General features: G+C 71.8%; 57 protein-coding genes (2 of these 57 running past the window's edge). 22 read left to right on the forward strand and 35 right to left on the reverse strand.

Going from position 1 to position 56,441, the window contains the following annotated elements:
• Positions 1-341, reverse strand: the 5' end (the start) of a protein-coding gene (locus I601_RS16685) for a PP2C family protein-serine/threonine phosphatase (protein ID WP_068112196.1). The gene continues 727 nt to the left of window position 1, outside the view; the window shows 341 of its 1,068 coding nt (coding positions 1-341); the start codon lies at positions 339-341; its stop codon lies beyond the left edge, outside the window.
• 127 nt (positions 342-468) lie between these two features.
• Here I601_RS16685 and I601_RS16690 point away from each other — a divergent pair, with 127 nt between their 5' ends.
• The 3 genes from I601_RS16690 (at position 469) to I601_RS16700 (ending at position 3,870) form a co-directional block, all read left to right on the forward strand.
• Positions 469-1,968 carry a catalase gene (locus I601_RS16690; RefSeq protein ID WP_068112199.1) on the forward strand — a complete coding sequence of 500 codons (1,500 nt, stop codon included), beginning with the start codon at positions 469-471 and terminating at the stop codon, positions 1,966-1,968.
• Between the two features lie 73 nt (positions 1,969-2,041).
• Positions 2,042-2,896 carry a glycerophosphodiester phosphodiesterase gene (locus I601_RS16695; RefSeq protein ID WP_068112201.1) on the forward strand — a complete coding sequence of 285 codons (855 nt, stop codon included), beginning with the start codon at positions 2,042-2,044 and terminating at the stop codon, positions 2,894-2,896.
• Positions 2,893-3,870: an alpha/beta hydrolase gene (locus I601_RS16700; RefSeq protein WP_068112204.1), complete on the forward strand. Its 978-nt coding sequence runs from the start codon at positions 2,893-2,895 to the stop codon at positions 3,868-3,870. The genes I601_RS16695 and I601_RS16700 overlap by 4 nt, the downstream gene beginning before the upstream one ends.
• Positions 3,871-3,879: 9 nt before the next feature.
• Here I601_RS16700 and I601_RS16705 read toward each other — a convergent pair whose 3' ends face one another.
• From I601_RS16705 to I601_RS16720, 4 genes are read right to left on the reverse strand one after another with little or no spacing between them, the layout of a single operon-like run.
• Positions 3,880-4,653: a sulfite exporter TauE/SafE family protein gene (locus I601_RS16705; protein ID WP_068112207.1), complete on the reverse strand. Its 774-nt coding sequence runs from the start codon at positions 4,651-4,653 to the stop codon at positions 3,880-3,882.
• A gap of 10 nt (positions 4,654-4,663) precedes the next feature.
• A complete protein-coding gene (locus I601_RS16710; protein WP_068112209.1) occupies positions 4,664-5,797 on the reverse strand; it encodes an SPFH domain-containing protein in 1,134 nt (377 codons plus the stop codon).
• 57 nt (positions 5,798-5,854) lie between these two features.
• Positions 5,855-6,316, reverse strand: coding sequence for an NfeD family protein (locus tag I601_RS16715; RefSeq protein WP_068112212.1), 462 nt, complete (start codon positions 6,314-6,316; stop codon positions 5,855-5,857).
• Between the two features lie 50 nt (positions 6,317-6,366).
• On the reverse strand, positions 6,367-7,161 hold the full coding sequence (locus I601_RS16720; protein WP_068112215.1) for an ABC transporter ATP-binding protein: 795 nt from the start codon (positions 7,159-7,161) through the stop codon (positions 6,367-6,369).
• A 59-nt stretch (positions 7,162-7,220) separates the two neighbouring features.
• Between I601_RS16720 and I601_RS16725 the strand changes: the two genes are divergently transcribed.
• Both I601_RS16725 and secD read left to right on the forward strand, forming a co-directional pair.
• Positions 7,221-7,997 carry a hypothetical protein gene (locus tag I601_RS16725; RefSeq protein ID WP_068112218.1) on the forward strand — a complete coding sequence of 259 codons (777 nt, stop codon included), beginning with the start codon at positions 7,221-7,223 and terminating at the stop codon, positions 7,995-7,997.
• 67 nt (positions 7,998-8,064) lie between these two features.
• On the forward strand, positions 8,065-10,446 hold the full coding sequence (gene secD, locus I601_RS16730; protein WP_068115139.1) for a protein translocase subunit SecD: 2,382 nt from the start codon (positions 8,065-8,067) through the stop codon (positions 10,444-10,446).
• Positions 10,447-10,462: 16 nt separating this feature from the next.
• Here secD and I601_RS16735 read toward each other — a convergent pair whose 3' ends face one another.
• Positions 10,463-12,925 carry a zinc ribbon domain-containing protein gene (locus I601_RS16735; protein ID WP_068112221.1) on the reverse strand — a complete coding sequence of 821 codons (2,463 nt, stop codon included), beginning with the start codon at positions 12,923-12,925 and terminating at the stop codon, positions 10,463-10,465.
• Positions 12,926-13,032: 107 nt separating this feature from the next.
• Here I601_RS16735 and serB point away from each other — a divergent pair, with 107 nt between their 5' ends.
• Entirely contained in the window at positions 13,033-14,268 is a 1,236-nt protein-coding gene (gene serB / locus I601_RS16740) for a phosphoserine phosphatase SerB (RefSeq protein WP_068112224.1), read from the forward strand.
• Positions 14,269-14,286: 18 nt separating this feature from the next.
• On the opposite strand, the gene I601_RS16745 is transcribed toward serB, so the two are convergent.
• The gene (locus tag I601_RS16745) at positions 14,287-14,853 is read right to left on the reverse strand and encodes a SixA phosphatase family protein (RefSeq protein ID WP_237089443.1); all 567 of its coding nucleotides are present in this window, start codon (positions 14,851-14,853) and stop codon (positions 14,287-14,289) included.
• A gap of 95 nt (positions 14,854-14,948) precedes the next feature.
• On the opposite strand from I601_RS16745, the gene I601_RS16750 reads away from it, so the two are divergent.
• Both I601_RS16750 and cphA read left to right on the forward strand, forming a co-directional pair.
• The gene (locus I601_RS16750) at positions 14,949-16,004 is read left to right on the forward strand and encodes a cyanophycinase (protein WP_084527731.1); all 1,056 of its coding nucleotides are present in this window, start codon (positions 14,949-14,951) and stop codon (positions 16,002-16,004) included.
• Positions 16,001-18,772, forward strand: a complete 2,772-nt coding sequence (cphA, locus tag I601_RS16755) for a cyanophycin synthetase (RefSeq protein WP_068112230.1) — start codon at positions 16,001-16,003, stop codon at positions 18,770-18,772. Before I601_RS16750 ends, cphA begins: the two co-directional genes overlap by 4 nt.
• Positions 18,773-18,873: 101 nt before the next feature.
• Here cphA and I601_RS16760 read toward each other — a convergent pair whose 3' ends face one another.
• The 5 genes from I601_RS16760 to I601_RS16780 all read right to left on the reverse strand — a co-directional run bounded on the left by I601_RS16760 (position 18,874) and on the right by I601_RS16780 (position 24,205).
• Positions 18,874-20,526, reverse strand: a complete 1,653-nt coding sequence (locus tag I601_RS16760; RefSeq protein ID WP_068112231.1) for a fatty acid--CoA ligase — start codon at positions 20,524-20,526, stop codon at positions 18,874-18,876.
• Between the two features lie 88 nt (positions 20,527-20,614).
• On the reverse strand, positions 20,615-22,372 hold the full coding sequence (locus I601_RS16765) for a Mur ligase family protein (protein ID WP_237089444.1): 1,758 nt from the start codon (positions 22,370-22,372) through the stop codon (positions 20,615-20,617).
• Positions 22,373-22,398: 26 nt separating this feature from the next.
• On the reverse strand, positions 22,399-23,169 hold the full coding sequence (gene fabI, locus I601_RS16770; protein ID WP_068112236.1) for an enoyl-ACP reductase FabI: 771 nt from the start codon (positions 23,167-23,169) through the stop codon (positions 22,399-22,401).
• A gap of 45 nt (positions 23,170-23,214) precedes the next feature.
• The gene (locus I601_RS16775; RefSeq protein WP_068112239.1) at positions 23,215-23,949 is read right to left on the reverse strand and encodes a beta-ketoacyl-ACP reductase; all 735 of its coding nucleotides are present in this window, start codon (positions 23,947-23,949) and stop codon (positions 23,215-23,217) included.
• 43 nt (positions 23,950-23,992) lie between these two features.
• A complete protein-coding gene (locus I601_RS16780; protein WP_068112242.1) occupies positions 23,993-24,205 on the reverse strand; it encodes a dodecin in 213 nt (70 codons plus the stop codon).
• A 37-nt stretch (positions 24,206-24,242) separates the two neighbouring features.
• Here I601_RS16780 and I601_RS16785 point away from each other — a divergent pair, with 37 nt between their 5' ends.
• Positions 24,243-24,551 (forward strand): DUF3099 domain-containing protein, encoded by a 309-nt coding sequence (locus tag I601_RS16785; RefSeq protein ID WP_068112246.1) that lies wholly within the window; start codon positions 24,243-24,245, stop codon positions 24,549-24,551.
• Positions 24,548-24,760: an acetone carboxylase gene (locus tag I601_RS16790; RefSeq protein WP_068112247.1), complete on the forward strand. Its 213-nt coding sequence runs from the start codon at positions 24,548-24,550 to the stop codon at positions 24,758-24,760. Before I601_RS16785 ends, I601_RS16790 begins: the two co-directional genes overlap by 4 nt.
• Before the next feature lie 9 nt (positions 24,761-24,769).
• On the opposite strand, the gene moaA is transcribed toward I601_RS16790, so the two are convergent.
• Positions 24,770-25,768 (reverse strand): GTP 3',8-cyclase MoaA, encoded by a 999-nt coding sequence (gene moaA / locus I601_RS16795; RefSeq protein ID WP_068112250.1) that lies wholly within the window; start codon positions 25,766-25,768, stop codon positions 24,770-24,772.
• Between the two features lie 70 nt (positions 25,769-25,838).
• Here moaA and I601_RS16800 point away from each other — a divergent pair, with 70 nt between their 5' ends.
• Positions 25,839-26,600, forward strand: a complete 762-nt coding sequence (locus I601_RS16800; RefSeq protein WP_084527733.1) for an SURF1 family cytochrome oxidase biogenesis protein — start codon at positions 25,839-25,841, stop codon at positions 26,598-26,600.
• Here the strand turns inward: I601_RS16800 and I601_RS16805 are convergent.
• Genes I601_RS16805 through I601_RS16815 form a run of 3 tightly spaced genes read right to left on the reverse strand, consistent with a single transcriptional unit; the run spans position 26,585 to position 30,930 of the window.
• Positions 26,585-28,471 (reverse strand): ABC transporter ATP-binding protein, encoded by a 1,887-nt coding sequence (locus tag I601_RS16805; RefSeq protein WP_068112253.1) that lies wholly within the window; start codon positions 28,469-28,471, stop codon positions 26,585-26,587. The two genes, I601_RS16800 and I601_RS16805, sit on opposite strands and share 16 nt — an antisense overlap.
• Before the next feature lie 19 nt (positions 28,472-28,490).
• The gene (locus I601_RS16810; RefSeq protein WP_068112257.1) at positions 28,491-29,288 is read right to left on the reverse strand and encodes an enoyl-CoA hydratase/isomerase family protein; all 798 of its coding nucleotides are present in this window, start codon (positions 29,286-29,288) and stop codon (positions 28,491-28,493) included.
• Between the two features lie 43 nt (positions 29,289-29,331).
• Positions 29,332-30,930 carry an ABC-F family ATP-binding cassette domain-containing protein gene (locus I601_RS16815; protein WP_068112260.1) on the reverse strand — a complete coding sequence of 533 codons (1,599 nt, stop codon included), beginning with the start codon at positions 30,928-30,930 and terminating at the stop codon, positions 29,332-29,334.
• Between the two features lie 79 nt (positions 30,931-31,009).
• On the opposite strand from I601_RS16815, the gene ypfJ reads away from it, so the two are divergent.
• A complete protein-coding gene (gene ypfJ, locus I601_RS16820; protein ID WP_068112262.1) occupies positions 31,010-31,963 on the forward strand; it encodes a KPN_02809 family neutral zinc metallopeptidase in 954 nt (317 codons plus the stop codon).
• A 3-nt stretch (positions 31,964-31,966) separates the two neighbouring features.
• Here the strand turns inward: ypfJ and I601_RS16825 are convergent, their stop codons facing one another.
• The 4 genes from I601_RS16825 to I601_RS16840 form a co-directional block, all read right to left on the reverse strand.
• Positions 31,967-32,674 (reverse strand): phosphotransferase, encoded by a 708-nt coding sequence (locus tag I601_RS16825; protein WP_237089445.1) that lies wholly within the window; start codon positions 32,672-32,674, stop codon positions 31,967-31,969.
• 219 nt (positions 32,675-32,893) lie between these two features.
• The gene (locus tag I601_RS16830; RefSeq protein ID WP_084527735.1) at positions 32,894-34,483 is read right to left on the reverse strand and encodes an ABC transporter permease; all 1,590 of its coding nucleotides are present in this window, start codon (positions 34,481-34,483) and stop codon (positions 32,894-32,896) included.
• A complete protein-coding gene (locus I601_RS16835) occupies positions 34,480-35,370 on the reverse strand; it encodes an ABC transporter ATP-binding protein (RefSeq protein ID WP_068112265.1) in 891 nt (296 codons plus the stop codon). The genes I601_RS16830 and I601_RS16835 overlap by 4 nt, the downstream gene beginning before the upstream one ends.
• 65 nt (positions 35,371-35,435) lie before the next feature.
• Positions 35,436-36,050 carry an acVLRF1 family peptidyl-tRNA hydrolase gene (locus I601_RS16840; RefSeq protein WP_068115146.1) on the reverse strand — a complete coding sequence of 205 codons (615 nt, stop codon included), beginning with the start codon at positions 36,048-36,050 and terminating at the stop codon, positions 35,436-35,438.
• 104 nt (positions 36,051-36,154) lie between these two features.
• Between I601_RS16840 and I601_RS16845 the strand changes: the two genes are divergently transcribed.
• Positions 36,155-36,853 (forward strand): class I SAM-dependent methyltransferase, encoded by a 699-nt coding sequence (locus I601_RS16845; RefSeq protein ID WP_068112268.1) that lies wholly within the window; start codon positions 36,155-36,157, stop codon positions 36,851-36,853.
• Positions 36,854-37,015: 162 nt separating this feature from the next.
• The gene (locus tag I601_RS16850) at positions 37,016-37,552 is read left to right on the forward strand and encodes a GNAT family N-acetyltransferase (protein WP_068112271.1); all 537 of its coding nucleotides are present in this window, start codon (positions 37,016-37,018) and stop codon (positions 37,550-37,552) included.
• A 196-nt stretch (positions 37,553-37,748) separates the two neighbouring features.
• Here the strand turns inward: I601_RS16850 and I601_RS16855 are convergent, their stop codons facing one another.
• A complete protein-coding gene (locus I601_RS16855; protein WP_237089446.1) occupies positions 37,749-38,183 on the reverse strand; it encodes a nuclear transport factor 2 family protein in 435 nt (144 codons plus the stop codon).
• Positions 38,184-38,246: 63 nt separating this feature from the next.
• The gene (locus tag I601_RS16860) at positions 38,247-38,681 is read right to left on the reverse strand and encodes an SRPBCC family protein (protein WP_068112274.1); all 435 of its coding nucleotides are present in this window, start codon (positions 38,679-38,681) and stop codon (positions 38,247-38,249) included.
• A 235-nt stretch (positions 38,682-38,916) separates the two neighbouring features.
• On the opposite strand from I601_RS16860, the gene I601_RS16865 reads away from it, so the two are divergent.
• Complete coding sequence (locus tag I601_RS16865; protein ID WP_068112277.1) at positions 38,917-39,477, forward strand: hypothetical protein; 561 nt, start codon at positions 38,917-38,919, stop codon at positions 39,475-39,477.
• Here I601_RS16865 and I601_RS16870 read toward each other — a convergent pair.
• The gene (locus I601_RS16870) at positions 39,468-39,785 is read right to left on the reverse strand and encodes a putative quinol monooxygenase (RefSeq protein WP_068112279.1); all 318 of its coding nucleotides are present in this window, start codon (positions 39,783-39,785) and stop codon (positions 39,468-39,470) included. The genes I601_RS16865 and I601_RS16870 overlap by 10 nt on opposite strands.
• A gap of 111 nt (positions 39,786-39,896) precedes the next feature.
• Here I601_RS16870 and I601_RS16875 point away from each other — a divergent pair, with 111 nt between their 5' ends.
• A complete protein-coding gene (locus I601_RS16875; protein ID WP_218917687.1) occupies positions 39,897-40,775 on the forward strand; it encodes an alpha/beta fold hydrolase in 879 nt (292 codons plus the stop codon).
• Between the two features lie 53 nt (positions 40,776-40,828).
• On the opposite strand, the gene I601_RS16880 is transcribed toward I601_RS16875, so the two are convergent.
• From I601_RS16880 to I601_RS16930, 11 genes are all read right to left on the reverse strand, one after another.
• A complete protein-coding gene (locus tag I601_RS16880) occupies positions 40,829-41,374 on the reverse strand; it encodes an ASCH domain-containing protein (RefSeq protein ID WP_084527739.1) in 546 nt (181 codons plus the stop codon).
• 137 nt (positions 41,375-41,511) lie between these two features.
• On the reverse strand, positions 41,512-41,877 hold the full coding sequence (locus I601_RS16885; protein WP_418303098.1) for a metal-sulfur cluster assembly factor: 366 nt from the start codon (positions 41,875-41,877) through the stop codon (positions 41,512-41,514).
• Between the two features lie 40 nt (positions 41,878-41,917).
• A complete protein-coding gene (sufU, locus tag I601_RS16890; protein WP_068112286.1) occupies positions 41,918-42,370 on the reverse strand; it encodes a Fe-S cluster assembly sulfur transfer protein SufU in 453 nt (150 codons plus the stop codon).
• A 23-nt stretch (positions 42,371-42,393) separates the two neighbouring features.
• The gene (locus I601_RS16895) at positions 42,394-43,659 is read right to left on the reverse strand and encodes a cysteine desulfurase (protein ID WP_068112289.1); all 1,266 of its coding nucleotides are present in this window, start codon (positions 43,657-43,659) and stop codon (positions 42,394-42,396) included.
• A gap of 41 nt (positions 43,660-43,700) precedes the next feature.
• Entirely contained in the window at positions 43,701-44,459 is a 759-nt protein-coding gene (gene sufC, locus I601_RS16900; RefSeq protein ID WP_068112292.1) for a Fe-S cluster assembly ATPase SufC, read from the reverse strand.
• Between the two features lie 29 nt (positions 44,460-44,488).
• A complete protein-coding gene (locus tag I601_RS16905) occupies positions 44,489-44,824 on the reverse strand; it encodes a non-heme iron oxygenase ferredoxin subunit (protein ID WP_068112295.1) in 336 nt (111 codons plus the stop codon).
• Positions 44,821-46,008: a Fe-S cluster assembly protein SufD gene (gene sufD / locus I601_RS16910; RefSeq protein WP_335582169.1), complete on the reverse strand. Its 1,188-nt coding sequence runs from the start codon at positions 46,006-46,008 to the stop codon at positions 44,821-44,823. Before sufD ends, I601_RS16905 begins: the two co-directional genes overlap by 4 nt.
• Positions 46,009-46,065: 57 nt before the next feature.
• Entirely contained in the window at positions 46,066-47,484 is a 1,419-nt protein-coding gene (gene sufB, locus I601_RS16915; protein WP_068112300.1) for a Fe-S cluster assembly protein SufB, read from the reverse strand.
• A complete protein-coding gene (locus tag I601_RS16920) occupies positions 47,481-48,194 on the reverse strand; it encodes a helix-turn-helix transcriptional regulator (RefSeq protein WP_068112303.1) in 714 nt (237 codons plus the stop codon). The genes sufB and I601_RS16920 overlap by 4 nt, the downstream gene beginning before the upstream one ends.
• Before the next feature lie 48 nt (positions 48,195-48,242).
• Complete coding sequence (locus I601_RS16925; protein WP_179948544.1) at positions 48,243-48,650, reverse strand: hypothetical protein; 408 nt, start codon at positions 48,648-48,650, stop codon at positions 48,243-48,245.
• The gene (locus tag I601_RS16930) at positions 48,643-49,011 is read right to left on the reverse strand and encodes a hypothetical protein (RefSeq protein ID WP_084527741.1); all 369 of its coding nucleotides are present in this window, start codon (positions 49,009-49,011) and stop codon (positions 48,643-48,645) included. The genes I601_RS16925 and I601_RS16930 overlap by 8 nt, the downstream gene beginning before the upstream one ends.
• A 56-nt stretch (positions 49,012-49,067) precedes the next feature.
• Between I601_RS16930 and I601_RS16935 the strand changes: the two genes are divergently transcribed.
• The 3 genes from I601_RS16935 to I601_RS16945 are packed head-to-tail and all read left to right on the forward strand — an operon-like array spanning position 49,068 to position 51,663.
• Entirely contained in the window at positions 49,068-50,033 is a 966-nt protein-coding gene (locus I601_RS16935; protein ID WP_237089447.1) for an ABC transporter ATP-binding protein, read from the forward strand.
• Entirely contained in the window at positions 50,030-50,803 is a 774-nt protein-coding gene (locus tag I601_RS16940; RefSeq protein WP_068112309.1) for an ABC transporter permease, read from the forward strand. The genes I601_RS16935 and I601_RS16940 overlap by 4 nt, the downstream gene beginning before the upstream one ends.
• Positions 50,800-51,663, forward strand: coding sequence for a COX15/CtaA family protein (locus I601_RS16945; RefSeq protein ID WP_237089448.1), 864 nt, complete (start codon positions 50,800-50,802; stop codon positions 51,661-51,663). Before I601_RS16940 ends, I601_RS16945 begins: the two co-directional genes overlap by 4 nt.
• Before the next feature lie 132 nt (positions 51,664-51,795).
• Here the strand turns inward: I601_RS16945 and I601_RS16950 are convergent, their stop codons facing one another.
• Positions 51,796-52,755 (reverse strand): heme o synthase, encoded by a 960-nt coding sequence (locus tag I601_RS16950; RefSeq protein WP_068112314.1) that lies wholly within the window; start codon positions 52,753-52,755, stop codon positions 51,796-51,798.
• A gap of 246 nt (positions 52,756-53,001) precedes the next feature.
• On the opposite strand from I601_RS16950, the gene tkt reads away from it, so the two are divergent.
• The 3 genes in view from tkt to pgi are tightly spaced (at most 54 nt apart) and all read left to right on the forward strand, a layout consistent with a single transcriptional unit that may run on beyond the window.
• Complete coding sequence (gene tkt / locus I601_RS16955) at positions 53,002-55,029, forward strand: transketolase (protein ID WP_218917850.1); 2,028 nt, start codon at positions 53,002-53,004, stop codon at positions 55,027-55,029.
• Between the two features lie 54 nt (positions 55,030-55,083).
• Positions 55,084-56,190: a transaldolase gene (gene tal / locus I601_RS16960; protein WP_068112320.1), complete on the forward strand. Its 1,107-nt coding sequence runs from the start codon at positions 55,084-55,086 to the stop codon at positions 56,188-56,190.
• Positions 56,187-56,441 carry the beginning of a glucose-6-phosphate isomerase gene (pgi, locus tag I601_RS16965; protein ID WP_068112323.1) on the forward strand. Its footprint extends 1,419 nt past the window's final position, so 255 of the gene's 1,674 nt are visible here — the first part of the coding sequence; its start codon is at positions 56,187-56,189; the stop codon falls past the right edge of the window. The genes tal and pgi overlap by 4 nt, the downstream gene beginning before the upstream one ends.

The raw sequence follows: 56,441 nt of genomic DNA on the forward strand, positions 1-56,441 counted from the left end.
AGGGTCGGCAGGCCGCTGCGCTGCCGACTGGACTGCAGCAGGACCAGGAGTGCGGCCACCACGAGCGCCACCATGCTGGAGATCCGGGCGCTGATCAGGCCGCCGTCGCCGACCCCGTCGAGGATCGCGAGGGCCAGGGCGCCGGTGACGGTCCAGGCGGTCAGCACCAGCAGGGGCACGAACCGCAGCAGCAGCATCCCGACCAGCAGCCACACGAAGTAGGCGCTGACGGGCACCACGTCGTAGGACCAGGCCGTGAGCACGAAGCAGCCGCTCACCAGCACGAGCAGCACCAGCAGTGTCCGGCGCTGGCTCCTGGGGCTGCCCGAACGCCATGTCACGGCCCGAACCCTAGGGGCAGGTGGGCGGCTGGCAGCCAGACACACCGAGCCACCGAGTTTCTTGACTCGTTCCAGAAAAGGCGAGAAGGTCGACAGGTATCCCCCTCGACCACCCAGGAGATGAAGCATGACCCAGACCCAGGGCTCCACGTCCGGCAACGGCGCACCCGCCGCCAGTGACCGCAACAGCCTCACCGTCGGCCCCGACGGGCCGATCCTGCTCCACGACCACCACTTCGTCGAGCAGATGGCCCACTTCAACCGCGAGCGGGTCCCCGAGCGCAACGTGCACGCCAAGGGCGGTGGCGCCTTCGGCACGCTCGAGATCACCGGCGACGTCTCGAGGTACACCAAGGCCGCGGTCTTCCAGCCCGGCACCACGACCGACATGCTGGCCCGGTTCTCCACCGTCGCCGGCGAGCAGGGCTCGCCCGACACCTGGCGCGACCCGCGTGGGTTCTCGCTGAAGTTCTACACCTCCGAGGGCAACTGGGACCTCGTCGGGAACAACACCCCGGTCTTCTTCATCCGCGACACCATGAAGTTCCCGCACTTCATCCGCAGCCAGAAGCGCCTGGGTGGCAGCGGGCTGCGCGACAACGACATGCAGTGGGACTTCTGGACCCACAACCCCGAGTCGGCGCACCAGGTCACCTGGCTAATGGGCGACCGCGGCATCCCGAAGACCTGGCGGAACATGCAGGGCTACGGCAGCCACACCTACCTCTGGTACAACGAGGCCGGCGAGAAGTTCTGGGTCAAGTTCCACTTCCACAGCAACCAGGGCGTGGAGTGCCTGACCCAGGAGGAGGCCAACCGGATCGCCGGTGAGGACTCCGACTTCCACCGTCGCGACCTGCACGACGCCATCGACCGCGGGGACCACCCCAGCTGGGACCTCAAGGTGCAGGTCATGCCCTACGAGGAGGCGAAGACCTACCGGTTCAACCCCTTCGACCTGACGAAGGTGTGGCCCAAGGGCGACTACCCGCTCATCGACGTCGGCACGATGACGTTGAACAAGAACCCGGACAACTTCTTCGCCCAGATCGAGCAGGCGGCCTTCGCCCCGAGCAACGTCGTGCCGGGCATCGGGTTCTCCCCCGACAAGATGCTGCTCGGCCGGGTCTTCGCCTACGCCGACACCCAGCGCTACCGCATCGGCCCGAACCACCAGCAGCTGCCGGTGAACAAGCACCGGGTCGAGGGTGCCTACACCTACCAGTTCGACGGCCCGATGGCCTACGAGCACACCGGGGACCGGCCGAAGTACGCGCCCAACTCCTACGGTGCCCCGTACTCCGACCTCCTCGGCCCGGTCGAGGACGGCTGGGAGACCGATGGCGAGATGGTGCGCCAGGCCTACACGCTGCGCGCTGAGGACGACGACTTCGGCCAGGCGAACACCCTGGTCAACGAGGTCTGGAACGACGAGGAGCGGGCCCGCTTCGTCGGCAACGTCGCCGGGCACATCCTCGGCGGCGTCAGCGACGAGATCCTGCCGCGCGTGTTCGAGTACTGGAAGAACGTCGATGCCGAGCTCGGCAAGCGCATCGAGGAGAAGGTCCACGAGGGCCGGGGCAAGGACGTCGCCCCGCACGAGACCGAGGCGACCGAGACCGCCTGACCCCCGCCCCACGCGCGACGACCCGCCCGGCCTGCCGGGCGGGTCGTCGTCGTCGTTCGTAGGATGTTGGCTCGTGCGACCCAAGGAACCCGTGCTGGTCAGTGCCCATCGCTGCGGAGCAGGTGGGGACCGTGCGCTGGAGAACACCCGCGTCGCACTCGAGGACGCCCTCGACCTCGCCGTGGACTTCGTGGAGTTCGACGTGCAGCGCTGCTCCGACGGCACCCTCGTGCTCTTCCACGACGACTGGCTCTGGGTGGATGGCCGCCGCCGGTGGCTCGGCGACCTGACGTTCGAGGAGTTCTCGGCGCGGGCCCCGCACTTCCTGCGCTACGAGGAGGTGCTGGCAGCGCTGGCCGGGGTCACCCGGGCCCACATCGACCTCAAGTTCACCTCCCCGGACGGTGCGTACGCCGACCCGGCCGCCACCTGGGAGGTAGCGGCCGCCCGCCGCGCCGTCGAGGTGCTGGGCGCCGACCAGCTCATCGTCACCACCCTGGAGGACAAGGCGGTCCGCGCGGTGCGCGACTGGTCCGACCAGGAGGGCCACGACCTGCTGGTGGGGCTGTCCCTGGGGCGCAGCGTGCGGGGGCTGCCGCTGCACCGGCAGCTGCGGATCCGGGTCTCCGAGCTGCTCCCCCGGCTGCGCTACACCGAGTCGCGCGCCAACCTCGTGGTCGCCAAGCACACGCTGGCCCGGCTCGGGGTGGCCGCCTTCGCCAGGCGCCGCGGGCTGCCCCTGCTGGTGTGGACAGTCGACACCGAGGACTCGCTGCGCTACTGGATGAAACCGGGCCGGGCCTGGCTGGTCACCAGCAACGACCCGGCCCTGGCGCTGACCGCCCGCGACGGCTATCCGCGGCACCGCAGCGGCCGCCCTCCCCGGCGGGACCGCCGCGCGCGCCGCCCTGCCAGACTGGAGCCATGACGATGGAGCCGGTCCACACCGAGACCGACGTGCTCGGCGACCCCTGGGTGGCCGAGACCCTCGACCTCGGGACGGACGACGAGGGCCCGGTCGTCGCGACCCTGGTGAGCCGGCGCGCGGCCGAGCCGACCGGGCGTGCGGTCCTCTACGTGCACGGCTTCGCCGACTACTTCTTCCAGGTCGAGTTCGCCGAGTGGTGGCTCGAGCGCGGCTACGACTTCTACGCGCTCGACCTTCGCAAGTATGGCCGCTCGCTGCGCGAGCACCAGACGCCCACCTACGTCACGGACCTGCACGAGTACGACGCCGACCTCCGCGCCGCCTGGGACCGGGTGACCGGGCGCGACGGTCACGACCACGTCGTGGTCGCCGCGCACTCCACGGGCGGTCTGGTCACGTCACTGTGGCTCGACGAGCAGCGACCCCCTCAGCTCGCAGGACTGGTGCTGAACAGCCCGTGGCTCGACATGCAGGGGAGCCTGCTGCTGCGCACGGTCGGCACGGCCGTCATCAACCAGCTCGGCGCACGGCAGCCGATGCGGGAGATCCGCCGCGACGTGTCCGGGTTCTACGGGCGCAGCCTGCACCGCGACCACGACGGCGACTGGGACTTCGACCTCGCCTGGAAGCCCGTCGAGTCCTTCGCCGTGTACGTCGGCTGGCTGCGCGCCGTCCGCGCCGGCCACGCCCGGCTCCAGCGCGGGCTGGACGTGCCCGCGCCCGTGCTGGTGCTGTCCTCGGACCGCTCGGCGGCGCCCACGGAGATGGGCGAGGACGTGCACAGCACCGACATCGTGCTGGAGGTGCCCAGGATCCGGCGATGGGCGACCGCGGTGGGTTCGCTCGTCACCTACGTCGCCGTGCCCGGCGCCCGGCACGACGTGGTGCTCTCCCGCCCCGCCGCACGCGAGCGGGCGTACGCCGAGATCGACCGCTGGCACCGCGCCTACGTCGACACCCCGGGTCCTGCCTGACGCGCTCGCTCAGCGCACCACGAGGACCACGAACGCCGTGGTGCCGACGAGCACGATGACGGCGCGCAGCGCGACGGGCGGCAGCCGCCGGCCGACGTGGGCGCCGACCTGGCCCCCGATGACCGCGCCCACCGCGATGGTCGCGGCGATGGACCAGTCGACGTGGGCCACGACCACGAACACCGCGGCGGCGACGAAGTTCACCCCGCCGGCCAGGACGTTCTTGACGGCGTTGAGCCGCTGGAGGTCCTCCTCCACGCCGATGCCGAGGACCGCCATCAGCAGCACGCCCTGCGCCGCGCCGAAGTAGCCGCCGTAGACGCCGGTGCCGAGGACCGCCGGCCACACCCACCAGGCGCCGTCAGGGCGAGGGTCCACCGGTCGCTGCAGAGCCGCCCGCCGGGCCGCGACCCGCCGCGAGATGGTCGGTTGGGCGATCACGAGGACGACCCCGAGCGCCACCAGGGCCGGCACGATGGTCGCGAACGCCGCCTCGGGCAGCACCAGGAGCAGCAGCGCGCCCCCGGTGCCGCCGAGCACGCTGGCGACGCTGAGCCGCAGCACCCGACGCCGCTGGCCGCGCAGCTCGCGGCGATAGCCCCAGGCAGCGGAGAAGGAGCCGGGGAACAGACCCACGGTGTTGGACACGTTCGCGGTGACCGGCGGGACCCCGAAGGCCAGCAGCGTCGGGAAGGTGACCAGGGTCCCCGACCCGACGACCGCGTTGATGGAGCCGGCCGCGATCCCGGCGAGCAGGATCGCGGCCGTCTCGAGCAGACCCACGTCTAGAGCGTCATCCGGTGGTGCCCGGGGTGCCCGGGTCGGCCCCGGGGTCGGTCTCGGTCTCGGGGTCGCCGACGACCTGAGCCCGGGACTTGCCCGGGTTCGCGGCCAGCGCGGCCTCCTCGATCGCGGCCTGGACCACGGCGCTGCTCGAGCCGCCGCCGGAGGGCTCGGGGATCGTCGGCTCCGTCGGGCCCATGTCGACCCGGGTGCGCGGACCGTCGACCTCCTGCGGGATGCCCTTGAGGTCGTTCATCGTCGAGCCGAGCCCCTCGAGCGCCTTGCCGATCTCGCTGGGGACGATCCAGACCTTGTTGGCGTCGCCCTCCGCGATCTTCGGCATCATCTGCAGGTACTGGTAGGCCAGCAGCGACTGGTCGGGGCGTCCGTCGTGGATGGCCTGGAAGACCGTCTGGATGGCCTGTCCCTCACCCTGGGCCCGCAGGATCTGCGACTCCCGGTCGGCCTGGGCGCGCAGGATCGCGGACTCCCGGTCCCCCTCGGCGGTGAGGATCGCGGACTGCTTGCGCCCCTCCGCGGTCAGGATGGCCGACTGCCGCTCGCCCTCGGCGGTGAGGATGGTGGCCCGCTTGTCACGGTCCGCGCGCATCTGCTTCTCCATCGTGTCCTTGATGGACGGCGGCGGGTCGATGCTCTTGATCTCGACCCGACCGACGCGGATCCCCCACTTGCCGGTGGCCTCGTCGAGCACGCCGCGCAGCCCGGAGTTGATGGTCTCGCGGCTGGTCAGCGTCTGCTCGAGGTCCATGCCGCCCACGATGTTGCGCAGCGTGGTCATGGTGATCTGCTCGACGGCCTGGATGTAGTTGGCGATCTCGTAGGTGGCTGCGACCGGGTCGATGACCTGGAAGTAGATGACCGTGTCGATCTCGACGGTCAGGTTGTCCTCGGTGATCACCGAGGACGGCGGGAAGCTCACCACCTGTTCGCGCATGTCGATCATGTAGCGCACCTTGTCGATGAAGGGCACGACGATGTTCAGGCCGGGCGCGAGGGTGTCCTTGTACTTGCCGAAGCGCTCGACGACACCGGCGCGCGCCTGGGGCACGATCCGGATCGTCTTGCCGAGCACGACGATGACGAACAGGAACAACACCGCCAGCAATATCGAGATGGCCAGCATGGGCAGGTCTCCTTGAGGGGGTCTCGGTGGTCGGGCTGGGGTGGGAGCCGGGGCGGGTCAGGCCTCGAGGCGCGGCACGGGGTGCACGTAGGCGGTGGCGCCCCGGATCTCGAGCACCTCGATGTTCTCGCCCGGGGTGATGGTGGTCATCGTGTCGTACGGCGAGGCCGACCACTCCTCGCCGCCCACCCGGATCCTGCCGACCTCGGTGGCGCTGATCTGCTGGGTGACCACACCTTGGGTGCCGATCAGCCGTCCGTGGGACATCCGCAGGTCGGGGCCGCTGTGGAGCTTGGCGATCAGACGCGGCCGGAGCAGCAGGAGGGTGGCCAGCGACGCGGCGGCAGCGGTCAGCACCTGGAGCACCAGGGGCAGGTCGAAGGCGCCGGTGACGGCACCGGCCAGGGCCCCGGCGGCGAGCGCCATGAAGATCAGGTCGAGGCTGAACATCTCCGCGACGCTCAGCGCGGCCGCGGCAGCGAGCCACGCGGCCCAGCTGTTCTCGGTCCACCACTCCATGACTTCACCCTACCCAGGTGGGCGCACCGCACACGGCCGGACGCACGCGGCTACCGGGAGCGGTTGCGACGCCGCGCGGTCCAGCGCTCGTCCTCGTGCCCGACGCTGAGCGGCATCCCGAACGTCGCCGACAGCGCGGACTCGGTGATCACCTGGTCCAGCAGCCCCGCCTCGACGACCCGGCCCTCACGCAGCAGCAGGGCGTGGGTGAAGCCGGGCGGGATCTCCTCGACGTGGTGCGAGACCAGCACGGTCGCCGGCGAGTCGGGGTCGTAGGCCAGCATCGAGAGCGTCGCCACGAGGTCCTCGCGCCCGCCGAGGTCGAGGCCGGCGGCCGGCTCGTCGAGCAGCAGCAGCTCGGGGTCTGCCATCAGCGCCCGGCAGATCTGGACCCGCTTGCGCTCCCCCTCCGACAGGGTGCCGAAGGTGCGGTCGGCCAGCTGGAGGGCGCCGAGCTCACGCAGCAGCGACTCGGCGCGGTCGTGGTCGAGCTCGTCGTAGGCCTCGCGCCAGCGTCCGACGACGCCGTACGACGCCGAGACCACCACGTCGCGAACCTTCTCGTGGCGGGGGATCCGTTCGGCCAGCGCCGCGCTCGTCAGCCCGATGCGCGGGCGCAGCTCGAAGACGTCGACGGTGCCGAGGACCTCCTCGAGGACCGCGGCCACACCGTCGGAGGGGTGCATCTGGGCGGCGGCGAGCTGCAGCAGCGTCGTCTTGCCCGCGCCGTTGGGCCCGAGGACCACCCAGCGCTCGTCCTCCTCGACCGTCCAGCTGACCTGGTCGAGCAGGGTCGCCTGTCCTCGACGGACGGTGACGTCGGCGAACTCGAGGACTGCAGCCATGGCGTCACCCTAACCACCGTCGCCGACGCCCTCACGAGCGCGGCGTAACCTCGGGGTCCGTGAGCTCCCCGCTGCCCGCCGCTGCCCGTCTGGCCTGGTGGGGCACCGCCTGGCTGCGGGGCCACGTGGTGGCCGACCTGGTCGTGGACGCCGTCGTGGACGACCAGGCGACCCACGCGATCGCCGGACTCGCCACGCTCGGCCTGGGTGGCGACCCCACCGAGACCCTCCTCGGCGGTCTGGCCCGGCTGCGGGTCGAGGGCGCCGACACGATCGGCGCGGCGTTCGGGGTGGAGGGCGACCCTGTCGGCCTCGGCGGGCCTCCCGCGTTCAACGCCGCGGCGCTCGAGGCCGGCGAGGCCGTGGTGGTCTCCGGGCCCCGGATGACGCCCCTGCCGGGCGGATCCCACGTGCTCGGCCTGGTGCCGGTGGTGGTCGGCGCGGCCACGACCTGGGTGGCGTCCCCGGCGGCCCGGCGCCAGCTGCCCGACGTGGGCGAGGCGGACCGCGCGCTGCGCGCGGCACTCCCGGTCACGGCCGAGGTGCTGGCCCGCCTCGAGGTGGCCCGGTGGCGTCCCGAGGTCGCCGACCGGCTGATGAACCTGCGCCACCGCGACCCGGTGACCGCCCCACCGGGGGTGCCCGCGCGCTGCGTGGAGCTGGCGGCCCGCGGTCTGCAGGCCCTGGAGATCGTCGAGCTCGCGCTCGAGGACGACGGGGGTGCGATCAGCGCCCAGGAGGCCTCCGCCCGGGCCGAGGCGCTGCGCCCGCTGGCCAGGGCTGCGCGACACGCGCTCGTGGCGTCCTGTTCCCCGGAGGTCTGGCCGCCCTGGTGAGCGGCCCCGGCTCCCCGAGGGCGGGCCGGTGTGTGACGTAGCCGACCGATGACGGACCATGTGCGTCATGCGCAAGAGCTCGTGGTGGCGTTTCATCGTCGCCGTCCTGGTCCTGACCGGTGCCGTCCTGCTCGCCCTGGGCTCGACGCCGAAACTCGGTCTGGACCTCTCCGGAGGCACCCAGATCACCCTGGAGGCCAGCTCCACCGACACTGTCGAGGCGAACGCCGAGAACACCGACCGAGCCGTCGAGGTGCTCCGCGGGCGCGTGGACGCCCTCGGCGTCACCGAGCCGACCCTGGTCCGCTCGGGCGAGAACCGGATCCTCATCGAGCTCCCGGGCCTCGAGGACCCGCGCGAGGCCGCCGAGGTCATCGGACGCACCGCGCGCCTGACCTTCCACCCCGTGCTGGGCGTCGACCCGAGCATCGTCGGCAAGACCGGCGAGAGCAGCGCCAAGGACAAGAAGAAGGACGGGGACACCGAGGACGGCGAGGACCCCGAGGCCCCGACCGGAGGCCAGGAGCCGGAGACCGACGACCAGGGCCGCTTCGTGACGAAGGACGAGGACGGCGGCCCGCTCGTGCTCGGCCCCTCCCAGCTCGAGGGCGACGACGTCGACCAGGCCACGGCCGGCATCCAGGACCAGGGTGTCCAGTGGGTCGTCGACGTGGAGTTCGCCAAGAAGGGCCAGGACGCCTGGGCCTCGCTCACCGGCGACGCCGCGTGCTTCCCCCAGGGCGACCCGCAGCGTCGGATCGCGATCATGCTCGACGGCGAGGTCATCTCGTCCCCGCAGGTCCAGGACTCCAGCTGTGACGTCGGCCAGCTCGGCGGGCGCACCCAGATCAGCGGCAGCTTCACCGAGTCCTCCGCCCAGAACCTCGCCCTGCTCATCGAGGGCGGCGCCCTGCCCCTGCCGGTCGAGATCATCTCCCAGCAGGTCGTCGGCCCCACCCTGGGCGACGAGGCGATCGACGCCTCCGTCAAGGCCGGCCTCCTCGGTCTGCTGCTCACCGGACTGTTCATCACCTTCGCCTACCGGCTCTCCGGCTTCCTGGCCGTGGTGGCGCTGGGCTGCTACGCGCTGATCTCGTACGCCATCCTCGTGCTGCTCGGCGCCACGCTCACCTTGCCGGGCCTCGCGGGCTTCGTGCTGGCCATCGGCATGGCGATCGACGCCAACGTCCTCGTCTTCGAGCGCGCCAAGGAGGAGAGCTCCGAGGCGGGGTCCACCCCTGCGCGCGCCATCTCCACCGGGTTCTCGAAGGCCTGGTCGGCGATCCTCGACTCCAACGTCACCACGCTCCTCGCCGGTGGACTGCTCTTCTTCCTGGCCACCGGCCCGGTCCGCGGATTCGGTGTCACCCTGACCATCGGTGTGATCGCGTCGATGTTCTCCGCCATGGTGATCAGCCGGGTGCTCGTCGAGTTCGCCACGTCGCGCAAGGCGGTGCGCCGCCGTCCGGGCCTGACCGGCTTCGCCAAGACCGGCCGGGTCCACGACGTGCTGCTGCGCCGCAACCCCGACGTCATGGGTCGCTCGCGCATCTGGCTGGCCCTGTCGTCGCTCGTCGTGGTCGCCGCCCTGCTCGGGATCGTGCTCAACGGGCTCAACCTCGGGGTCGAGTTCACCGGTGGTCGCGTCCTGGACTTCACCACCACGACCTCCGCCACCAAGAGCGACGTCGAGACCGTGCGCTCGGACCTCGGCGACGCCGGCTTCGACGACGCGGTCGTGCAGACCTCCGGCGACGGCGACCTGGTCATCAAGGTCGGCGACGTCGACAACGACGAGGCCCAGGTGATCCGCGACCTGGTCGCCGAGGCCGTGCCCGGCTCCGACCTGGAGTCCGACTCCCTGATCGGGCCGTCCCTCGGCGACGAGCTGCGCACCAAGGCGCTCATCGCCCTCGGCATCGCCCTCGCCGCCCAGATGCTCTACCTGGCGCTGCGGTTCCGCTGGGTCTTCGGCGCCTCCGCCGCGATCGCGATGCTGCACGACGTCTCGATCGTCATCGGCGTGTTCGCGTGGCTGGGCCGTCCCGTCGACGGGGTCTTCCTCGCCGCGATCCTCACCGTCATCGGTCTCAGCGTCAACGACACCGTCGTCGTCTTCGACCGGGTCCGCGAGAAGTGGCGCGGCACCTCGGCGAACGAGACCTTCGCCGCCTCCTGCAACGAGGCGGTGCTGGCGACGGTGCCCCGCACGGTGAACACCGGCCTCGGCACGATGTTCATCCTGGCGGCGCTGTACTTCCTGGGCGGCGACTCCCTCACCGACTTCGCCCTCGCGCTGCTGATCGGACTGGTCGTCGGCACCTACTCGTCGGTCTTCACCGCCACCCCGCTGGCCGTGCTGATGCACCGGGTGTGGCCGGTCGAGCCTCGCACCCCGCGCGAGAAGCGCCCGGAGCGGACGCCCGACGACAGCGGCGCCGTGATCTGACCCGGCACCGGGTCCCTCACCGGAGTCGGGCCAGGTAGCCACCTGCGACGCGCAGGTCGCGCACCCGGCGCTCCCAGCTGATCCCCACCACGGTCAGCAGGAGGCCGGCCACCGCGAGCAGCACCCACTGCGGCGTGGCGGCGGCGTACGGCGCGAGCTCGCGGAGCACGAGCAGCGCCCCGGCCACCGCTCCCACGACGAGCGGCGCCTGCCAGCCCACGCGAGCGCCGCCGAGGACCAGCAGCAGGCAGCCACCCCCGAGCAGGAGTGCCCGCCAGGAGACCGGGTCCCCTGCCAGCACCCAGAGCAGGCTCGGCAGCACGGCGAGGACCAGTCCGGGCAGCAGCGTCGCCTGGCTCGAGGCGGCGGGTGTGGCGCGCAGCACGCGCCACCCGACGACGAGCAGCACCAGGGCCGTGGGGCCGGTGTAGGCCTCGGGTGCCTCGACCCCGAGATCGCCCAGACGCACCCAGGTGGCAGCCGCGAGCAGGAGCCCGCCCGCCCAGGCCGCCGGACGCCGGCGCGGGTCGGTCAGGGCCCGCACCACGACGAGGGCGCCGGCGAGCGTCAGGTGCACCGCGAGGGAGACCGACACGTCGTCCGCCGCCAGCACGCCGACCGCTCCCGCCCAGGGGGCGACCAGCACGACCGACACGTCCACCGCGTCCTGGCGCACCACCACGGCGAGGACACCGAGCAGGATGAGCACCACGCCTCCGCGCACGGACACGTCGAGGCCGACGACCTCCCCCGCGGACCAGAGGGCGGCAGCGAGCGCGGCCGGCAGCGCCAGGGCGGGCACGAGCGGCCACCGCGGGCCCGGTCGCACCGGGCGGCCGACGTCGCGGGCCAGGCGCCACCCCAGGGCCAGGGCGAGGGCCGTCCACGCCGAGGCGGCCAGGACGGCGCTCGGCAGCGCCAGTGCTGCGGCCGCGCCCCCGACGACGACCCCGACGACGACTCCGACGTCGGCCCCGTGGGTCGCGCCGAGCGACGTACGGACCACGACCAGAGCGAGCCCGGCGGCCAGCACCGGCAGCAGCAGGACGCCCAGCGGCGCCCCCTCGAGGGCACCCGCCCCCAGCACCGCGAGCCCGAGCAGGCCGAGCCCGGCAAGCGCGACCCGACGCCGCCAGGCGGACCTCACCAGGCCGAGCACGAGCAGGACGAGCGCCAGCACGGCCACGACGAGGAGGCGGGCGTCCCAGATCGGGGCGCTGCCGTCGACCCGCACCGCTCCGGAGACGCTGTAGGGCTCACCGACCCGGAGCAGCGCCTCGGCGGCTGCCCCGCTCAGGACGAGCACGGCGGCCACCGCCGGACCGGCGAACGCGATCCCGGGCCCGGCGGCCACCGGGCGCCAACGCGGTCGCACGAGCGCCACCAGGCTCCACACCGCGACGGTCGAGGCCGTGACGACCAGGACGACGTCGGCCCCCTCGTCGAGCGCGGCGAACACCACGGTGAGGGAGACACCCGCGGCAGCGGCCGCCGCCGGGACAGCGGCCAGCCGATGGGCACGCACGGAGGGCTCGAGCAGGGGCAGCAGCCCCAGGGCCGAGGCCGCCAGCATCCACGCGGCACCTCCGTGCGCCCACCACCGGGCCAGGCTCATGCGGTCACCGTTCTCGGCGACCACGACGACCACCAGCACCAGCCAGGCGACCAGCCCGGCGACGGCGGCCGCGATCCTGAGGACCGACAGCCCCGTCCGGGCGCCGAGCGCGACCAGGCCGGCCGCTGCCAGGACCGCCCCGGCCCAGGCGAGCTCGATCGCGGAGCCGGGGTCGAGCGCACCGACCGCGCCGGCCACGACGAGCAGGGCCGGGCCGGGCACCAGCTGCGGCACCACCGGATCCTGGCCGCCCAGGGTGCGGTGCAGCGCGGAGAGGCCCAGGCCCGCAGCGCCCAGCGCGGCCCCGAGCACGATGCCGAAGCCCGCCGACCCGAGGTCCGGCGCCCAGCCGGCCTGCGCGGCACCCAGCACGTCGAGGACCACCAGGCCCAGCGTCACGGCTCCGAGTGCCTCCGCGGCCGCTCCCAGGCCGCGTCGCCCCAGGGCCACGGAGGCCGCGGCTGCGGACCCGGTGAGCGCCAGCAGCACGGCGGTGCGTCCGGCGACCCCGAGGGAGGACCAGGCCACGGCCAGGAAGACCACGGCAGCGACCAGCAGGCAGGCCGCCCCCAGGGTCAGCAGCAACCGCGGCACGGACGACTGCCCGAGGCCCGCCCCGCGGCGCACCGGCTCTGCGGCCGGGGCCGTCCGCCCCGGATCGAGCACCGGGGCACCGGTGGACGCCGGAACCACCGCGGTGGCCCGGAGCCGGCGCAACAGGTCGTCGGCCCGTCCCAGGGTCGCGAGCAGCTCGACGGCCAACGGGTGCCGCAGCGGCAGCCCGCAGCGGGGGCAGGAGACCGGGTCGGTGGGCAGCACGGCACCGCAGTCGGGGCACAGATCGGGTCGCGCGAAGGTGGCCATGGGCTCAGCAGACCGCAACGCGCAGCCCCGCCACCAGTGCCGGAAGACTCACCCGCCCTGGGCTTGCGTACTCAGGGCCGGACCCTGGCGATAGCCTCGTGCCTGCGATGAACCAGCCCCTCACCCCGCCCTCCGCCGCCCGCCCCGAGACGCTCCTCATCACCCTCACCGGCCGAGACCGGCCCGGCGTGACGTCCGCGGTGTTCGCCACCCTGGCCCGTGCGGGCGTCGAGGTCGTGGACCTGGAGCAGATCCGGCTGCGCCGCCGCCTGATCCTCGGGGTCCTGGTGACCGTCCCCGAGGACGCCGCCGGGCTGCAGCAGGCCGTCGAGGAGACCGCCGCCGAGCTCGACATGAGCGTCGAGGTCGAGGCCGGCACCGGTGACACGCGGCCGCCTGCCGGCACCGGGGCCCACGTCACGGTGCTGGGTACGCCGCTGAGCGCCACGGCGATGGCGGCCGTCGCGGGCCGCATCGCCGAGGCCGGCGCCAACATCGACCGCATCGAGCGGATGGCGCGCTACCCCATCACCGCCCTCGACCTGCACGTGTCGGGCGCCGACCCCGAGCAGCTGCGCGAGCTCCTGTCCCTCGAGGCCGCGACCCAGGGCATCGACGTCGCCGTCCAGCCGGCCAACCTCCTGCGCCGCGGGATGCGGCTGATCGTGATGGACGTCGACTCCACCCTGATCCAGGGCGAGGTCATCGAGATGATCGCGGCGCACGCCGGCTGCGAGGCCGAGGTCGCAGAGGTGACGGAGCGGGCGATGCGGGGCGAGCTGGACTTCGAGGAGTCGCTGCGTTCGCGCGTGGCGCTCCTGGAGGGCGTCCCGGCCGCCGCGCTGCACGAGGTCTACGACTCGATCCAGCTGGCGCCGGGGGCCCGGACGATGGTGCGCACCCTGCGCCGCCTCGGTTACCGGTTCGCCATCGTCTCGGGCGGCTTCACCCAGATCACCGACCGGCTCGCGGTCGACCTGGGCATCCACTTCTCGCGGGCCAACGAGCTCGAGATCCGCGACGGCCGCCTCACCGGGCGCATCGTCGGCGAGGTCGTCGACCGGGCCGGCAAGGCGCGGGCGCTGCGCGAGTTCGCCGCCGAGATCGGCGTCGACGTGGCCTCGACCATCGCCATCGGCGACGGGGCCAACGACCTCGACATGCTCGCGGCGGCGGGTCTGGGGATCGCCTACAACGCGAAGCCGATGGTGCGCGACGCCGCCGACACCGCCGTCAACGTGCCCTACCTCGACGCCATCATCTACCTGCTCGGCATCAGCCGCGACGAGGTGGAGGCCGCCGACCGGGCCGTCGGCATCACCACCCCCGCGCCGCCTGTGTGACCAGTCAGACCCGCCTGATCAGGCGCGCGCGACGTGGTGGGCCCTGAGCGTGGCGGTCTGCTCGCCCAGGTCGGCCCAGGCGGTGGCGACGGCGTACACGGTGATCGCTGCGGTCGGGTATCCCGAGAGCAGCCCCATCGAGGCCTCCTGGTCGCCCTCGCCGTCGTCGAGCAGCTGCGCCAGCGTCCCCACCGTGGGGTTGTGGCCCACGACGACGAGCGTCGACACCTCGCTCCGCACCAGCCGGACCAGGTCGAGCGCAGCCTCGGTGCCGGCCTCGTACATGCCCCGGTCGAGCTGGGGCTCGAGGCTCCAGCCGGCGCCGACGCACACCTGCTCCCACGTCTGGTGGGTCCGCACGGCCGACGACACGAGCGCGTGGTCGGGCCGCAGCCCGCGCGCAGCAAGCCACCGTCCGGCCGCTGCCGCGTCGCGGCGCCCGCTGCTGCTCAGCTGACGCAGCGAGTCGCTGGCCGCGGCGTCCTCGGCGCGGGCGTGGCGCATCAGGACCAACGTGCGAGCGCCCTCCCCGGAGGCGCTGGCGCGGTCGTCGTCGGGCTGGGACAGGGGGTCGCTGCTGGTCACGGGAGCCAGCCTGGCAGCACTCGGCGTCTCGAGCCAGGTCGCCCAGCCTCGCGCGCCCTGCAGGGTGAGGCCGGTCATGCCCTAGCGTGACGCCCATGCCTCGAGGTCCCCTGATGATCATCGGAGGTGCAGAGGACAAGCTGCGCCGCCGCACCGTGCTCCAGGACTTCGTCACCGCCAGCGGTGGCCGGGAGTCCCGCATCGCCGTCATCCCCACCGCCTCCTCCATCGGCGAGGAGATCGTCGCGGTGTACGCCGCACTGTTCGGCAAGCTGGGGGCCGCCCAGGTGGAGGCGGTCGACCCGACCTCCCGGGATGACGCCCACGACGAGGACCTGGTGGCGGCGCTCGACGACGCCACCGGCATCTTCATGACCGGTGGCAACCAGCTCAAGCTGTCGTCGATCATCAACGGCACCCCGGTCGGCCAGGCCATCGTGCGCGCGCACCGCCGGGGCGCGGTGGTCGCGGGCACGTCGGCGGGCGCCAGCATCCAGTCCAGCCACATGGTGGCCTTCGGCTCCGGCGGCGCCACGCCCAAGCAGCGGATGACGCAGGTCGCAGCCGGCCTGGGGCTGCTGACGTCCTCGGTCATCGACCAGCACTTCGAGCAGCGCAACCGCTACGGCCGGCTGCTGATGATCGTGGCGCAGAGCCCGGCACTGCTCGGGCTGGGCGTCGACGAGGACACCGCCGCCACCGTCACCCACGAGATCGACGACACGACCGGCGCGGAGCGCGAGGTCATGCGGGTCACCGGTCGCGGCGCCGTGACCGTCATGGACGGCTCCCGGATGATCACCAACGCCTTCGAGGCGAAGCGCTCGGCCCCGCTGCTGGCCAGCGGCGTGGTGCTGCACGTGCTGCCCGCGGGTGCCGCGTACGACCTGACCAGGCGCGAGCTGCTGCCCGGCGAGACCGTGATCGACCCCGAGGACGCCGCCGAGCTGGAGGCCGTCGGCAAGGACCTGCGCCGGATGGCCCGCGACATCGCGGCCTCGGACGCCTCCCCCACGGTGCTGCGGCGCCGGATGTCGCGGCTGCGCAAGCTGCGCTCCGCCGAGCAGTCACCGTTGGACGACCAGCCCGATCCCCTGCCTGCGGCCCTCCTGGAGCCCGCGCGCACCCCCGAGAACGGAGCGACCCGATGACCGAACGCCCCACGCCCGACCTGAGCATCCTCGAGACCCGGGTCTACCGCGGCGCCAACATCTGGTCCTACGACCGGGCCATCCACCTCGTCGTCGACCTCGGGGTGCTGGAGAAGTTCCCCACCAACACGCTGCCGGGCTTCACCGACCACCTGGTCGCGATGCTGCCGGGGCTGCGCGAGCACTCCTGCTCTCGAGGGCGCCGCGGCGGGTTCGTCGAGCGGCTGCACGAGGGCACCTGGCTGGGCCACGTCGCCGAGCACTGTGCCCTGGCCCTGCAGCAGGTGGTCGGCCACGACGTGCGCCGCGGGAAGACCCGCCAGGTCAAGGGTCGCGACGGGGTCTACAACGTCATCTTCGGGTACGCCGACGAGCAGGTCGGCCTGGCCGCGTCCCGGCTGGCCGTGCGGCTGGTCAACCACCTCGTCGAGGCGGACCCGGCGTTCGACTGGGACGAGGAGCTGGAGCAGTTCATCCGCCGCGCCCAGCGCACCGCCTTCGGCCCCTCCACCCAGGCGATCATCGACGAGGCCGTCTCCCGCGACATCCCGTGGATCCGGCTCAACCAGCACTCGCTGGTCCAGCTCGGCCAGGGCGTCCACGCCCAGCGGATCCGCGCCACCATGACGTCGCAGACCTCCTCCATCGCCGTCGACATCGCCTCCGACAAGGACCTGACCACCTCGCTGCTCTCGGCGGCCGGGCTGCCGGTGCCCAAGCAGGAGTCGGTGCGCACCGTGGAGGCGTGCGTGCGGGCCGCCGGGCGGATCGGCTACCCCGTGGTGGTCAAGCCCCTGGACGGCAACCACGGTCGCGGCGTGTGCCTGAACCTGCAGGACGAGGACCAGGTGGCCGAGGCGTTCGAGATCGCCCGGGAGCAGTCCCGGCGCGGGCACGTCATCGTCGAGTCGCACGTGGTCGGCAAGGACTACCGCTGCCTGATCATCGACGGCAAGGTCGCCGCCATCGCCGAGCGGGTCCCCGCCTCGGTGGTCGGCGACGGCTCCTCGACCGTCGAGCAGCTCGTCGACGACGCGAACGCCGACCCGCGCCGCGGCGTGGGCCACGAGAAGGTGCTGACCCGGATCAAGGTCGACGACGCCGCGATCGAGCGCGTGCGCGACCAGGGGTTCGCGATGAGCGACGTACCGCCCGAGGGGACGACGGTGCGCCTCGCGCTGACCGGCAACATGTCCACCGGCGGCATCTCGATCGACCGCACCTTCGAGGCGCACCCCGAGAACGTCGAGATCGCCGAGGAGGCCGCGCGGATGGTCGGCCTCGACATCGCCGGGATCGACTTCATCTGCCCCGACATCACCGAGCCGGTCCGCGAGACCGGCGGCGCGATCTGCGAGGTCAACGCGGCCCCGGGCTTCCGGATGCACACGCACCCGACCATCGGCGAGCCCCAGTTCATCGCCAAGCCGGTCGTGGACATGCTCTTCCCGCCGGGCGCCACCTCGCGGATCCCGATCATCGCGGTGACCGGCACCAACGGCAAGACCACCACCTCGCGGATGATCAGCCACATCTTCAAGGGCATGGGGCGCAAGGTCGGCATGACCTCCACCGACGGTGTCGTCATCGACGAGCGCCTGGTCATCCGGGCGGACGCCTCGGGTCCCCGCTCGGCGCGGATGGTGCTGCAGAACCCGCGCGTCGACACGGCCGTCTTCGAGGTCGCCCGCGGCGGCATCCTGCGCGAGGGCCTGGGCTACGAGCGCAACGACGTCGCCGTCGTCATCAACGTCGCGCCCGACCACCTCGGGCTGCGCGGGATCGACACCGTCGAGCAGCTCGCCGACGTGAAGGCCGTCCTGGTCGAGGCGGTGCCCCGGGACGGGCACGCCGTCCTCAACGCCGACGACCCGCTGGTGCGCGCGATGCGCCGGCGCTGCTCGGGCCAGGTCGTCTGGTTCTCGATGGAGGAGCCCGGCACCGAGACCCGCGACATGATCGACGCCCACTGCCGCCGAGGCGGCAAGGCGCTCGTGCTGAACCCCTCCGAGCGCGGCGAGATGATCGTGGTCAAGCACGGCCCCCGCGAGATGCAGCTGGCGTGGACCCACCTGCTGCCGTCGACCTTCGGCGGCAAGGCGCGGATGAACGTCCAGAACGCGCTGGCCGCGGCTGCTGCGGCGTTCGCCTCGGGCGCCCCGCTGCACGACATCCGCCAGGGGCTGCGGTCGTTCTCGACCAACTACTACCTCTCCCCCGGCCGCCTCAACGAGATCGAGGTCAACGGCGTCAACGTCATCGTCGACTACTGCCACAACGCCCCGGGCATGCGGATGCTCGGCGACTTCGTGGACCGGGTGGGCGACTCGCTCGAGGGATCGCACGACCTGGCCCGCCCCTCGCGGATCGGCATCATCGCCACCGCGGGCGACCGACGCGACCAGGACATGCGCGAGCTCGGTGACGTGGCCGCCCAGCACTTCGACGTGGTGATCGTCCGTGAGGACGAGGCGCTGCGCAACCGCCCTCGCGGCGAGACCGCCGGGCTGGTCCTGGAGGGCGTGCGCGCCGCCATGGCCGCCGGGGCGCGGTGCAAGCAGGCCGAGGAGGTGCTCGACGAGATCGAGGCGGTGCGCCACGCGATGTCCCGCGCGAACCGCGGCGACCTGGTGATCCTGTGCGTCGACCAGCACGCGGCGGTGATGACCGAGCTGGAGAACTGGTCGCCCCAGGCCCAGGCCGGCGCCGGCTTCTCCGACGACTCCCCCCTCGCCGACCCCGACTACGTCGCCCCCACGGCCGAGTAGTCACTTTTGCACCACCGAGTAGTCAGTTCTGCACCCGGTACGGGTGCAGAACTGACCGGTGGATGGTGCAAAAGTGACCGCTCGTCGGGCGGCGCCGGGGGTTACGGCGCGACGGGGAGGTCGCCGTCGGCGAAGCGGCGGCGGAGCACCTTCTTGTCGAACTTGCCCACCGAGGTGCGGGGCACCTCGTCGATGAAGGCCCAGGTGTCGGGCAGCTGCCACTTGGCGAAGTCGCGGGACAGGAACTCGCGCAGCTCCTCGACGGTGACCGTGGCGCCGTCGCGCACCACCACGCTGGCCAGCGGCCGCTCCTGCCACTTCTCGTCGGGGATGGCGACCACGGCGGCCTCGAGGACCGCCTCGTGCGCCATCAGCGCGTTCTCGAGGTCCACCGAGGAGATCCACTCGCCGCCGGACTTGATGACGTCCTTGGCCCGGTCGGTCAGCGAGATGTAGCCCAGCTCGTCGACGTGGCCGACGTCGCCGGTGCGCAGCCAGCCGTCGTGGAACTTGGCCTCGGCCTCGGCACGCTCGCCCTCCTCCGGGCGGTAGTAGGCAGCGGTGACCCACGGGCCGCGCACCTCGAGCTCGCCGACGCTGCGCCCGTCGTGGGGCAGCACCGTCTGGTCGTCGGCCACGATCCGCGCGGAGACGCCGCACAGCAGCCGGCCCTGGGTGCCGCGGTACTGCCACTGCTCCTCCTCGGAGCACCCGACCGGGGGAAGGCCCGCCGAGGCCACCGGCGACGTCTCGGTCATCCCCCAGGCCTGGCGCACCAGCAGCCCGTGGCGCTCCTGCAGCGCCTGCTGCAGCGACACTGGCACCGCCGAGCCGCCGCACAGCACCAGGCGCAGGGAGTCCAGGGCGACCTCGGGGTGGGCGTCGAGGTGGCTGAGGACGTCGTTCCACACCGTCGGCACCCCACCGGACAGCGTGGGTCGGCTCTCCTGGATGAAGCGGACCAGCGGGTCCGCCTGGAGCCAGCGGTCGGGCAGGCACAGCGACGCGCCGCTCATCATCGCGGAGTACGGCAGCCCCCACGCGTTGGCGTGGAACATCGGCACGATCGGCAGCACCCGGTCCTCGAAGGACAGCGCCGTGGTGTTGCCCCCGCACACCGCGAGCGAGTGCAGGTACGCCGAGCGGTGGCTGTAGACGACGCCCTTGGGGTTGCCGGTGGTGCCGGAGGTGTAGCACATGGCGGCGGCGTCGCGCTCGTCCAGCTCGGGCCAGTCGAAGGTGGTCGGTTGCATGGCCAGGAGGTCCTCGTAGAGGTGCACCTGCTTGCCGGTGGCGCGCAGCGCGTCCAGGTCGGCGTCCGCGGAGTCGGGGCCGGCGACCACGACGTGCTCGACGGTGGTCATCTGGCCCAGGTGCGGCGCCAGCAGGCCCACCAGGGAGTCGTCGACGATGACCACGTGGTCCTGGGCGTGGTTGGCCACGTAGACCAGCTGCTCGGGGAAGAGCCGGATGTTGAGGGTGTGCAGCACCGCACCCATGGACGGCACCGCGAGGTAGGCCTCCAGGTGCTCGACGTTGTTCCACTGGAAGGTCCCGACCCGCTGGTCACCGTCCACACCGAGCCCGCGCAGGGCGTTGGCCAACCGGGCGGTGCGCTCGCCGAGCTCGGAGTAGCTGCGACTGCGGCTGCCCCCCTCGGTGGCGGTGATCGCCACCCCGTCGGGGTGGACCTCCACGACGTGGCGCCGGATGGCGCCGATGGTGAGCTGGTCGTCCTGCATGGTGCTGCGCATGGCGGGTCTCCGAGGCGTCGAGGTGCGGGGCGTGTGACGTCGTGCGTTGTGGTGCCGGTCACGATCCTGCCACCGTCCCGGTCACGGCTCACCCCGCCCGGGCGGCCCGCACCTTCGCGGCGAGCGCCTCGGCGGAGTCGGGCACCCCGCCGGCCGCCTCGATCCACTCGTAGACGCCCTCGCGGTCGGCGTGGCACATCAGCCCCACGACCTCCCCCGGCAGCGCCTGGCCCACCAGCGCCGACAGCACGCCCACCTCGGTGGGGTACGCCGGCACCGCGAGCACCCCGACCCGCTCGGCCCCGGCGCGCATCAGCTGCTCGAGCTCCTCGGGGGTCCGGCCGCGGAAGTACTTCTCCTTGTGCCCGATGGCGACCACGTCGGCGTCGCGTGCGGCGATCTCGCCCAGCTTCTCGATCAGCTCGTCGGAGCGGTCCCCGACGACGCCGAGGCCCAGCAGCAGCCGTGCGTCAGGGGGACGGATGCCCTCCATGATCTCGAACATGGCCTCGAGGCCGGCCTCGTTGTGCGCCAGGTCCATCACGACGGTGACCTCGCCGTCCAGGACCGGCACCGTGAAGCAGTTCATCCGACCCGGGTTGTGCTCGGCGTCGGGCAGGAAGGACCGCAGCCCCTCGATCACGACCTCCCGCGGCACGCCCACGGCCAGCGCGGCGGAGGCGGCCGCCAGGGCGTTCTCGACGTTGTAGCGGCTCAGGCCGCCCAGCGTCATCGGCACGTCGACGAGCTCGACCAGCGGGTCGGGGTCGGCGTCGAGCTCCAGCACGCACAACCAGCCGTCGATGACCGTGGTGGCCCGTCCACCGTCGCCGAGCACGTCGCGCACGGCCGGCGAGTCCGGGTCCCGGGAGAAGAGCCACGTCTGCGACTTCACCACCCAGCGCATCGCCAGCACCCGCGGGTCGTCGGCGTTGAGCACGGCCCAGCCCTCGGGCCGGGTGATGCGCGGGACCACGGCCTTGACCTCGGCGAGCTGGTCCAGGGTGTCGATGCCCTGCAGGCCCAGGTGGTCGGCGGAGACGTTCGTGACCACCGAGACGTCGTTGTGGGTCAGTCCGATGCCCTTGAGCAGGATCCCGCCGCGGGCGGTCTCGGTGACCGCGAGCTCGACCTCCTCGTGGGCCAGCACCCGTCCGGCCCCGCTGGGCCCGGAGTAGTCGCCGGGCTCGACGAGCACGCCGTCGATGTAGACGCCGTCGGTGTTGGACCAGCCCACCACCTTGCCCCAGCCGCGGCCGATGTGGGCGACCATCCGCGAGGTGGTGGTCTTGCCGTTGGTGCCGGTCACCGCGACCACGGGGATCCGCGGCTCGAGCGTGTGGGGAGGCTCCCCCGCCTCGGCCCCCGCGACCGTCTCGGCGGCCGCGGAGACGGCGACGGAGAGCTGGTCGGCGGAGACCTCGGCGGTGGGGATCGCGTCCAGCACCGCACCGACCGCGAGGCCCATGGCCCGGGCCCGCTCGCGGTGCACCCACGGGTAGGCCACGACCACCTGGTGCGGGTCGGACGTCGGGCGCACCCGCACCGCGAGGTTCGACGTACCGGACTCCTGCGCGACGGCGCGCACCAGCCACCCGATCGCGCGCAGCGCGAAGCGTTGCCGGAAGCCCGAGTCGGGCTCGCCCGGTCGCGCGTTCTCCAGGCCGAGCCGCGCAGCGAACCTCAGCGCCAGCGGCACCGACGCGGTGGCCAGCGCACCGATGTCGAGGGTCAGCTTGACCGCGGCGCGCGGGAAGTAGAGGTTCGGCCCCTCCAGCACGCGCAGCTCGACCAGCGCGCTGGTGTGGGTCGTGGGTGCGTCCTGTACTGCTCCTGGTCCCGTCACCACCGGGACGCTACCGGGTGAGCGGCTCAGGCGCCCATCGCGTGGAAGCCACCGTCGACGTGGACGATCTCACCGGTGGTGGCCGGGAAGAAGTCCGAGAGCAGCGCGCACACCGCCTTGGCGGTAGGCGTCTGGTCGGTGTTGTCCCAGCCCAGGGGCGAACGGTCGGCCCACATGGCGTCCAGCTCCTCGAAGCCGGGGATGGCCTTGGCGGCCAGCGTCTTGAGCGGACCCGCGGAGACCAGGTTGACCCGGATGCCCTCGGGGCCCAGGTCGCGGGCCAGGTAGCGCGAGCAGGACTCCAGGGCCGCCTTCGCGACCCCCATCCAGTCGTAGGCCGGCCAGGCGACGGTGGCGTCGAAGGTCAGCCCGACGACCGAGCCGCCCTCGGTCATCAGCGGACGGCAGGCGTTGGTCAGCGACATCAGCGAGTACGCCGACACCTGCACGGCCTGGGACACGTCGGGCCACGGTCCCCCCAGGAACTTGCCGCCCAGCAGCGTCTCGGGGTTGCCGTAGGCGATCGAGTGCACGACGCCGTCGAGGCCGTCGACGTGCTCACCGACGAGCTCGGGCAGCCGGGCGAGGTGCTCCTCGTCGGTGACGTCGAGCTCCAGCACCGGCGGCTCGACCGGCAGCCGCTTGGCGATCCGCCGGGTGATGCCCAACGCCCGTCCGAAGTTGGAGATGAGCACCGTCGCGCCCTGCTCCTGCGCGACCTTGGCGGTGGCGAAGCCGATGGAGGAGTCCATCGTCACCCCGGCCACCAGGATCCGCTTGCCGTCGAGAATGCCCATCGTGTGCTCCTTCTGCGTGCCGCGAGGTCGAGGGTCGGTGGTGTGTCAGTGGCCCATGCCGAGGCCGCCGTCGACCGGGATCACGGCCCCGGTCACGTACGCCGCACCCGGGCCGGCCAGCCAGGTCACGGTGCCCGCGACCTCCTCGGCGGCACCGAGGCGCCCGAGCGGGATCCGTGCGGCGTACTCGGCCTGCTGCTCGGCGGGCAGCGAGGCGGTCATGTCGGTCTCGATGAAACCGGGGGCGACCACGTTGGCGGTGATCGAGCGCGACCCGAGCTCGCGGGAGAGCGAGCGGGCCATGCCCACCAGGCCGGCCTTCGACGCGGCGTAGTTGACCTGCCCCGGGGAGCCCATCAGGCCCACGACCGAGGAGATGAAGATGATCCGGCCGCGGCGCAGGCGCAGCATGCCCTTGGAGGCGCGCTTGGCCAGCCGGAAGGAGCCGGTGAGGTTGGTGTCGATGACCGACGACCACTGCTCGTCCGACATCCGCAGCAACAGGGTGTCGGCGGTGATGCCGGCGTTGGCGACCAGCACCTCGACCGGGCCGTGAGCGGCCTCGACCTCGGCGAACGCGGCGTCCACGGCGCCCTGGTCGGTCACGTCGCAGCGCACGTCGAGAGTGCCCTCGGGAGCCCCGCCGTTGCGCGTGGTGACGGCGACCTTGTCACCCTGGGCGACGAACGCCTCGGCGATGGCGCGACCGATGCCGCGGTTGCCCCCCGTGACCAGCACGGAGCGGGGTTCGGACGGGGTTCCCTGGGTCGTCTGGCTCACGTGGCCCGACGCTAGTGATTACTGGTGCGTACTCCCAACGGGCTCAGTCGTCCTCGAGGCGGAAGCCGACCTTGATCCCCACCTGGAAGTGCTCGACGGCGCCGTCCTTGACCTGCCCCCGGACCTGCGTGACCTCGAACCAGTCGAGGTGGCGCAGGGTGCGCGAGGCGCGCTCGACGCCGTTGCGGATGGCCTCGTCGATGCCCTCGGGAGAGGTGCCGACGATCTCTGAAACGCGATAGGTGCGATTGCTCATAGTGGGAGCCTAGACCTCCCGACGTACAGTCGAGATCATGGCCAAGCAGCGAGCACGCGACGACGAGGCGGTGCGGATCACCACGGCCGCGGTGAGTCCCGACGAGGACCTCCGCAAGCGCCAGAAGCGCTACCTGGTCTCCATGACGATCCGGTCCGCGTGCTTCGTCGGGGCGGGTGTCGCCGGGCTGGCCGGGCTCACGTGGCTGTGGCCCGTCCTCATCGTCGGAGCGCTGGTGCTGCCCTACATCGCAGTCGTGCTCGCCAACGCCCAGGCCACCCGGATCGACGACTTCCAGCTGCGCGACGGCGCGTTCGGCGCCCCCGAGCTGGAGGCCCGCCGGTGAGCGACGTGGACGTCTGCTCGGCCAAGGGCTGCAGCGCGCCCGCGACGCGGGCCCTGCTGTGGAACAACCCGCGCCTGCACACCCCCGAGCGCCGCAAGGCGTGGCTGGCCTGCCCGGACCACCAGGGCTCGCTGGGGTCCTTCCTGGGTTCGCGCGGCTTCCTCAAGGACGACGTCGAGCACGAGTCGGGCGCCGACCACACGGTCTGAGGGCCGGGCTCAGCCGCCGATGGCCGACATCGGCCGGTCGGGCTGCAGGAACGACGGGTCGTCGATGCCGTGCCCGGCCGCCTTGCCGCGCATGGCGACGACCCAGCGCTCCGCCAGCTCCTCGTCGCTGGCCCCGGCGCGCAGGGCGCCGCGCAGGTCGGACTCGGACCGGGCGAACAGGCAGTTGCGGACCTGGCCGTCGGCGGTGAGCCGCACCCGGTCGCAGTCGCCGCAGAAGGGGCGGGTGACCGAGGCGATCACGCCGACCGTGCCGGGCCCGCCGTCGACGGTGAACAGCTCGGCGGGCGCGCTGCCGCGCGGCTCCTCGGCAGGGGTGAGGTCGAACACGGTCGCGAGGCTGGCGAAGATCTCGTCGGCGGTGATCATCCCCTCACGGCTCCAGCCGTGCTGGGCGTCCAGCGGCATCTGCTCGATGAAGCGCAGCTCGTAGCCACGCTCGAGGCACCAGGCCAGCAGCTCCGGGGCCTGGTCGTCGTTCTCGCCGCGCAGCAGCACCGCGTTGACCTTCACCGGGCCCAGGCCAGCGCGCTGCGCCGCCTCCAGGCCCGCGACGACGTCGTGGAACCGGTCGCGGCGGGTGATGCGGTGGAACGTGTCGGCGCGGGCGGTGTCCAGGCTGACGTTGACCCGGTCGAGACCCGCAGCCTTGAGCGCCTCGGCGTTGCGCGACAGGCCCAGGGCGTTGGTCGTGACGGAGATGTCCAGGTCGGGCCCGAGCTCGCGGGTACGCCGCACGATGTCGACCAGGCCTCGGCGCACCAGCGGCTCGCCGCCCGTGAAGCGGACCTCCTGGATGCCGAGGTGCGCAGCGCCGATGCCGATCAGCCGCACCACCTCGTCGTCGGTGAGCACCGAGTCGTCCGGAAGCCAGTCCAGGCCCTCCGGGGGCATGCAGTAGCTGCAGCGCAGGTTGCAGCGGTCCGTCAGCGACACCCGCAGGTCCGTCGCCACCCGGCCGTACCGGTCCTCGAGAAGAAGTGGCGTCATGTGAGGAAGCATACGGGCGGGGCGGGCGCCCGGGCCGGGGCGTCGACCCCGTGCCGGATAACCTCGTCGTGTGCGCTCGTTCCGCTTCCTGGTCTCTCGTCGCTGGCTGCTCTTCGCCCTCGCGGTCGTGGTCCTCGCCACCGGCTCCTGGTGGCTGGGCCAGTGGCAGTTCGACCGGCTCGAGCAGCGCAAGGACGACAACTCCGTGGTGCGGGCCAACGAGCAGCAGGACCCGGTCCCCGTCGAGCAGGTCCTCTCCCCCGGCGGCGAGGTCGACCCTGATGACGAGTGGCGGGTGGTGACGGCCACCGGCACCTACGCCCCGGAGGAGACCGTCATCGTGCGCTACCGCACCCGCGACGGCGCCTCGGGCGTCGACGTGGTGGTGCCGCTGGTGACCGGGTCGGGCACGGCGCTGCTGGTCGACCGCGGCTGGCTCGCGACCCGCGCCGCGGGCACCACCCGCCCCGACGACGTGCCGGCGCCCCCCGCCGGTGAGGTGACGGTGTCCGGCTGGGTGCGCGCCGACGGCACCGGCGACTCCACGGCCGTCAACGACCTCTCCACCCGCTCTATCAGCAGCGCGCGCATCGGTGAGGCGCTCGACCGCGAGGTGTACGGCGGCTCGGTCGAGCTGCGCTCCGAGGACCCGGAGCCCGCCACCGCCCTCGAACCGGTCGAGCTGCCCGAGCTCGACAACGGTCCGCACTTCTTCTACGGCCTGCAGTGGTGGTTCTTCGGCCTGCTGGCCGTCACCGGCTTCCTCTACCTCGCCTGGGACGAGCGTCGCGGCCCGCGGCGCACCCGGAAGGCCCCTCAGTCGGTCAGCTGACCGTGGCGCTCACCGAGGTCGTCGACGAACTGGGTGCGGTAGAGGTCGGCATACAGGCCGCCCTGCGCGAGCAGCTCGCTGTGGGTGCCGGACTGCACGATCCGGCCCTCGTCGAGGACGAGGATCTGGTCGGCGTTGCGCACCGTGCTGAGCCGGTGCGCGATGACCAGCGAGGTCCGGCCCTCGAGCGCTGCGTCCAGGGCGCGCTGGACCGCGGCCTCGGACTCGCTGTCCAGGTGGGCGGTCGCCTCGTCGAGGACCACGATGCCGGGCGACTTGAGCAGCAGCCGGGCGATGGCGAGCCGTTGGCGCTCGCCGCCGGAGAGCCGGTAGCCGCGGTCGCCCACGACCGTGTCGAGCCCGTCGGGCAGCCGGCGCACCGTCTCGGCGATCTGGGCGGCCTCCAGGCTGGACCAGATGTCGTGGTCCGCCGCGTCGGGTCGGGCGTAGACCATGTTGGCGCGGATCGTGTCGTGGAAGAGGTGGGCGTCCTGGGTGACGTAGCCGACCGCGTCCTCGAGGGACTGCAGGCTCACGTCGCGCACGTCGTGCCCGCCGACGCGCACCGTGCCGGACGTGACGTCGTACAGGCGGGCCACCAGGTGGGTCACGGTGGTCTTGCCGGCACCCGAGGGCCCGACGAGGGCGACCATCCGGCCGACGTCGGCGGTGAACGAGACGTCCCGCAGCACGGGGCCACCGGACCGCGACTCCGGTCGGGCCACGCCCTCCAGCGAGGGCAGGGAGACCTCGCCGGCCCCGGGGTAGGTGAACCCGACGTGGTCGAACTCGAGCCGGGCGGCGCTGCGCGGCAGCACCACCGGGTCCGCGGCCTCCTCGATGAGCGACGGCAGGTCGAGCACCTCGAAGACCCGCTCGAAGCTGACCAGCGCCGTCATCACGTCGATGCGCACGTTGGAGAGGCCCTGCAGGGGGCCGAGCAGGCGCAGCAGCAGCGTCGCCAGGGCGATCAGCGTGCCGATGGTCAGCGCGTCGCTGATCACCAGCTGGCCGCCGACGCCGTAGACCAGGGCGGTGGCCAGCGCCGGCACCAGGAACATCGTCGACCCGAAGATGCGGGTGATCAGGCTGATCCGCACGCCCAGGTCGCGGACCAGGGCGGCCTTGGTGGCGAACAGCGCGTCCTCGTCCTCGCGACGCCCGAAGAGCTTGAGCAGCATCGCGCCGCCGACGTTGAAGCGCTCGGTCATGTTGTTGCCGAGGTCGGCGTTGCCGTTCATCTGGTCGCGGGTCAGCCCGGCGAGGCGCTGGCTGACGAAGCGGGAGGCCAGGAAGAGGAGCGGGAACAGCGCCAGGCACATCAGGGTGACCTGCCAGCTCAGCGCCAGCATGGTGATCCCGACGACCACCACCGCGATGGAGTTCGACACGGTGCTCGACAGGGTGCTGGTGAAGGCGCGCTGGGCGCCGACGACGTCGTTGTTGAGCCGGCTGACCAGTGCACCGGTCTGGGTGCGGGTGAAGAACGCCATCGACTGGCGCTGGACGTGGGCGAAGACCTGCGTGCGCAGGTCGTAGATCAGTCCCTCACCGATCCGGGAGGAGAACCAGCCGGCCAGGACGCTGAGCACGGCATTGAAGACGGCGAAGCCGGCCATCACCAGGGCCAGGACCGTGACCAGACCACGGTCCCCGGCGGTGATGCCGTCGTCGACGATGCGCTGGACCAGCAGCGGGGTCACCACGACCAGCGAGGCGTCGATGACGGTGAGGACCAGGAAGAAGGAGATCAGGCCGCGGTGCGGACGGGCGAACCCGACGACCCGGCGCACCGTCTGGCGCGAGAGCCGGTTGTTCACCACGCTTCGGTCGGTCCTGAGGTGTCGCCACGCAGGTCCTGCGCCCATCATCCCTGACACGTCGGTCCTCTCACTGCTGCATCGCGGCCGCGACCTCGCGGAACCGGCGGCCCTGCGCCTCGCGCTCGAGGCGGCACTGCTCGTCCAGCGGGAGCGCTGCCGCCGTCTGCAGCAGCGCCTTGGTCTCACGCACCGCCCCGGGCATCGGGGCGGTGAGGGACTCGACGAGGTGCGTCACGGTGACGGCGAGCTGGTCGGTCGGGACCGCGGTGAGCGCGAGCCCGATGCGCACCGCCTCCTCGGCACCGACCATGCGTGCCGTGGCACAGATCTCCAGTGCCCTCGCGTAGCCAACCGCCTCGACCAGCGGTTTTGTTCCCGTCAGGTCCGGGACCAGCCCCAGGGCCGACTCCTTCATGCACAGCTGGGCGTCGTCGGTGAGCACCCTCAGGTCGCAGGAGAGCGCGAGCTGGAAGCCGGCGCCCACGGCGTAGCCCTGCACGGCGGCGATCGAGACGAACGACGGGTCGCGCAGCCAGGTGAAGCCCCGCTGGTAGTCGTCGATGGTCGAGGAGATCTCCTCGTCGCTCCCCCGCAGGAGGTCGGCGACGGTCTCCACCCCCGCCGCGGACGAGGCCGGGTCGAGCATCGCGCGGTCCAGGCCGGCGGAGAACGTGGTGCCTGCGCCGCGCACGACGACCACGCGCACGGCGTCGTCGGCCACGAGGCCCTCGCCCACGCCCGCCAGGGCCCGCCACATGGCCGGTGTCTGGGCGTTGCGGACCTCGGGACGGTCCAGGGTCACGGTCGCGACGGCGCCCTCGACCCGGACCTGGAGACCGACCTCGGCAAGCTCTTCTGGAGTCATGGTCGGAGTCTAGGAACCCCGACCGACACCCGCTGCGGTGGCCTCAGGCCAGCGACACGAGGTCGGCGTACCCGTCGTTCCAGAGGTCCTCGTCGCCGTCGGGCAGCAGCAGCACCCGGTCGGGCTCGAGGGCCAGGACGGCGCCCTCGTCGTGGGTGACCAGGATGATCGCGCCCTCGTAGGTGCGGATCGCGGCCAGCACCTCCTCGCGGGAGGCGGGGTCCAGGTTGTTGGTGGGCTCGTCGAGCAGCAGCACGTTGGCGCTGGAGACCACCAGCGAGGCGAGCGCCAACCGCGTCTTCTCCCCACCGGAGAGCACCGCGGCGCTCTTGTGCGCGTCGTCGCCGGAGAAGAGGAACGAGCCGAGCACCGAGCGTGCCTCGACGTCGGTGAGCTGCGGCGCGGCCGACTGCATGTTCTCCAGGACCGTGCGCGAGGTGTCGAGCGTCTCGTGCTCCTGGGCGTAGTAGCCGACCTTCAGCCCGTACCCGGGGATCACCTCACCGGTGTCGGGCTGGTCGACGCCGGCCAGGATCCGCAGCATCGTGGTCTTGCCGGCACCGTTGAGCCCCAGGATGACGACCCGCGAGCCCTTGTCGATGGCCAGGTCCACGCCGGTGAACACCTCGAGCGAGCCGTAGGTCTTCGACAGCTCGCGGGCGGTGATCGGGGTCTTGCCGCACGGGGCGGGGGCCGGGAACTTGATCCGAGCGACCTTGTCGGTGGCCCGCTCGCCCTCGAGGCTGGACATCATCTTCTCGGCGCGCTTGAGCATCGACTGCGCCGCCTGTGCCTTCGAGGCCTTGGCGCGCATCTTGTTGGCCTGGTCCGTGAGCGTCTTGGCCTTGTTCTCGGCGTTCATCCGCTCGCGCCGACGACGCACCTCGTCGGTCTCGCGCTGGGTGAGGTAGTTCTTCCAGCTCATGTTGTAGATGTCCATCGCGGTGCGGTTCGCGTCGAGGTGCATCACCTTGTTGACGGTGGCCTCGAGCAGCTCGTTGTCGTGGCTGATCACGATGAACCCGCCCTTGTGGGCCTTGAGGAACTCACGCAGCCACACGATCGAGTCCGCGTCGAGGTGGTTGGTCGGCTCGTCGAGGATCAGGATCTCGGCACCCGAGAACAGGATGCGGGCCAGCTCCACGCGGCGGCGCTGGCCACCGGAGAGCGTCCTGAGCGGCTGACCGAGGATGCGGTCGGCGATGCCGAGGCTGGCGGCGATCGTGGCGGCCTCGGACTCCGCGGCGTACCCGCCGCCGGCGTGCATCTCGTCATCCGCGCGGCTGTAGCGACGCATCGCCTTCTCCGCGACGGCGCTGTCGTCGGAGCCCATCTGCTCCTCGGCCGCACGCAGGCGACGTACGACGTCGTCGAGCCCGCGGGCCGAGAGGATCCGGTCGCGGGCCAGGACCTCGGGGTCACCGGTGCGGGGGTCCTGCGGCAGGTAGCCGATGTCACCGCTGCGGGTCACCGAACCGCCGGCGGGCAGGGCCTCCCCGGACAGGATCTTGGTGAGGGTGGTCTTGCCGGCGCCGTTGCGACCGACCAGGCCGACCTTGTCGCCCGCGGCCACGCGGAAGCTCACGTCCTCCATCAGGAGACGGGCGCCGGCGCGGACTTCGAGCTGATGAGCGGTGATCATAGGTACCTCATCGTAGGAGTCGGTAGCCTCAGCCACCGATTCGCCGACACCCGACGAACGCCGCCCCAGGAGGCCCGACGTGAGGTTCAACCCCAAGGCCCGCCTCGACACCCGGCGCACGCGTGACGTAGGTCGCAGCGGTGGCCGCTCCAGCGGGTCCACCGGCCGGCTCGGCGGCGGTCGCGGCGGCGGCTCCCTGCCCCTTCCCGGCGGGGTCGCCGGGGGCGGTGGCGTGCTCGCGGTCGTCCTCGCGATCGGCTTCTTCGTCGTCACCCAGCTCATGGGCGGCGGCACGGACGGCGGCCCGGGTGGCACCGCGCTCGACACGAGCCGGGTCGAGGGCACCGAACGGTACGCCTCGTGCGAGACCGGCGAGGACGCCAACAGGTCGGCCGACTGCGCCCGGGTCGCGGTGGAGAACTCGCTCTTCGACTTCTGGGGCGACACCCTCGGCGCCGACTTCCGGCCCGAGCAGGCGCTGGTGACCTTCTCCGGCGACGTGCAGACCGGCTGCGGCGGCGCGAGCTCGGCGGTGGGCCCGTTCTACTGCCCCGCCGACGAGACGATCTACCTCGACAGCGGGTTCTTCGACGAGGTCCTGGAGCGCCAGCTCGGCGGTCCGGACGGCGGCTTCGTCGAGGCCTACGTGCTCGCCCACGAGTACGGCCACCACATGCAGAACGTGCTGGGCACGATGGGCCGGGTCCGCACCCAGCAGGGCGCCTCCTCCGACGCGGTGCGCCTGGAGCTGCAGGCGGACTGCTACGCCGGGATGTGGGCGCGCGGCGCCACCGCCACCGAGGACTCCACCGGCACGGCGCTGTTCAGCGAGCTGAGCGACGAGGACGTCCGGCTGGCGCTCGAGGCCGCGGCGAGCGTGGGTGACGACCGGATCCAGGAGAAGACGTCGGGCCAGGTCGACCCCGAGTCGTGGACCCACGGCTCGGCCGAGCAGCGCCAGCGCTGGTTCCGCGTCGGGTTCGACGGCGGCGACCTCACCGACTGCGACACCTTCGCCGCCCGCACCCTGTAGCGCTCAGCCGTCGACCAGCGCCTCGATCAGGGGGAACTGCCGCTGCAGCGCTCGCAGGTGCGGGGCGACGGACGGGTGGCGGAACTTGCCCGCCAGCGCGCCCTCACCTCCGGCGACCCGTGACAGCGCCCACTCCGCGCGGCTCAGCGCGGTGTAGACCGCGGTGACCCGCGCCCCCAGCGCCACCTGGTCCGCGGTGGCGACGCCGTCGGGCAGGCCGAGCAGGTAGGCGTCGAGCAGTGGCTCGAAGTCCTCCCGGGCGGCGAGCAGGTAGTAGCCGAGGTCGGCGCCGACCGCGGCGGTGCCCAGGCACGACCAGTCGAGGGCCACGACGTCGTCGCCCTCGCGACCCGGCAGGTTGCCCGGTGTCGGGTCGCCGTGCTGGAGGACCTGCGGCAGGGCGTCGACCCGTGCCAGGAGGGAGTCGCGGCGCGTCCACAGGTGCTCGGCGACGTCGGCGACCGTCGTGCGGGCCAGGGTCGGCCAGCCGCCCCGGTGCGCCGTACGACGCAGCCGGTCGCGCAGCTGGTCACGAGCCAGCCAGGCGACGTCCGGCACCGGCGTACCGGCGAAGCGGCCCAGGGCGTGGACGGCGAAGAGCCCGTTGACGGCGGCGTCCTCGACCCAGTCCTCGGTCAGCGTGATGCCCTCCACGTCCTCCTCGACGACGGAGCGCACCGGCGGGCGCAGGCCCCGGGTGCGAGCCAGCACCCCGGACGTCACCACGTCGGCGGCGCGGCGCCAGTAGGCGAAGTGACGGGGGTCGCTGAGCTCGGCGGGTCGTGCTCGCCGGGGGCGGACAGGCGCTTCACGGACACCGGCTGCTCACCGAGGCTGGTGCGCCACACCCCGAGCGTGGACATGCCACCCCCTCCGGGGAGGGGATGCCAGCCGGGATCGGGCTGCCACACGGGGGCCACGTTCGTGACGCTAGCCGATGTCGCGGCGCAGGAACGCGAACTGCGCCGACACGCCGACGGCCAGCGCGACCGCCAGGAGCGCCGCCAGGGCGGGCAGCGACGAGTCCTCGGCGGGGACCAGGGGCAGGTGGTCGAAGGGCGAGAGCCACCGGACCCAGCGCGGCAGGTCGAGGAGCTCGCCGAAGAACATCACGACCACCGCGACCCCCAGCGGCACCCAGGCGAGCGCAGCCCGTCGTGGCACGGCTGCATGCACCAGCCGCGCGACCGCGGCCAGCACCAGCACGGAAGGGGCGTACTGCAGCATCGGCAGCACGAAGGCCCCGACCTGGGCGGGGTCGGAGCTGACCAGCGCGAAGCCGGTCCCGATGCCGAGCCCGCTCACCACGAGCAGCAGCGCTGTGCCCAGGAGCGTGACAGCGGTCCAGGCCAGCAGCCAGCGGCCACGCCGCAGCGGCGTCGCGAGCACCAGCTCGGCCAGGCCACTCTCCTCCTCGGCGCGGGGTCGCAGCGTCGAGGCGGTGGCGAACCCCGTCACCAGCAGCGCCAGCATCAGGAGCATCGTGGCGAAGTAGCCGTCGACCAGGTCGGCTGCGCCCTGGGTCATCACGTCGCGGCCGAGGTCGGTGCTGCCCACCAGCTCGTCGACCTCGGTGCCGAGGGCGCCGTACGCGGGAGCGGTCAGCGCGAGTCCCACGCCCCACCCCAGCACTCCCGCGCGCTGCAGACGCCAGGCCAGCCCCACCGGGCCCGCGAGGAGCCGGCCGGCCCGGGGCGGCCCCGGGCGGGCGGCCACGAGCCCCCCTCCGATGTCGCGTCGTACGAGGAGCACGGCGGCCACCGCGAGGTTCACGACCGTGGCGCCGAGAAGCAGCACCGCCGGCCACCAGCGCAGCCCGGAGAAGGGCTGCATCCCCTGGTACCACCCGATCGGGGAGAGCCAGGACAGCGCAGGCACCGACACGTCGCCCACGGCGCGCAGGGCGTAGGCCGCCGCGACGACCGCCCCGGCGATGCCGCGAGCTGCGCGGGTGCTGGCGACCAGCTGGGCGGCGACCAACGTCGTGCCGGTGAAGCACAGCCCGCACAGGGTCAGGCCGACGCCCAGCGCCAGCGAGTCGGCGGTGTCCAGCGGGTAGACGACCAGGGAGAGGGTCACCAGGAGCCCGGAGAGCACCGAGAGGGCCACCGAGGTGAGCACAGCCGCCGCCGGGGGCGCGAAGCGACCGACGGCCCCCGAGCGCACCAGGTCGTCCCGACCCGACTCCTCCTCGGCGCGGGTGTGCCGGGTGACCACGACCATGACGACCAGGCCGAGCAGCACCGCGCCGAACGCGCTGGCCTGCCAGGTCACCTGGCCGCCCACGGTGTCGAGGGCGCGGGCCGGACCCGCGAGCGCGATCATCGCGTCGTTGCGCTCCATCGCAGCGGCCATCCGGGCGAGCTCGCCCTCGCCCGTGTAGAGCCGGTCGATCGACCAGGCCTGGGCCCAGTAGAGGAGCGCCAGCGCCGCCCCCGAGCCCAGCACCAGCCAGCGGTCGCCGCGCATCGCCCTGACCGCCAGGACGAGGGTGCCGGTGAAGGCGCCGTCCGTGGTCACCCCGGGTCCCCGTAGTGGCGCAGGAAGAGCTGCTCGAGCGTCGGCGGCTGCGTCGTCAGGTTGGCGACCCCGGCGTCGAGCAGGAGGCGCAGGGCCGGCTCCACGGCTTCAGGGTCGACCTCGAAGGTGACCCGATCGCTGTCGACGCGCAGGTCGCGCACACCGGCGAGCTCCCGGAGCCCCGGCGCCGGGCCGCGCAGGTGCGCGGAGACGGCGGTGCGACTGAGGTGACGCATCTCGGCGAGGCTGCCGCTCTCGACGAGGCGGCCCTCGTTGATGATGCTGACGCGGTCGCACATCTGCTCCACCTCGCCCAGCACGTGGCTCGACAGCAGCACGCTGCCCCCGGCCTCGCGGAAGGTGGCCACGCAGTCGCGGAACTCGGCCTCCATGAGCGGGTCGAGGCCCGACGTCGGCTCGTCCAGCAGGAGCAGCTCGACATCGGCGGCCAGGGCGGCCACCAGTGCGACCTTCTGCCGGTTGCCCTTGGAGTAGCTCCGGGACTTCTTGGTCGGGTCCAGGTCGAAGCGCTCCACGAGCGCGTCCCGCCGCCCCCGGTCGAGGCCGCCGCGCAGGCGGCCGAGGAGGTCGATGACCTCTCCCCCGGTGAGCGTGGGCCACAGGCTCACGTCGCCCGGCACGTAGGCCAGGCGCCGGTGCAGCGCCGCCGCTTCGTGCCAGGGGTCACCGCCCAGCAGACGCACCCGCCCGGAGTCGGCGCGCAGGAGACCGAGCAGCACCCGGATCGTCGTGGACTTGCCGGACCCGTTGGGGCCCAGGAAGCCGTGCACCTCGCCGGCGCGCACGGTGAGGTCCAGGCCGTCCAGCGCACGCGCGCGCCCGAAGGTCTTGACCAGCTGTTGGACCTCGATCACGTCGGAGGGCACCGTTCGACCATAGCCCCGTGCGCGGCCGCGCCGGGTCGGTGAGCGCGCGGCGTACCCCGGTCGGGTCAGGCGTTGTGGACGTCGACGAGCACCGACAGCGCCTCGGCGACACCCTGCTCGAGCACGTTGCGGCGCGGGTCGGGCAGCGCCAGCCACGGGTCGACGACCGTGAGTCCGGCGAGCCGGCGGTCGGCCAGGACTTCCTCGACCGCCGAGCGGTCGCCACCGACCACGACCGGGCCGCGCAGGTCCTCGAGGATGCGCGCAGCATGGTCGGCCGCGGCCTCGTAGGCCTGCCGGGCCTGGTTGTCACGGCGGCGTGCGAAGCGCTGCTGGCTCTGCCCGCCGGCCTTGGTGCGGCCCTGGACGTGACGCTGCCCGGTCTTGGAGGCCCCCATCTGGGCGCCGTCCAGGCGGGCGACGGCGAAGCCGCCCTTGCGCACCAGGAGCACGCCCCAGTCCGTCGGTGCACACGTGCGGGCCTCGGCCGCGAACGAGACCGCGTCGGGCGACCCGTCGTACGCCGTCGCGAAGGGCAGGCGGGCCGCGAACGTCGATCCGTCGGATGCAGCGCCGCGCAGCACCCCCTCCACGACGGTCAGGACGGTGTCGCCGTGCCGTTCCTGGAAGTTCAGCACCCACCGTTCCACCCGGGCGGCGGGTACGACGACGGCGGGCATGGACCGACCGTAGCGCCCGGTGACGTCCACCGCGTGTCGGACCGCCCAGCCGCCGGTGCGTTGGTAGGAACGAGAGTCCTGCTTCCTGCGAGAACGAGGTCTCGGTGGCCACCAGCGACTACGACAGCTTCGCCAGGGCCTACGCGGCCGCGAACGAGTCCAACCTCTTCAACGCCTACTACGCACGCCCCGAGATGCTCCGTCTCGCGGGTGACGTCGCCGGGCGCCGGATCCTCGATGCCGGGTGCGGCTCCGGGCCGTTGGCGGCTGCGCTGCGTGACCGAGGCGCCGTCGTCACGGCGTTCGACGCGAGTGCCGCCATGGTCGAGCTGGCCCGCGAGAAGCTGGGACCGGATGCCGACCTGTGCGTCGCGGACCTCGGCGCGCCCCTGTCCTTCCCTGACGACGCGTTCGACGACGTGGTGGCCTCCCTCGTCCTGCACTACCTGGAGGACTGGTCCGGCCCGCTGGCCGAGCTGCGGCGCGTGCTGGAACCAGGGGGTCGCCTGATCCTGTCGGTGATCCACCCCGGCATCTACCCGATCGTGTACCCGGAGGCCGACTACTTCGCGCTCACCCGGTACTCCGAGGACTACGACTTCGACGGGCAGAGCGTGGTGCTGACCTACTGGCACCGGCCGTTGCACGCGATCACGGATGCCTTCTCGGCCGCGGGGTTCCGCATCGCCACCATCAGCGAACCGCCCCCGGCGCCGGACACCCCGGCGGAGCTGCTTCCGCCCGGTCTCCCGGAGAGCGGGTCGTTCCTGTGCTTCCTCTTCTTCGTCCTCGAGGCGGCCTGACCGGGTGCGTCCTATTGGCGGCCGCGACGTCGAATCCGCCTCCAAGACGTATCCGGCTCGCGTGGGACGATGCCGCCCATGAGCGAACCAGTCAGCTCCAGCGACAGCGAGGGTCGAGGACCCCTGCCACCCGCGGTGCGCGCCACTCCTTGGCCTGTGCGGATGGGCACCTTGCTGTTCCGAGAGGCCACTGAGGCAGACATCGAGGTGTTGCAGTCCTTCCGCAACGACCCTGACGTCAACCGGTTCATGGTGCGCACCTACGTCGATCCAGACGACCTCCGCCGCGAATGGCTAGCGGTGCCCGACAGCGCAACGGACTATTCCTGTGTCGTGGAGAGAGACGGACAGGTCGTGGCCATGGGGTTCCTCGACATCGTCGATGGCTCCGGGCAGCCGGGCCACCCCACGGGTACCGACGGCGTGATCGGCTACATCGTCCATCCCGAAGCCACTGGTCAGGGCGTCGGAAGTGGCACTGCTCGTGCCTTGCTGCAGGCGGGCTTCGACGGGCTTGGCCTACGCCGGGTGACCGCAGGTGCGAATCTCGACAACGTCGCGTCTGTGCGCGTGCTCGAACAGGCGGGCATGCGCCGCGAACGCCACGCGGTCAAGGCGTTGTGGCACCGCGAGCTCGGGTGGTTGGACGAGGTCGAGTACGCGATGCTCGACGACGAATGGTTGGCGAGGGCTCTGTAGGTTCACGCGGCCGGCGGCGGGCTCGACGTGGTGGTCCCGGCTGAGGTTCCGGGCGGCGGACCCGATGACGCCGCGGTCCACCAGCACGAGCTCGAGCCGGTCGCTGAGGCCGTGCTGGGTGAGGTGCTGGGGCGGGAGAGTCAGGCGGCCCGGTCGGTGGTCTGGTCGGTGGTCTGGTCGATGCGGGCACCCGGCCCTAGTCGATCGCTTCCACCCACGGGGCCCGCCAGCTCGGCGCCTGCGACCCCTGCGCGTAGTAGCGGGTGTCGCGCACGATCGACCCGTCCTCATCGAGCTCCAGGGTGAGCACCACGTGCCACACGTCCCCGGCGTAGTCGTTGGTCCCCTCGACGACCCACACCCGCCCGGATCCGACGACCCTGCGCAGGGCGATGGACGGGGGCACCGGATAGGCCTCCTGCATCGCACGCATGCCGTCACGCCCACGGATGCGCTCGCCGGACTGGGGCATCTCCATGACGTAGTCCTCGTGCCGAAGACGGAACTCCGCTTCCGGCGAGAGCCCGCTCCCGGTGATCCCGAGCAGGAGCTCGATGCCTTCGCGCATCGCAGCCGCGTCGTCGTCGGCGACCGCTCGCAGGAACAGCTCGCGCACCTCGGACTCCCTCACGCTCTGCCTCCTCTCCGACCTCCTGAACCGGGGTACGTCGGCTGCTCGGGCGAAGGACGACCCTCAGGACTCCAGGATCGTCTTGGCCTTCTCCAGGTTCGAGCGCACGTCACGTGCGTAGAGCTTGAGGACGATCGGGTCTGCGAACTTGAAGACCCCCTTGAGGGATTCCGACTCCTGGTGCCAGGTGAGCCTGGTGCCACTGCCCTCGTCCTCGTAGCGGAGCGAGAGCGTGTAGGGGATCGTGGCGTCGGTGGAGACGTACCTGACCTTCACGCCGGCCTCGCACTCCACCATCTCGTCAGTCAGCTCCAAGCGGCGACCGGCCACTTTCACGGCACCCCTGCAGATGCGGCCGGCCTCCTGCTTCCCTCCCGAGACCACCTCGTACTCGACGATGTTGCTGCTGTAGACCGGCACGTTGTCGGGGTCGGTCATGAACTCCCAGACCTCCATGCGCGGCTTGTCGATGACGATGGACTCCTCCACGGTGAGCATGGGACGACACACCTTCCGTTCCGGACCGGCCGGACGGCCCGCCTCCCCTCAGGCTAGGACTCGTGGCCGGCCGTCGGAATGGCCTGAATTGGGTGCTCGGCCGGCCCACGTCCCGTCGACCCGAGCACCGGATCCCCACCCTGGGGGATTCCCGCGGCTGCGTGGCGCCTCCTAGGATTTTCGGGCGTCACCACCCACCCGTCGTTGTTCGGCCATCCCACCCGAGGGGGCCCTCATGGGCATCCAGTGTTCTGCGCGCACCATCCTGAGCACCCTGATGATCGCCTCGAGCCTCGCGATCGCGTGGGCGCCGCAGGCATCGGCCCGCGTCGTGGAGCGGGGAACCTTCCACGACGAGTTCTCGGGCGTCAACGAGAACTTCTGTGACGCGGGGCTGTCCGTCGGTTTCGACGCCGTGGTCGACGGCAGGTACCAGGTCAACAAGCGCGGCCCGCGTGGGTCCGAGTACTACCTCGAGCACGTGAAGGTCGTGAACGTCCTGACGGACCAGGCGACCGGCCAGACGGCGACCGACATCCAGCCCAACACGATCGGCAAGGACCTGAGGATCACCGACGACGGCGACACCCTGACGATCATCGTCCTGCTGACCGGAGGGGGCCGCACCTACGGGGACGACGGGTCTCTCATCGCCAAGAACTCCGGCCAGGTCAGGTTGCGGGAGGTGGTCGACAAGGCGACGTCCGAGGTGATCTCGAGCGAGCTGATCTTCGGCTCGACGGGCACCAACGACGACTTCTGTGCGGCCGTGCTGGCCGACTGGGGTTACCGCTGAGTCGGTCCCTTGGACCAAACCGGCGTGAGCGGCATGACCTGCGGAGGTCCGGCCAGGAGCGGCTCCACGTCCCGCACGTAAGCGACGTAGGCGTCCGTCTGAAGGAACTGCCGAGACGACTCGGCGCTGTCGTAGACCTGGAAGGCGGTGATCGCATCGGGATCGTTGGTGTCGAGGCAGTAGAAGTACGCGAGGTGGCCGGCATTCCCGGCGACAGCGGGCGCCATGTGCCTCTCCCAGACCTTCCGGACCTCGTCACGGAGGCCCGGCAGGGTCTGGTGCCGGATGATGAGAGCGAGTGTGGTCATGCACCGACGGTGGCAGCACCCGCCGACAGCGCGGACAACCACCGTCGGGCCGGTCAGTGTTCAGGGCTACCTTGGGGTGCCCGGTCCCCGACCACCCCTGAGGAACACCGCATGCCGCACATGGCTCCGCACAAGGTGGTCCTGCACCGGCAGGACCTCTCCTACCTCGACAGCGGCTCCGGTCCGGTCGTGCTCTTCATCCACGGGATCCTCGGCTCGCAGCGGCAGTGGGCCCACCTCGTCGACAAGATGGACGACGACCACCGGGTGCTCGTGCCCGACCTCTTCGGGCACGGCGACTCGGCGAAGCCCCTCGGGGACTACTCCCTCAGCGCCCATGCCGCGGCCATGCGCGATCTCCTCGACCACCTCGGGATCGAGCGGGTCACCCTGGTCGGCCACTCGCTCGGCGGTGGGATCGCGATGCAGTTCTTCTACCTGTTCCCCGAGCGGGTGGATCGCCTCGTCCTCGTGTCCAGCGGTGGTCTGGGACGGGAGGTCAACATGATCCTGCGCTCCGCGACCCTGCCCGGCGCCGCGCAGGTGCTCAGCGTCGTCGCGTCTGCGCCCGTGGTGTCGCGCTTCGAGGCGTTGGGCCGGGGCGCCTCGAAGCTCGGCTGGCGCCCCGGTGCGGACCTCAGCGCGGTCTGGCGAGGGTTCAGGACGTTGGGCGACGGGGAGAGCCGGCGTGCCTTCCTGGCCACCACGCGTGCCGTCATCGACATCGGTGGGCAGAGCATCAGCGCCCACGACCACCTGGACAGCGCGTCGACGATCCCGATCCTGGTCGTGTGGGGCTCGAAGGACCGGATGATCCCGGCCTCGCACGCGCTCAGCGTGCAGGACGCGCTGCCCGACTGTCGCGTCGAGATCTTCGAGGGCGCCGGTCACTTCCCGCACCTGGACGACCCGGAGCGCTTCGCGTGCACGCTGCGCGACTTCATCGCCTCCGACGACGAGCCCGAGGAGCCGAGCGCCGCCGCCGAGTGACTCACCCGTCAGCCGTACCCCGACCAGGGCTGACGTCGGCGCCGGCGGGGTCGTCAGTCGCCGGCGTACACGACCCGGAAGCGCTCCAGGACCAGCGGCATCGTGGGCTCGAAGCCGCGGTCGTGCGCGGGGTGGGCGGTGAAGAACCGCTCGTGCTCGGCGCGCCAGTGGGCCAGGGACCGGTCGCCCTCGCCCTCGAGGTGCGCGTGCTCGGCGTCGACCTCGTCGAAGGGGACGACCGACACGTCGGTCGTCTCGACCAGCGCCCGCGGGTTGCCGGCACCGTCGACCACGATGCCCATCGTGCCCACCTCCGGCAACGGCTCGTTCTCCGCCTCGTAGTCCCACAGCGCACTGGACGTGGCGGTCTTGGTGCCGTCGAGGACCAGGGCCAGCAGCGCGTCCGCCTCCTCCGGGGTCGCACCGAACGACCACGCAGGGGGCGGCAGCATCTCCAGCGTCGTCGGACCGAAGTACGACGGCGCGGTGTTGAGCTTGGCGTGGAAGCGGGCGAGGTCCCAGAACGACTCGACCGGCCCGCGCCCGAAGTGGGCGGAGCCGGTCGTGTGGTCGTGCTCGTCGGTGCTCGGGTCGGTCATGGCGCCAGCGTACGTGGGGCTGGTGGGCCACCGATCGTGCTGAGGTCTCGACACGCCTCCAGCAGCTTCGCGGACTCAGCCGCTGGCTTGCTCGACCTCTTCGCCCGGTAGCCGCCGACTTCGTCGTCGCCTACCGCTCAGACGTTGAACCCGAGGGCGCGCAGCTGCTCGCGGCCGTCGGGGGTGATCTTGTCGGGGCCCCACGGCGGCATCCAGACCCAGTTGATGGCCACGTCGTTGACGAGGCCCTCGAGGGCCGACTCGGTCTGGTCTGTGATCACGTCGGTCAGCGGGCAGGCCGCGGAGGTCAGCGTCAGGTCGACGACGAGGTTGGTGTCGTCGTCGAGGTGCAGGCCGTAGACGAGGCCGAGGTCGACGATGTTGATCCCCAGCTCGGGGTCGACGACGTCCTTCATCGCCTCGGTCACGTCCTCGAGGGTCGCCTGGGCGCCCGGGGCGGCGGTGCCGGCGGGGCCGGCTCCTGCCTGCGGGACCTCGGGCAGGTCGCCGTGGTCGACGGTCGTGTCGGTCGGTGCAGTGGTCTCAGCCACGGGAATCCTCCAGAGATCGGGCGGTGGCGTCCTTGAAGGCCATCCACGAGAGTAGCGCGCACTTCACGCGCGCAGGGAACTTGGCGACGCCCGCGAACGCGATGCCGTCCTCGAGCACCTCCTCGTCCGGCTCCACCGTGCCCTTGCCCTGCATGAGGGTCAAGAAGGCCTGGTGGGTCGCCATCGCCTCGTCGATCGGCTTGCCGATAACGAGGTCGGCCATGACCGAGGTCGAGGCCTGGGAGATCGAGCAGCCGACGGAGTCGTAGGACACGTCCTGCACGAGGCCGTCCGCGAGGTGGACCCGCAGGGTGATCTCGTCACCGCAGGTCGGGTTGACGTGGTGGACCTCGGCCTCGAAGGGCTCGCGAAGGCCTTTGTGGTGCGGGTGCTTGTAGTGGTCCAGGATGATCTCCTGGTACAGCGAGTCGAGCTCGGCACTCATGGTGCTCCTCCTCCCCTGTGCTCTCAGTCGAGCTTGAAGTATGAACGGGTGTAGTTGAGCGCCTCGATCAGCGCATCGATCTCGGCGGGCGTCGTGTAGAGGTACGACGACATGCGCGTCGAGCTCTGTACGCCGAAGCGCGCGTGCGCGGGGCGCGCGCAGTGGTGCCCGGCCCGCACGGCGATGCCGCGGACGTCCAGCACCTGCGACACGTCGTGCGGGTGCAGTCCCTCCATCTCGAAGGACACCGCTCCCCCGCGCTGCGTGGCGTCGAGCGGGCCGAGGACGCGCAGGCCCTTGACGCTGCGCATGCCCTCGAGGGCGTAGCGGGTGATCGCCTGCTCGTGGGCGTGGATCGTGTCCATCCCGACGGCGCCGAGGTAGTCCACCGCCGCGCCGAGGCCGACGACCTCGACGATCGGCGGGGTGCCGGCCTCGAACTTGTGCGGGATCCCCGCGTAGGTGGAGCCCTCCATGCGCACGGTCTCGATCATCTCGCCACCGCCGAGGAACGGCGGCAGCTCGTCGAGGACCTCACGCCGACCCCAGAGCACGCCGACGCCCGTGGGACCCACGACCTTGTGGCCGGTGAAGACCATCAGGTCGGGCCGCTCGTCCTCGGGCATGCCCGCGAGGTCGATCGCCAGCTGCGGCGCCGCCTGCGAGGCGTCGACCACCACGAGTGCGCCCACCTGGTGGGCACGACGGGCGATCTCCGCGATCGGGTTGATGGTGCCGAGCATGTTCGAGACCCAGGTCAATGTGACGACCTTGGTGCGCTCGGTGATCAGCTCGTCGACCTGGGACAGGTCGAGGTGGCCCTCGTCGGTGAACGTGAACCACCGCAGCTCTGCGCCCGTGCGCTCGGTGAGCATCTGCCACGGCACGATGTTGGAGTGGTGCTCCATCTCCGTGGTCACCACCACGTCGCCCTCGACGATGCGACGCGGCCCTGCCCACAGCAGGGTGTTCGCCACCAGGTTCAGCGCCTCGGTGGCGTTCTTGGTGAAGATCACCTCGTCGCGGCTCGGGGCGCCGATGAAGGCCGCCACCTTGTCGCGACCCGCCTCGAACGCCTCCGACGCCTCGGCGCCGAGCTGGTGCATGGCCCGCGCGACGTTGGCGTTGTGGTGCTCGAGGTGGTCCACCATCACGTCGATCACGCACTGGGGCTTCTGCGAGGTGTTGGCGCTGTCGAGGTAGACCAGCGGCCGACCGTCGGCGAGCGTGCGCTCGAGGATCGGGAAGTCCTTGCGGATCACCTCGAGGTCAGGCAGCAGGCCGTCCATCTCTCTCCTACGGGTCGGTGCTGGTCGGGTGGGTCGGACGATCAGACCTTGGCGGTCAGGTACTTGTCGTAGCCCTCGGCCTCGAGCTGGTCGGCGAGCTCGGCGCCGCCCTGCTCGGCGATCTTGCCGTCGACGAAGACGTGCACGAAGTCGGGCTGGATGTAGCGCAGGATGCGGGTGTAGTGCGTGATGAGCAGCACGCCCTTGCCCTCGCCGCCGCGGAAGCGGTTGACGCCCTCGGAGACGACCTTGAGAGCGTCGATGTCGAGGCCGGAGTCGGTCTCGTCGAGGATCGCGACCTTGGGGTCGAGCAGCTCGAGCTGGGCGATCTCGTGGCGCTTCTTCTCGCCGCCGGAGAAGCCCTCGTTGACCGAGCGCTGGGTGAAGGTGGAGTCGAGGTTCATCCGCGACATGGCCGCGTTGACGTCCTTGACCCAGGTGCGCAGCTTGGGCGCCTCACCGTCGATGGCCGTCTTGGCGGTGCGCATGAAGTTGGTGACCGAGACACCGGGCACCTCCACGGGGTACTGCATCGCCAGGAACAGCCCGGCGCGGGCGCGCTCGTCGACCGACATCGCGAGGACGTCCTGGCCGTCGAGGGTGACGCTGCCGCCGGTGATGTCGTACTTCGGGTGGCCGGCGATGGAGTAGGCCAGCGTCGACTTGCCGGAGCCGTTGGGCCCCATGATCGCGTGGGTCTCGCCGTCCTTGATGGTCAGCGTGACGCCCTTGAGGATCTCCTTGGGGCCGTCGTCGGTGCTGACCGAGACCTTGAGGTCCTTGATCTCCAGGGTGCTCATGTGTGGTTCTCTCTTTCTGGGTGGAAGTCTCAGGAGGGGGTGACGCCGTTGAGGGTGGTGGTCACGTCGACCCACACCTCACCGTCGCGGACCTCCACGGGGAAGGTCGAGACCGGCGCGATCGCGGGCGGCCCGGTGGGCTTGCCGCTGCGCAGGTCGAAGCAGGAGCCGTGCAACCAGCACTCGATGACCCCGCCGGCGACCTCGCCCTCGCTGAGGGCGACGGCGGCGTGGGAGCAGAGGTCCTGCAGGGCGAAGACCTCGTCACCGTCACGGGTGACGACCACGGCGGTCTCGTCGACGAGGACCGCGAGGCCCTCGTCGGCGGGGACCTCGTCGAGCCGGCAGGCGCGGACGAGGCTCATGCGGTGGCCGGCTCGTAGCCCTTGAGCACGTTCTTCGCGAGCTCCTCCTCCACGGTGGCGGTGAGCTGCTCCTCGAGGAACGGCACACCCACCTTGCGGATGAGGTCGTGGAAGAAGCCGTGCAGGACCAGGCGGCGGGCCTCCTGGTCGGAGACGCCGCGCGAGCGCAGGTAGAACAGCTGCTCGTCGTCGAAGCGGGCCGTGGCGGAGGCGTGGCCCGCGCCCTCGATCTCGCCGGTCTCGATCTCGAGGTTCGGCACGGAGTCGGCCTGGCAGCCGTTGGTGAGGACGAGGTTGCGGTTCTCCTCGTAGGTCTCGATGCCCTCGGCGACCTTGCGGATCAGGACGTTGCCGATCCACACGGTGTGCGCGCCCTGACCCTGCAGCGCGCCCTTGTAGAGGACGTTCGACTTGGTCTTGGGCGCGTTGTGGTCGGCGAAGAGCCGGTGCTCGAGGTGCTGGCCCTCGTCGGCGAAGTAGAGCCCGAGGAGCTCGGCCTCGCCGCCCGGGCCGTCGTACTCGACGTTGGCGTGCAGGCGCACCACGTCGCCGCCGAAGCTGAGCGAGGTGTGGCGCACCGAGGCGTCCCGGCCGACCCGGATGGCGTCGCGGCCCAGGTGCACCGCGTCGTCGTCCCAGTCCTGCAGGGTCAGCACGTTGACCTGGGCGCCGTCACCGACGATGACCGAGGTCGTGGCGCTGTAGCGCGCCGAGCCGGTGTGCACCAGCACGACCGTGGCCTTGCTGTGCGCACCGAAGCGCAGCACCTGGTGGCCCCAGACGAGGTCGTCGACGGAGTCGCCGTGCAGTCGCAGCACGACGGGCTCCTCGACCACCTGGTCGGCGGGCACGTCGAGCAGCATGGCGCCGCCGGCGCGGGCCACGGCCAGCGCGGAGGGCCGGTCGTTGGGGGCCAGCTCACCGATCTCACGCGCCCGCTCGGCGCTGATCTCGGTGAGGGTGGCCCCGGCGGGGATCTCGGTGGTCCAGGTCAGCGACGCCGAGGAGGCCTCGCCGTCGAGGATCCCGCGCAGGCGCTTGAGCGGGGTGAAGCGCCAGGTCTCCTCGCGCCCGGTCGGCACGGGGTGGTCGACCAGGTCGTAGGAGGGCGGCGGGTTCAGGTGAGAGGTCACCTTGTCCTGCTCGAGGGAGGACGCCACGCTCTCGCGGGCAGCATCAGTCACGGTCACAGTCAGTTGCTTGCTTTCTGGGTGCGTTGGTGGGGGGACGACGGGCGGCGATCAGCCGACCGCGCCCTCCATCTGCAGCTCGATGAGCCGGTTGAGCTCGAGGGCGTACTCCATCGGGAGCTCCTTGGCGATCGGCTCGACGAAGCCACGCACGATCATGGCCATCGCCTCGTCCTGCTCCATGCCTCGCGACATGAGGTAGAAGAGCTGGTCGTCGGAGACCTTGGAGACGCTGGCCTCGTGACCCATCGAGACGTCGTCCTCACGGATGTCGACGTACGGGTAGGTGTCGGAGCGCGAGATCTGGTCGACCAGGAGCGCGTCGCACAGCACGTTGGACTTCGAGCCGTGCGCACCCTCGTTGATCTGGATCAGGCCGCGGTACGACGTGCGCCCACCGCCACGGGCCACCGACTTGCTCAGGATCGAGCTGGACGTGTGCGGGGCGGCGTGGACCATCTTGGCGCCCGCGTCCTGGTGCTGGCCCTCGCCGGCGAACGCGATCGAGAGCGTCTCGCCCTTGGCGTGCTCGCCCATGAGGTAGATGGCGGGGTACTTCATCGTCACCTTGGAGCCGATGTTGCCGTCGACCCACTCCATGGTCGCGCCGGCCTCGCAGGTGGCGCGCTTGGTGACGAGGTTGTACACGTTGTTCGACCAGTTCTGGATGGTCGTGTAGCGGCAGCGGCCGCCCTTCTTGACGATGATCTCCACGACTGCGGAGTGCAGCGAGTCCGAGGAGTAGATCGGGGCGGTGCAGCCCTCGACGTAGTGCACGTAGGCGCCCTCGTCGACGATGATCAGGGTCCGCTCGAACTGGCCCATGTTCTCGGTGTTGATCCGGAAGTAGGCCTGCAGCGGGATGTCGACGTGCACGCCCGGCGGCACGTAGATGAACGAGCCACCCGACCAGACCGAGGTGTTGAGCGCGGAGAACTTGTTGTCACCGACGGGGATGACGGTGCCGAAGTACTCCTGGAACAGCTCGGGCTGCTCCTTGAGCGCGGTGTCGGTGTCGAGGAACAGCACCCCCTGCTCCTCGAGGTCCTCGCGGATCGAGTGGTAGACGACCTCCGACTCGTACTGGGCCGCGACACCGGAGACCAGGCGCTGCTTCTCGGCCTCGGGGATGCCCAGGCGGTCGTAGGTGTTCTTGATCTCCTCGGGCAGGTCGTCCCAGGTGGCGGCCTGCTTCTCCGAGGAGCGCACGAAGTACTTGATGTTGTCGAAGTCGATGCCCGACAGGTCCGAGCCCCAGGAGGGCATGGGCTTGCGGTCGAAGAGCTTCAGGCCCTTCAGACGCATGTCGAGCATCCACTGCGGCTCGCTCTTCTTGGACGAGATGTCGCGGACGACGGCCTCGCTGAGGCCGCGCTTGGCGTTCGCGCCGGCGTCGTCGGAGTCGCTCCAGCCGAACTCGTAGCGGCCGATGCCCTGGAGCTCGGGGTTGAGTTCTTCGATCGAGGTCATGAGCTGACCGACTCCTTCTCGTTGCGGGACGTGTGCCGGGTCTTCCCGGCAGGCAGATCAGGGATGTTGGTGGTGCAGACGCCGTCGCCGTGGGCGATCGTCGCCAGTCGCTGCACGTGGCGGTCGAGGACCCGGCTGATCGCCTCGGTCTCGGCCTCGCACAGCTGCGGGAACTCGTGGGCCACGTGCGACACCGGGCAGTGCTGCTGGCACAGCTGCTCCCCCGCGCTCTGCCCGTGCTGGGGCAGGGCACGCACCGAGGCGGCGTACCCCTCCTCGGTGAAGAGCTGGGCGAGCACCTCGGCCTTGGTGAGGTCGGGGTGGGACTGCTCGGTGCTGGCAAAGCGCTCCTCGATGAAGGAGACCCGACGGTCGGCGAAGGCACGCACGGCCTCGTCGCCACCGGTCTCGGCCAGGAAGCGCAGGGCCTGCACCGCGAGATCGTCGTACTGCTGGTCGAACCCCTCGCGCCCACGCTCGGTGAGCGCGAAGAGCTTGGCCGGACGACCCCGACCTCGCACCGTGCCGGCACGTGGGTCGCGCGGCTCGAGCGCCCCCTCCTCGACCAGGTGGTCGAGGTGACGGCGCACCGCAGCGGGGGTCAGGTCGAGGAGCTCGCCCAAGGTCGCTGCGGTCGAGGGTCCGTGGACCAGGATCGAGCGGACGACACGCTGGCGCGTCGTCTCGTCGATGGTCCCGGTGAATTCCACAACACCAGTGTGCCCTTATTGGGAAGACCTGTTCAAGCAAGGTCCCCCTTACCTCCTGCGACGCGGTGACGTGCGTCTCAACCAGGCCAGTCCGAGGAAGGGCAGGACCAGCGGCAGGTAGGCGTAACCCTGCCCGAAGTGCGACCAGACCGTCTTGTCGGGGAAGAGGTCGGGAGCGGTGTAGGACAGCAGCCCGACCACCACCACGCCCAGCGCCTCGACGCTGCACGCCGCCAGCGCCACCCGGCGGGCGAGCGGTGTGCCGAGGAGCAGGCAGGTCGTGGCGACGAGGTAGAGCACCGCCGCGACCAGGGAGAGGGAGTAGGCCAGCGGCGCCCTCCCCACGTCGCCGAGCAGCTGCACGCTCGAGCGCCCGGTGGCGGCGACGCCCAGGACGCCGTACACGGCCACCAGGATGCGGCCCGGCCCCGTGGACAGCTCGTGCGGCTCAGGCACCGGCACCGGACCACAGCGAGTCCAGGCGCAGCTGCATCGCAGCCACCGTGGCCAGGGCGACCAGCAGGACACCGGTCCCCCAGCGGTTGCGCTCCACCAGCGCCAGCGCGGCGCCGACCGGCACCACCAGCACGGCGGTGACGAGGTAGGCGACGAAGGTGACGCCCTCGACGTCGGCGTCGGTGCCGGCCAGGGAGACCAGGCCGACCACCAGCTGGACCAGGAGGGCGACCAGGAGCAGCCCGAGGAGCAGGAAGTACGGGTCCCCGGGAGGGCTCTGGTCGCGCACGATCATCACCACCGTGGCGACGGCGGCCACCGTGGTCAGGAGCAGCACCAGCGCCATCAGCCACACGTTCACGCGGAGCAGCCTAGGGGCGGCCCGCAGGGCTCTCGTCGCCTCCCTACACTTCTGGGGTGCCCGACCCTGCCGTCCACCCCGCCGACGCCCCGGCCGTCGCCGTGGAGGGCCTGGTGATGAGGTACGCCGGCAAGACCGCCGTCGACGGACTCTCGCTCGAGGTCGCCCGCGGCTCCATCACGGCGGTCCTGGGACCCAACGGGGCCGGCAAGACCACCACGCTCGAGACCTGCGAGGGCTACCGACGCCCCCAGGAGGGCCGGGTGCGGGTGCTGGGCCTGGACCCGGTGCGCCAGCGCCGCGAGCTGCTTCCCCGCATCGGCGTGATGCTGCAGGGCGGTGGGGCGTGGAGCGGGGTCCGGGCCGAGGAGATGCTGCGCCACGTCGCCGCGCTGCACGCCCACCCCGTGGACCACGACCTGCTCGTGGAGCGGCTCGGCCTCGCCGAGTGCGGCCGCACGCCCTACCGCCGGCTCTCGGGCGGCCAGCAGCAGCGCCTCGGGCTGGCCATGGCGCTCGTCGGGCGCCCCGAGATCGTCTTCGTCGACGAGCCGACCGCGGGCATGGACCCGCAGGCGCGGCGTACGACGTGGGAGCTGCTGCACGAGCTGCGCGCGGACGGTGTCACCGTCGTGCTGACCACCCACTACATGGACGAGGCCGAGCAGCTCGCCGACACCGTCCACATCATCGACCGGGGGCGGCTCATCGCGTCCGGCTCGCCGCTGGAGCTCACCCGCGGCGGCTCGGTGTCCACGATCCGGCTCGTCGTGACCCGGCCGTTCCCGCCCGGCGCCCCCGAGTCGCTCACCGCGGCCCTCGGACCCGGCACCCAGGTCACGCAGCTCGACGCCTCCAGCCTGCTCGTGACCGGTCCCGCCGACGCGTCCACGCTGGCCCGGGTCTCGCGTTGGTGCGAGGAGCAGGGCGTGCTGCCGGAGTCGCTGGTCCTGGGCACCCGCAGCCTCGAGGACGTCTTCCTGCAGCTCACCGGCCGCGAGATCCAGGAGCACCCCGCATGAGCGGCACCTTCACCCCCCGGCCCGGCGCCGCACCCCTGCCCCGCCAGGTGCTCGCCCAGGCCCGCATGGAGTCGCGGCTGATGCTGCGCAACGGCGAGCAGCTGCTGATCGCCGTGGTGATCCCCGTCATCGTCCTGGTCGGCGCCGTCGCCGGGTCCGAGCGGGTCGGCCTGGAGCTCGACGGGCGTCCCGTCGACATCTTCACCCCCGGGGTGCTGGCGCTCGCCGTCATGTCGACGGCCTTCACCTCGCTGGCCATCGCCACCGGGTTCGAACGCCGCTACGGGGTGATCAAGCGACTGGGGGCCTCTCCGCTCCCCCGGTCCGGGCTCCTGGCCGGCAAGGTGCTGGCGCTGCTGCTGGTCGAGCTGCTCCAGCTGCTCGTCGTCGGCGGGGTCGCGCTGCTGCTGGGCTGGGAGCCCGCACTCGGGGCCCAGGCGCTCGTCGGTGCCGTGGCCACCGCTGCCCTCGGCACAGCGGCATTCGCCGCGCTGGGTCTCTTCGTCGCCGGGGTCCTGCGCGCCGAGGCCACGCTGGCCGCGGCCAACCTCGTCTACCTGCTCCTGCTCGCCGGCGGCGCGGTCGTGCTGCCCGCGTCGGCGTACGGCGGCTTCGCCGACATCGTGCGCTGGCTGCCCTCGGGCGCGCTGGGCGGCGGCATGCGCGACGCGCTGATCGACGGCCAGGTGGCGCTGCTGCCGCTGGCCGTGCTCGCGGCCTGGGCGGTCGTGGGCACCGTCCTGACCGCCCGAACCTTCAAGTGGGAGTGAGCACCGTGCAGGACATCCGCGTGCGCCAGGCGCGCTGGGCAGGCTGGGCCTCCGTGGTGGCCAACATCGGCATCATCGTCACCGGTGGTGCCGTCCGGCTCACCGGCTCGGGCCTGGGCTGCCCCACCTGGCCGCGCTGCACCGACGAGGCCTTCACCCCGCACGGCGAGCTGGACTACCACTCGGCCATCGAGTTCGGGAACCGGATGCTCACCTTCGTGCTCGTGGCGGTCGCGGTGGCGACCTTCGCGGCGGCGCTGCGCACCCGACGCCAGGACCTGGTGCGGTTGTCGGTCATCCTCGGCCTGGGCATCCCGCTGCAGGCGGTCATCGGTGGGATCACGGTGCTGACCGACCTGAACTCGTGGCTGGTCGCGCTGCACCTGCTGCTGTCCATGGCGCTCATCGGGCTGTCCGTGCGCTTCCTGCAGGTGCTGGACCGGCCCGGAGCGCCCGTGGGCGGTCCTGCGGCAGCGTTGGCCTGGGGGGTCTTCGCCACCACCTGGGTCGTGCTCTACCTCGGCACGATCGTCACCGGAGCCGGCCCGCACGCGGGCGACGCCGACACCGCGCGCAACGGCCTGGATCCGCTGCAGTGGAGCCAGCTGCACGCCGACGCGGTGTTCCTGCTGATCGGTCTGACCGTCGGTCTCATCGTCACCCTGCTCGCCCAGGGCGCCCCCCGCACCTCCGTGCAGGCGGCGGTGCTGCTGCTCGGGGTCGAGCTGGCGCAGGGCGTGATCGGGTTCGTGCAGTACTTCACCGACCTGCCGGTGCTGCTCGTCGGCGCGCACCTGCTGGGCGCCGGCATCCTCTTCGCCAGCGTCACCTGGACGCTGCTGCGCGTGCGCCACCCCTGACCACTGCCGGTCGAGCAGCGAGGGCCGAAGGCTCGAGCGTCGGCGAGACCACGTGACCACACGCCGTACGCCGAATCGGCGCGACATCTGGGCCGGGTCGGCGCGACATCTGCGCCGGGTCGTGGGGGCCGGTCAGCCGATCAGCGGGTCGAGCGCCACTGCGACGAAGAGCAGCGACAGGTACAGGTTCGAGGAGTGGAAGAGCCGCATCGGCTGGATGACCGAGAGCTCGTCGGAGGTCTTGGTGCGGCCCCACATCCGGTGCGCCTCCACGAGGAAGACCGCACCCAGCACGGTGGCCACGACGGGGTAGAACACGCCGGTGCCGGCGACCGGCCACAGCAGGAGCGACGTGGCGACCATCACCCAGCTGTAGAGGACGATCTGGCGACCGACCTCGCGGCCCGGGACGACCACGGGCAGCATCGGGACGTCGACGTTCGCGTAGTCCTCGCGGTAGCGCAGCGCCAGTGCCCAGGTGTGCGGGGGCGTCCAGAAGAAGACCACCATGAACAGCACGACGGGGGCCCAGGCCAGCTCGCCGGTCACCGCCGTCCAGCCGATCAGGGCCGGGAAGCAGCCGGCGAGGCCGCCCCACACGATGTTCTGCGTCGTGCGGCGCTTGAGCAGCATGGTGTAGCCGAAGACGTAGAACGCCTCGGCCCCCACGGCCAGCAGCGCGGAGAGCGGGTTGACCCACAGGTAGAGCACCACGACCGAGAGCAGGCCCAGCACGGCGCCGAAGACCATCGCAGCGCGCGGGCTGACGATGTGGCGCGGCAGGGCGCGTCGCCGGGTGCGGCGCATCTGCTCGTCGATGTCGCGGTCGTACACGCAGTTGAACACCGAGGCCGAACCGGCGGAGAAGGCTCCGCCGACGACGGTGGCCACCACCAGCCCCAGGGGCGGGATGCCTCGGGCCGCGAAGAACATCACCGGCACGGTCGTGAGTAGCAGCAGCTCGATCACGCGCGGCTTGGTCAGGCCCACGTACGCCGCCACGACGTCGCGGAACCGGACGGATCCGGCCCCGGCGTTCGCCGTCGCGTCGTCGTGCTGGTCAGCAGCGGCCGAACGGCCGGCGTAGGTCACGACTGGTCCTCGAATGTGCAGGCGGGTGAGGTGAGGCGGTGCAGATGGGAGTCTACTGCCCGACATCGGTAGGGTCGGAATCGCCTGGACCCGGGCTCTGTTGTACCCGGTGACGCCCCAGGCGCACCCGAGACGCACCCCTTGACGAACCTCGTCAGCACCGGAAGGAACCCTGTGACCTCTCCCGCCTCCCTCGAATGGACCGAGACCGACCAGCTGGCCGTGGACACCGCCCGCGTGCTGGCCATGGACGCGGTCGAGAAGGCCGGCAACGGGCACCCGGGCACCGCGATGAGCCTCGCGCCCGCGGCGTACCTGCTGTTCCAGAAGGTCATGCGGCACAACCCCGCCGACCCGGCCTGGACCGGTCGCGACCGGTTCGTCCTCTCGGCGGGCCACAGCTCGATCACGCTGTACACGCAGCTCTTCCTGGGCGGCTGGGGCCTCGAGATCGAGGACCTCCGGGCGCTGCGCCAGTGGGGCTCCAAGACCCCCGGCCACCCCGAGGTCGGCCACACCGCCGGCGTCGAGACCACCACCGGCCCGCTGGGCCAGGGCGTGGCCAACGCCGTGGGCATGGCGATGGCCGCCCGCCGCGAGCGCGGCCTCCTCGACCCCCAGGCCGGGGACGGCCCCTCGGTGTTCGACCACCGCGTCTTCGCCATCTGCAGCGACGGCGACATCCAGGAGGGCGTCAGCGCCGAGGCATCCGCCCTCGCCGCGGTCCAGGACCTCGGCAACCTGACCGTGATCTACGACGCCAACCAGATCTCGATCGAGGACGACACCGACATCGCGCTGGCCGAGGACGTCGGCGCGCGCTACGAGGCCTACGGCTGGCACGTGCAGACCGTCGACTGGACCAACGGCGGCCAGGAGTACGTCGAGGACGTCCAGGAGCTGCACGACGCGATCGTCGCGGCCGATGCCGTCACCGACCGCCCCAGCTTCATCGTGCTCAGGACGATCATCGCCTGGCCCGCCCCGAACGCGCAGAACACCGGAGCCTCGCACGGCTCGGCGCTCGGCGCCGAGGAGGTCGCGGCGACCAAGGAGGTCCTGGGCTTCGACCCGGAGAAGACCTTCGAGCTCAAGGAGGGCGTGCTCGAGCACACCCGCGCCGCCGTCGAGCGGGGCAAGGCCGCGCAGGCCGCGTGGGAGGAGGAGGTCCAGCGCTGGGCCGCCGCCAACCCGACCGAGGCAGCACTCCTCGAGCGGATGCGCACCCGCACCCTCCCCGAGGGCTGGGACGCCGACCTCCCGTCGTTCCCCGCCGGCAAGGACGTGGCCACCCGCAAGGCCTCGGGCGCGGTCATCAACGCGCTGGCCGGCCGGGTGCCGGAGCTGTGGGGCGGCTCGGCCGACCTCGCCGGCTCCAACAACACCACGATCGAGGACGCCCCGTCCTTCCTGCCCGCCCACCGCTCCACCGACTCGTGGAAGGGCGACCCGTACGCCGGTCGCGTGCTGCACTTCGGCATCCGCGAGCACGCCATGGGCGCGATCATGAACGGCATCGCCCTCCACGGCGGCACCCGCGTCTTCGGCGGCACGTTCCTGACCTTCTCCGACTACATGCGTCCCTCGGTGCGGCTCGCCGCCCTGATGGGTCTCCCGGTCACCTACGTGTGGACCCACGACTCCATCGGCCTCGGCGAGGACGGCCCCACCCACCAGCCGATCGAGCACGTCGCGGCGCTGCGCGCCATCCCCGGGCTCGACGTGGTCCGCCCCGGTGACGCCAACGAGGTCACCGCCTGCTGGGCGCACATCATGCGCACCACCGACCGCCCGGCCGGGCTCGCGCTCTCGCGCCAGAACCTGCCGGTCTTCCCGCGCGGCGAGGACGGCTTCGCCGACACCTCCGAGGTGCACCGCGGCGGCTACGTGCTGCTCGACGCCGAGGGCGGCGAGCCCGACGTCATCCTGGTCGCGACCGGCTCCGAGGTGCAGCTCGCCGTCGAGGCGCGCACCGCGCTCGCCGAGCAGGGCGTGCAGGCGCGCGTCGTCTCCATGCCGTGCCGCGAGTGGTTCGACGCCCAGGAGGAGTCCTACCGCCAGCGCGTGCTGCCCGCCACGGTCAAGGCCCGCGTGGCCGTCGAGGCCGGCATCGCCATGGGCTGGCGCGAGGTCGTGGGCGACCACGGTCGCATCGTGTCCATCGAGACCTACGGCGCCTCCGCCGAGTACGCCCGGATCTACTCCGAGTACGGCATCACCGCCGAGGCCGTCGTCAACGCCGCCCAGGACTCCCTGGCCGCGGCCGCCGGCTGAGCGTCCCCGCTCTCCCGGCACTGTCAGCATCCGTCACGACCGCAGGAGGAACACATGAGTGAGCGTCTCAAGGCACTGTCCGACGCAGGGGTCTCGATCTGGCTCGACGACCTCTCCCGCGAGCGGATCGAGTCCGGCAACCTCGCCGAGCTGGTCGAGCAGAAGTCCGTGGTCGGGGTGACCACGAACCCGACCATCTTCGCCGGCGCGATCGCCGACGGCGAGCGCTACGACGAGCAGGTGCGCAGCCTCGTCGCCGAGGGCCGCAGCGTCGACGAGGTCATCTTCGAGCTCACCACCGAGGACGTGCGCAACGCCTGTGACGTGTTCGCGCCGGTCGCCAGCGCCACGTCGTACGACGGCAAGGTCTCGATCGAGGTCGAGCCCGATCTCGCGAACGACACCGAGGCCACGATGGCGTCGGCGCGGGCGCTGTGGAAGGCCGTGGACCGCTCGAACGTGCTGATCAAGATCCCGGCCACGCTCGAGGGGCTGCCGGCCATCACCGCGGCCACCGCCGAGGGCATCAGCGTCAACGTGACCCTGATCTTCGGGCTCGAGCGCTACCGCGACGTCATGGACGCCTACCTCGCCGGGCTGGAGAAGGCGCAGGAGGCGGGCATCGACCTGTCGACGATCGACTCGGTCGCCTCGTTCTTCGTCTCCCGCGTGGACTCCGAGGTCGACGGCCGGCTCGAGGAGATCGGCACCCCCGAGGCGCTCGACCTGCGGGGCAAGGCCGCGGTCGCCAACGCCCGCCTGGCCTACGCCGCCTTCGAGGAGGTGATGGGCAGCGAGCGCTGGACGCGCCTGGCCCAGGCCGGCGCGAACCCGCAGCGGCCGCTGTGGGCCTCGACCGGGGTCAAGAACCCCGACTACCCCGACACCCTGTACGTCACCGACCTCGTGGTCGCCGACACCGTGAACACGATGCCGGAGAAGACGCTCGAGGCCGTCGCCGACCACGGCGAGATCGAGGGTGACCAGGTGACCGGGAGCGCCGAGGGCGCTCAGCAGGTGATCGACGCCGTGCGCGGTGTCGGCATCGACTGGGACCAGGTCATCGAGGTCCTCGAGACCGAGGGCGTCGACAAGTTCAAGAAGTCGTGGACCGAGCTCGTCGAGACCGTGGAGGCCCAGATGGAGAAGGCCCGGGCATGAGCACCTCGGCGTCCCACGACCCACGATCCACGGACGCCTGGGGCCGCCTGGCGGCCCACTCCACGGGCTTCGTCCCGGACCTGCGGTCCTGGTTCGCGGACGACCCCGACCGGGTGCAGCGACTGACGCACACGGTCGGGGACCTGCACGTCGACCTGTCGAAGAACCTGCTCGACGACACCGTCCTGGACCAGCTCCTGGCCCTGGCCGAGCAGACAGGCGTGGCGGCCCGGCGCGACGCGATGCTGACC

The organism is Nocardioides dokdonensis FR1436, from assembly GCF_001653335.1.
GTDB classification, from domain to species: domain Bacteria; phylum Actinomycetota; class Actinomycetes; order Propionibacteriales; family Nocardioidaceae; genus Nocardioides; species Nocardioides dokdonensis.

Bases quoted from the DNA above. Each gene is read 5' to 3' on its own strand.
- secD (WP_068115139.1), top strand. From the start codon at position 8,065: ATGCGCAAGAGCTCGTGGTGGCGTTTCATCGTCGCCGTCCTGGTCCTG.
- I601_RS16700 (WP_068112204.1), top strand. From the start codon at position 2,893: ATGACGATGGAGCCGGTCCACACCGAGACCGACGTGCTCGGCGACCCC.
- I601_RS16780 (WP_068112242.1), bottom strand. From the start codon at position 24,205: ATGAGCAATCGCACCTATCGCGTTTCAGAGATCGTCGGCACCTCTCCC.
- sufU (WP_068112286.1), bottom strand. From the start codon at position 42,370: ATGAGTGCCGAGCTCGACTCGCTGTACCAGGAGATCATCCTGGACCAC.
- I601_RS16875 (WP_218917687.1), top strand. From the start codon at position 39,897: ATGCCGCACATGGCTCCGCACAAGGTGGTCCTGCACCGGCAGGACCTC.
- moaA (WP_068112250.1), bottom strand. From the start codon at position 25,768: ATGACGCCACTTCTTCTCGAGGACCGGTACGGCCGGGTGGCGACGGAC.
- fabI (WP_068112236.1), bottom strand. From the start codon at position 23,169: ATGGGCATTCTCGACGGCAAGCGGATCCTGGTGGCCGGGGTGACGATG.
- I601_RS16865 (WP_068112277.1), top strand. From the start codon at position 38,917: ATGGGCATCCAGTGTTCTGCGCGCACCATCCTGAGCACCCTGATGATC.
- I601_RS16940 (WP_068112309.1), top strand. From the start codon at position 50,030: ATGAGCGGCACCTTCACCCCCCGGCCCGGCGCCGCACCCCTGCCCCGC.
- I601_RS16720 (WP_068112215.1), bottom strand. From the start codon at position 7,161: ATGGCTGCAGTCCTCGAGTTCGCCGACGTCACCGTCCGTCGAGGACAG.
- cphA (WP_068112230.1), top strand. From the start codon at position 16,001: ATGACCGAACGCCCCACGCCCGACCTGAGCATCCTCGAGACCCGGGTC.
- I601_RS16805 (WP_068112253.1), bottom strand. From the start codon at position 28,471: ATGATGGGCGCAGGACCTGCGTGGCGACACCTCAGGACCGACCGAAGC.
- I601_RS16735 (WP_068112221.1), bottom strand. From the start codon at position 12,925: ATGGCCACCTTCGCGCGACCCGATCTGTGCCCCGACTGCGGTGCCGTG.
- I601_RS16750 (WP_084527731.1), top strand. From the start codon at position 14,949: ATGCCTCGAGGTCCCCTGATGATCATCGGAGGTGCAGAGGACAAGCTG.
- I601_RS16840 (WP_068115146.1), bottom strand. From the start codon at position 36,050: ATGCCCGCCGTCGTCGTACCCGCCGCCCGGGTGGAACGGTGGGTGCTG.
- I601_RS16895 (WP_068112289.1), bottom strand. From the start codon at position 43,659: ATGGACGGCCTGCTGCCTGACCTCGAGGTGATCCGCAAGGACTTCCCG.
- I601_RS16810 (WP_068112257.1), bottom strand. From the start codon at position 29,288: ATGACTCCAGAAGAGCTTGCCGAGGTCGGTCTCCAGGTCCGGGTCGAG.
- I601_RS16815 (WP_068112260.1), bottom strand. From the start codon at position 30,930: ATGATCACCGCTCATCAGCTCGAAGTCCGCGCCGGCGCCCGTCTCCTG.
- I601_RS16715 (WP_068112212.1), bottom strand. From the start codon at position 6,316: ATGGAGTGGTGGACCGAGAACAGCTGGGCCGCGTGGCTCGCTGCCGCG.
- sufC (WP_068112292.1), bottom strand. From the start codon at position 44,459: ATGAGCACCCTGGAGATCAAGGACCTCAAGGTCTCGGTCAGCACCGAC.
- tkt (WP_218917850.1), top strand. From the start codon at position 53,002: ATGGACGCGGTCGAGAAGGCCGGCAACGGGCACCCGGGCACCGCGATG.
- serB (WP_068112224.1), top strand. From the start codon at position 13,033: ATGAACCAGCCCCTCACCCCGCCCTCCGCCGCCCGCCCCGAGACGCTC.
- I601_RS16710 (WP_068112209.1), bottom strand. From the start codon at position 5,797: ATGCTGGCCATCTCGATATTGCTGGCGGTGTTGTTCCTGTTCGTCATC.
- I601_RS16880 (WP_084527739.1), bottom strand. From the start codon at position 41,374: ATGACCGACCCGAGCACCGACGAGCACGACCACACGACCGGCTCCGCC.
- I601_RS16905 (WP_068112295.1), bottom strand. From the start codon at position 44,824: ATGAGCCTCGTCCGCGCCTGCCGGCTCGACGAGGTCCCCGCCGACGAG.
- I601_RS16690 (WP_068112199.1), top strand. From the start codon at position 469: ATGACCCAGACCCAGGGCTCCACGTCCGGCAACGGCGCACCCGCCGCC.
- I601_RS16860 (WP_068112274.1), bottom strand. From the start codon at position 38,681: ATGCTCACCGTGGAGGAGTCCATCGTCATCGACAAGCCGCGCATGGAG.
- I601_RS16785 (WP_068112246.1), top strand. From the start codon at position 24,243: ATGGCCAAGCAGCGAGCACGCGACGACGAGGCGGTGCGGATCACCACG.
- I601_RS16850 (WP_068112271.1), top strand. From the start codon at position 37,016: ATGGGCACCTTGCTGTTCCGAGAGGCCACTGAGGCAGACATCGAGGTG.
- I601_RS16760 (WP_068112231.1), bottom strand. From the start codon at position 20,526: ATGCGCAGCACCATGCAGGACGACCAGCTCACCATCGGCGCCATCCGG.
- I601_RS16870 (WP_068112279.1), bottom strand. From the start codon at position 39,785: ATGACCACACTCGCTCTCATCATCCGGCACCAGACCCTGCCGGGCCTC.
- sufB (WP_068112300.1), bottom strand. From the start codon at position 47,484: ATGACCTCGATCGAAGAACTCAACCCCGAGCTCCAGGGCATCGGCCGC.
- tal (WP_068112320.1), top strand. From the start codon at position 55,084: ATGAGTGAGCGTCTCAAGGCACTGTCCGACGCAGGGGTCTCGATCTGG.